The 56,466-nt window shown below is 71.6% G+C and carries 51 protein-coding genes and 2 pseudogenes (1 of these 53 running past the window's edge); 33 read left to right on the top strand and 20 right to left on the bottom strand.

Going from position 1 to position 56,466, the window contains the following annotated elements; genetic code table 11:
• Positions 1–1,301: the 5' portion of a carboxylesterase family protein gene (locus tag ACZ4UB_RS02155; RefSeq protein ID WP_468067666.1), read on the bottom strand. Its footprint begins 250 nt before the window's first position; 1,301 of the gene's 1,551 nt are visible here — the first part of the coding sequence; its start codon is at positions 1,299–1,301; its stop codon lies beyond the left edge, outside the window.
• Between the two features lie 95 nt (positions 1,302–1,396).
• On the opposite strand from ACZ4UB_RS02155, the gene ACZ4UB_RS02150 reads away from it, so the two are divergent.
• Positions 1,397–1,969 (top strand): TetR/AcrR family transcriptional regulator, encoded by a 573-nt coding sequence (locus tag ACZ4UB_RS02150; RefSeq protein WP_468067665.1) that lies wholly within the window; start codon positions 1,397–1,399, stop codon positions 1,967–1,969.
• Positions 1,970–2,178: 209 nt separating this feature from the next.
• Here the strand turns inward: ACZ4UB_RS02150 and ACZ4UB_RS02145 are convergent, their stop codons facing one another.
• Positions 2,179–2,808 carry a LysE family translocator gene (locus tag ACZ4UB_RS02145; RefSeq protein ID WP_468067664.1) on the bottom strand — a complete coding sequence of 210 codons (630 nt, stop codon included), beginning with the start codon at positions 2,806–2,808 and terminating at the stop codon, positions 2,179–2,181.
• Positions 2,805–4,361, bottom strand: a complete 1,557-nt coding sequence (locus ACZ4UB_RS02140) for a DUF885 family protein (RefSeq protein WP_468067663.1) — start codon at positions 4,359–4,361, stop codon at positions 2,805–2,807. The genes ACZ4UB_RS02145 and ACZ4UB_RS02140 overlap by 4 nt, the downstream gene beginning before the upstream one ends.
• Before the next feature lie 53 nt (positions 4,362–4,414).
• Between ACZ4UB_RS02140 and ACZ4UB_RS02135 the strand changes: the two genes are divergently transcribed.
• Positions 4,415–5,896 carry an aminotransferase-like domain-containing protein gene (locus ACZ4UB_RS02135; protein ID WP_468067662.1) on the top strand — a complete coding sequence of 494 codons (1,482 nt, stop codon included), beginning with the start codon at positions 4,415–4,417 and terminating at the stop codon, positions 5,894–5,896.
• Between the two features lie 81 nt (positions 5,897–5,977).
• Here ACZ4UB_RS02135 and ACZ4UB_RS02130 read toward each other — a convergent pair.
• The 4 genes and pseudogenes from ACZ4UB_RS02130 to ACZ4UB_RS02115 all read right to left on the bottom strand — a co-directional run.
• Positions 5,978–6,120, bottom strand: a pseudogene (locus ACZ4UB_RS02130) (tyrosine-type recombinase/integrase); the annotation flags it as partial.
• A 124-nt stretch (positions 6,121–6,244) separates the two neighbouring features.
• Positions 6,245–6,967 (bottom strand): hypothetical protein, encoded by a 723-nt coding sequence (locus ACZ4UB_RS02125; RefSeq protein WP_468067661.1) that lies wholly within the window; start codon positions 6,965–6,967, stop codon positions 6,245–6,247.
• A gap of 443 nt (positions 6,968–7,410) precedes the next feature.
• Positions 7,411–10,797 carry a P-loop NTPase gene (locus tag ACZ4UB_RS02120; protein ID WP_468067660.1) on the bottom strand — a complete coding sequence of 1,129 codons (3,387 nt, stop codon included), beginning with the start codon at positions 10,795–10,797 and terminating at the stop codon, positions 7,411–7,413.
• Positions 10,794–11,513, bottom strand: coding sequence for a hypothetical protein (locus ACZ4UB_RS02115; RefSeq protein WP_468067659.1), 720 nt, complete (start codon positions 11,511–11,513; stop codon positions 10,794–10,796). The genes ACZ4UB_RS02120 and ACZ4UB_RS02115 overlap by 4 nt, the downstream gene beginning before the upstream one ends.
• A gap of 487 nt (positions 11,514–12,000) precedes the next feature.
• On the opposite strand from ACZ4UB_RS02115, the gene ACZ4UB_RS02110 reads away from it, so the two are divergent.
• Entirely contained in the window at positions 12,001–13,032 is a 1,032-nt protein-coding gene (locus tag ACZ4UB_RS02110; RefSeq protein WP_468067658.1) for a quinone oxidoreductase family protein, read from the top strand.
• Positions 13,033–13,210: 178 nt separating this feature from the next.
• Here the strand turns inward: ACZ4UB_RS02110 and ACZ4UB_RS02105 are convergent, their stop codons facing one another.
• The gene (locus tag ACZ4UB_RS02105; protein ID WP_468067657.1) at positions 13,211–13,648 is read right to left on the bottom strand and encodes an NUDIX hydrolase; all 438 of its coding nucleotides are present in this window, start codon (positions 13,646–13,648) and stop codon (positions 13,211–13,213) included.
• 464 nt (positions 13,649–14,112) lie between these two features.
• Here ACZ4UB_RS02105 and ACZ4UB_RS02100 point away from each other — a divergent pair, with 464 nt between their 5' ends.
• Complete coding sequence (locus ACZ4UB_RS02100) at positions 14,113–15,828, top strand: ice-binding family protein (protein ID WP_468067656.1); 1,716 nt, start codon at positions 14,113–14,115, stop codon at positions 15,826–15,828.
• Here the strand turns inward: ACZ4UB_RS02100 and ACZ4UB_RS02095 are convergent.
• Entirely contained in the window at positions 15,825–16,883 is a 1,059-nt protein-coding gene (locus ACZ4UB_RS02095) for a helix-turn-helix domain-containing protein (RefSeq protein WP_468067654.1), read from the bottom strand. The two genes, ACZ4UB_RS02100 and ACZ4UB_RS02095, sit on opposite strands and share 4 nt — an antisense overlap.
• A 716-nt stretch (positions 16,884–17,599) precedes the next feature.
• Here ACZ4UB_RS02095 and ACZ4UB_RS02090 point away from each other — a divergent pair.
• The 3 genes from ACZ4UB_RS02090 to ACZ4UB_RS02080 all read left to right on the top strand — a co-directional run bounded on the left by ACZ4UB_RS02090 (position 17,600) and on the right by ACZ4UB_RS02080 (position 20,049).
• Entirely contained in the window at positions 17,600–17,803 is a 204-nt protein-coding gene (locus ACZ4UB_RS02090) for a cold-shock protein (protein WP_351206419.1), read from the top strand.
• A gap of 319 nt (positions 17,804–18,122) precedes the next feature.
• Positions 18,123–19,598 (top strand): DEAD/DEAH box helicase, encoded by a 1,476-nt coding sequence (locus ACZ4UB_RS02085; RefSeq protein WP_468067651.1) that lies wholly within the window; start codon positions 18,123–18,125, stop codon positions 19,596–19,598.
• 46 nt (positions 19,599–19,644) lie between these two features.
• Positions 19,645–20,049, top strand: a complete 405-nt coding sequence (locus ACZ4UB_RS02080) for a CBS domain-containing protein (protein WP_468067649.1) — start codon at positions 19,645–19,647, stop codon at positions 20,047–20,049.
• Positions 20,050–20,158: 109 nt separating this feature from the next.
• Here ACZ4UB_RS02080 and ACZ4UB_RS02075 read toward each other — a convergent pair.
• Positions 20,159–20,290 (bottom strand): annotated as a pseudogene (locus ACZ4UB_RS02075) (IS30 family transposase); the annotation flags it as partial.
• 837 nt (positions 20,291–21,127) lie between these two features.
• Here ACZ4UB_RS02075 and ACZ4UB_RS02070 point away from each other — a divergent pair.
• Positions 21,128–21,472, top strand: a complete 345-nt coding sequence (locus ACZ4UB_RS02070) for a MerR family transcriptional regulator (RefSeq protein WP_354383419.1) — start codon at positions 21,128–21,130, stop codon at positions 21,470–21,472.
• A 130-nt stretch (positions 21,473–21,602) separates the two neighbouring features.
• Here ACZ4UB_RS02070 and ACZ4UB_RS02065 read toward each other — a convergent pair whose 3' ends face one another.
• Together ACZ4UB_RS02065 and trhA are read right to left on the bottom strand one after the other, a co-directional pair.
• Complete coding sequence (locus tag ACZ4UB_RS02065; protein WP_468067733.1) at positions 21,603–22,814, bottom strand: PP2C family protein-serine/threonine phosphatase; 1,212 nt, start codon at positions 22,812–22,814, stop codon at positions 21,603–21,605.
• A gap of 390 nt (positions 22,815–23,204) precedes the next feature.
• Positions 23,205–24,035 (bottom strand): PAQR family membrane homeostasis protein TrhA, encoded by an 831-nt coding sequence (trhA, locus tag ACZ4UB_RS02060; protein WP_468067648.1) that lies wholly within the window; start codon positions 24,033–24,035, stop codon positions 23,205–23,207.
• 215 nt (positions 24,036–24,250) lie between these two features.
• Here trhA and ACZ4UB_RS02055 point away from each other — a divergent pair, with 215 nt between their 5' ends.
• The gene (locus ACZ4UB_RS02055) at positions 24,251–24,469 is read left to right on the top strand and encodes a hypothetical protein (RefSeq protein WP_468067647.1); all 219 of its coding nucleotides are present in this window, start codon (positions 24,251–24,253) and stop codon (positions 24,467–24,469) included.
• Between the two features lie 44 nt (positions 24,470–24,513).
• On the opposite strand, the gene ACZ4UB_RS02050 is transcribed toward ACZ4UB_RS02055, so the two are convergent.
• Together ACZ4UB_RS02050 and ACZ4UB_RS02045 are read right to left on the bottom strand one after the other, a co-directional pair.
• Complete coding sequence (locus tag ACZ4UB_RS02050) at positions 24,514–26,586, bottom strand: SpoIIE family protein phosphatase (protein ID WP_468067645.1); 2,073 nt, start codon at positions 26,584–26,586, stop codon at positions 24,514–24,516.
• Between the two features lie 130 nt (positions 26,587–26,716).
• Positions 26,717–27,202 (bottom strand): DUF5994 family protein, encoded by a 486-nt coding sequence (locus ACZ4UB_RS02045; protein ID WP_468067644.1) that lies wholly within the window; start codon positions 27,200–27,202, stop codon positions 26,717–26,719.
• A gap of 304 nt (positions 27,203–27,506) precedes the next feature.
• Between ACZ4UB_RS02045 and ACZ4UB_RS02040 the strand changes: the two genes are divergently transcribed.
• The 9 genes from ACZ4UB_RS02040 to ACZ4UB_RS02000 all read left to right on the top strand — a co-directional run bounded on the left by ACZ4UB_RS02040 (position 27,507) and on the right by ACZ4UB_RS02000 (position 32,813).
• Complete coding sequence (locus ACZ4UB_RS02040; RefSeq protein WP_468067643.1) at positions 27,507–28,082, top strand: DUF5994 family protein; 576 nt, start codon at positions 27,507–27,509, stop codon at positions 28,080–28,082.
• 5 nt (positions 28,083–28,087) lie between these two features.
• The gene (locus ACZ4UB_RS02035) at positions 28,088–28,276 is read left to right on the top strand and encodes a hypothetical protein (protein WP_468067642.1); all 189 of its coding nucleotides are present in this window, start codon (positions 28,088–28,090) and stop codon (positions 28,274–28,276) included.
• 93 nt (positions 28,277–28,369) lie between these two features.
• A complete protein-coding gene (locus ACZ4UB_RS02030) occupies positions 28,370–28,636 on the top strand; it encodes a hypothetical protein (protein WP_468067640.1) in 267 nt (88 codons plus the stop codon).
• Positions 28,637–28,682: 46 nt separating this feature from the next.
• Positions 28,683–28,955, top strand: a complete 273-nt coding sequence (locus ACZ4UB_RS02025) for a hypothetical protein (protein WP_468067639.1) — start codon at positions 28,683–28,685, stop codon at positions 28,953–28,955.
• 172 nt (positions 28,956–29,127) lie between these two features.
• Positions 29,128–29,709: a DUF5994 family protein gene (locus ACZ4UB_RS02020; protein ID WP_468067638.1), complete on the top strand. Its 582-nt coding sequence runs from the start codon at positions 29,128–29,130 to the stop codon at positions 29,707–29,709.
• Positions 29,710–29,812: 103 nt separating this feature from the next.
• Positions 29,813–30,094, top strand: coding sequence for a hypothetical protein (locus tag ACZ4UB_RS02015; protein WP_468067637.1), 282 nt, complete (start codon positions 29,813–29,815; stop codon positions 30,092–30,094).
• 322 nt (positions 30,095–30,416) lie between these two features.
• The gene (locus ACZ4UB_RS02010) at positions 30,417–30,620 is read left to right on the top strand and encodes a cold-shock protein (protein WP_267751671.1); all 204 of its coding nucleotides are present in this window, start codon (positions 30,417–30,419) and stop codon (positions 30,618–30,620) included.
• Between the two features lie 320 nt (positions 30,621–30,940).
• Positions 30,941–32,455, top strand: coding sequence for a DEAD/DEAH box helicase (locus ACZ4UB_RS02005; RefSeq protein WP_468067636.1), 1,515 nt, complete (start codon positions 30,941–30,943; stop codon positions 32,453–32,455).
• Positions 32,456–32,501: 46 nt separating this feature from the next.
• Complete coding sequence (locus tag ACZ4UB_RS02000) at positions 32,502–32,813, top strand: SCO5918 family protein (protein WP_468067635.1); 312 nt, start codon at positions 32,502–32,504, stop codon at positions 32,811–32,813.
• 117 nt (positions 32,814–32,930) lie between these two features.
• Here the strand turns inward: ACZ4UB_RS02000 and ACZ4UB_RS01995 are convergent, their stop codons facing one another.
• A complete protein-coding gene (locus tag ACZ4UB_RS01995) occupies positions 32,931–33,290 on the bottom strand; it encodes a hypothetical protein (protein ID WP_468067633.1) in 360 nt (119 codons plus the stop codon).
• Positions 33,291–33,890: 600 nt separating this feature from the next.
• On the opposite strand from ACZ4UB_RS01995, the gene ACZ4UB_RS01990 reads away from it, so the two are divergent.
• The gene (locus tag ACZ4UB_RS01990) at positions 33,891–34,235 is read left to right on the top strand and encodes a helix-turn-helix domain-containing protein (protein ID WP_354383433.1); all 345 of its coding nucleotides are present in this window, start codon (positions 33,891–33,893) and stop codon (positions 34,233–34,235) included.
• A gap of 42 nt (positions 34,236–34,277) precedes the next feature.
• On the opposite strand, the gene ACZ4UB_RS01985 is transcribed toward ACZ4UB_RS01990, so the two are convergent.
• The 4 genes from ACZ4UB_RS01985 to ACZ4UB_RS01970 form a co-directional block, all read right to left on the bottom strand.
• The gene (locus tag ACZ4UB_RS01985) at positions 34,278–34,892 is read right to left on the bottom strand and encodes a response regulator (protein WP_468067731.1); all 615 of its coding nucleotides are present in this window, start codon (positions 34,890–34,892) and stop codon (positions 34,278–34,280) included.
• A gap of 80 nt (positions 34,893–34,972) precedes the next feature.
• Positions 34,973–36,154, bottom strand: a complete 1,182-nt coding sequence (locus ACZ4UB_RS01980; RefSeq protein ID WP_468067631.1) for a sensor histidine kinase — start codon at positions 36,152–36,154, stop codon at positions 34,973–34,975.
• Between the two features lie 73 nt (positions 36,155–36,227).
• Positions 36,228–38,384, bottom strand: a complete 2,157-nt coding sequence (locus tag ACZ4UB_RS01975) for an MMPL family transporter (RefSeq protein WP_468067629.1) — start codon at positions 38,382–38,384, stop codon at positions 36,228–36,230.
• Between the two features lie 178 nt (positions 38,385–38,562).
• Positions 38,563–38,982 carry a winged helix-turn-helix transcriptional regulator gene (locus ACZ4UB_RS01970; protein WP_468067628.1) on the bottom strand — a complete coding sequence of 140 codons (420 nt, stop codon included), beginning with the start codon at positions 38,980–38,982 and terminating at the stop codon, positions 38,563–38,565.
• 83 nt (positions 38,983–39,065) lie between these two features.
• On the opposite strand from ACZ4UB_RS01970, the gene ACZ4UB_RS01965 reads away from it, so the two are divergent.
• The 10 genes from ACZ4UB_RS01965 to ACZ4UB_RS01920 all read left to right on the top strand — a co-directional run bounded on the left by ACZ4UB_RS01965 (position 39,066) and on the right by ACZ4UB_RS01920 (position 47,416).
• Entirely contained in the window at positions 39,066–40,010 is a 945-nt protein-coding gene (locus ACZ4UB_RS01965; RefSeq protein ID WP_468067625.1) for an NAD(P)-dependent oxidoreductase, read from the top strand.
• 60 nt (positions 40,011–40,070) lie between these two features.
• On the top strand, positions 40,071–40,550 hold the full coding sequence (locus ACZ4UB_RS01960; protein WP_468067622.1) for a DUF5990 family protein: 480 nt from the start codon (positions 40,071–40,073) through the stop codon (positions 40,548–40,550).
• 102 nt (positions 40,551–40,652) lie between these two features.
• On the top strand, positions 40,653–40,925 hold the full coding sequence (locus ACZ4UB_RS01955) for a hypothetical protein (protein WP_468067620.1): 273 nt from the start codon (positions 40,653–40,655) through the stop codon (positions 40,923–40,925).
• 41 nt (positions 40,926–40,966) lie between these two features.
• Entirely contained in the window at positions 40,967–41,488 is a 522-nt protein-coding gene (locus tag ACZ4UB_RS01950; protein WP_468067618.1) for a MarR family winged helix-turn-helix transcriptional regulator, read from the top strand.
• A 92-nt stretch (positions 41,489–41,580) separates the two neighbouring features.
• Positions 41,581–42,036 carry a hypothetical protein gene (locus ACZ4UB_RS01945; RefSeq protein WP_468067616.1) on the top strand — a complete coding sequence of 152 codons (456 nt, stop codon included), beginning with the start codon at positions 41,581–41,583 and terminating at the stop codon, positions 42,034–42,036.
• Positions 42,033–42,983 carry an NmrA family NAD(P)-binding protein gene (locus tag ACZ4UB_RS01940; RefSeq protein WP_468067613.1) on the top strand — a complete coding sequence of 317 codons (951 nt, stop codon included), beginning with the start codon at positions 42,033–42,035 and terminating at the stop codon, positions 42,981–42,983. Before ACZ4UB_RS01945 ends, ACZ4UB_RS01940 begins: the two co-directional genes overlap by 4 nt.
• A 67-nt stretch (positions 42,984–43,050) precedes the next feature.
• Positions 43,051–43,995, top strand: coding sequence for an RNA polymerase sigma factor SigJ (gene sigJ / locus ACZ4UB_RS01935; RefSeq protein ID WP_468067611.1), 945 nt, complete (start codon positions 43,051–43,053; stop codon positions 43,993–43,995).
• 123 nt (positions 43,996–44,118) lie between these two features.
• Positions 44,119–45,348, top strand: a complete 1,230-nt coding sequence (locus tag ACZ4UB_RS01930) for an NAD(P)/FAD-dependent oxidoreductase (RefSeq protein WP_468067609.1) — start codon at positions 44,119–44,121, stop codon at positions 45,346–45,348.
• Positions 45,349–45,519: 171 nt separating this feature from the next.
• Positions 45,520–46,497 carry an ATP-binding cassette domain-containing protein gene (locus ACZ4UB_RS01925; RefSeq protein WP_468067608.1) on the top strand — a complete coding sequence of 326 codons (978 nt, stop codon included), beginning with the start codon at positions 45,520–45,522 and terminating at the stop codon, positions 46,495–46,497.
• A gap of 73 nt (positions 46,498–46,570) precedes the next feature.
• Entirely contained in the window at positions 46,571–47,416 is an 846-nt protein-coding gene (locus tag ACZ4UB_RS01920) for an ABC transporter permease (protein WP_468067606.1), read from the top strand.
• 139 nt (positions 47,417–47,555) lie between these two features.
• Here ACZ4UB_RS01920 and ACZ4UB_RS01915 read toward each other — a convergent pair whose 3' ends face one another.
• Positions 47,556–50,684 (bottom strand): AfsR/SARP family transcriptional regulator, encoded by a 3,129-nt coding sequence (locus ACZ4UB_RS01915; protein WP_468067603.1) that lies wholly within the window; start codon positions 50,682–50,684, stop codon positions 47,556–47,558.
• A 259-nt stretch (positions 50,685–50,943) separates the two neighbouring features.
• On the opposite strand from ACZ4UB_RS01915, the gene ACZ4UB_RS01910 reads away from it, so the two are divergent.
• From ACZ4UB_RS01910 to ACZ4UB_RS01895, 4 genes are all read left to right on the top strand, one after another.
• Positions 50,944–51,513, top strand: a complete 570-nt coding sequence (locus ACZ4UB_RS01910; RefSeq protein WP_354383447.1) for an XRE family transcriptional regulator — start codon at positions 50,944–50,946, stop codon at positions 51,511–51,513.
• Positions 51,514–51,614: 101 nt separating this feature from the next.
• A complete protein-coding gene (locus ACZ4UB_RS01905; RefSeq protein ID WP_468067602.1) occupies positions 51,615–52,517 on the top strand; it encodes a class I SAM-dependent methyltransferase in 903 nt (300 codons plus the stop codon).
• Between the two features lie 96 nt (positions 52,518–52,613).
• The gene (locus ACZ4UB_RS01900; protein WP_468067601.1) at positions 52,614–55,553 is read left to right on the top strand and encodes an AfsR/SARP family transcriptional regulator; all 2,940 of its coding nucleotides are present in this window, start codon (positions 52,614–52,616) and stop codon (positions 55,551–55,553) included.
• Positions 55,554–55,685: 132 nt separating this feature from the next.
• Positions 55,686–56,411, top strand: a complete 726-nt coding sequence (locus ACZ4UB_RS01895; protein WP_468067600.1) for a DUF4232 domain-containing protein — start codon at positions 55,686–55,688, stop codon at positions 56,409–56,411.
• The last annotated feature ends 55 nt before the right edge of the window (positions 56,412–56,466 follow it).

Below are 56,466 nucleotides of genomic sequence, written 5' to 3'. Positions count from 1 at the left end.
TGCTGCTCGAAGCTGGGCGTCGGGAAGCCCTCGAACCACGGGGTGCCGCGTTCGGAGAACTCGTACGTCCGGGTCGGAGTCCATCGAGACAGGAGCTGGGCCGTCTCCAGAGTGGGCGTGGACCAAGCGGAGTCGGTGAGGGCTGCGGCCAGTGCCTCGCCCGCGGAGCCGTACTTGGTGAGCGGGTAGAGGGCGAGGACGGCGTCGGCCTCGGAGCCGAACTGCCGGCGGATGGCCGGTTCGTACTCCTGCGGCTTCATCGGCGCGCCGGAGGCGAGTTCCTGGCCGAGCACCCTGCCGCGTTCCTCGTCGTGGTTGGCGCCGATGAGGACGGGGACCCGGTTGAACCTGCCGGTGCGCAGGGCTTCGACCGGAGAGAGGGGCATGAGCTCGGTACCGGTGACCGGGCGGGGTTCGTTGTAGGGGCCGTAGGCGGCGAGGAGTTCGGAGACGGGCTTGTCGCGCAGGCAGCCGGCGGTGTTGGTCTCGCAGCCCAGGGCGGCGATGACGCGCCGGGCGTCGGCCTCGGCTTCGGGGCGGGTGCGGGATCCGCCGGTGGCGCAGGGGGCGCTCTGGACGACGGCGCGGTGGAAGAGACCCGCGGAGGCGGGTGAGGCGAGATGGCCGCAGACGCTGTAGCCGCCGCCGGACTGGCCCGCGATCGTGACGTTGTCCGGGTCTCCGCCGAAGGCGGCGGCGTTGGCCTTCACCCAGCGCAGGGCGGCCTGCTGGTCTTCGAGGCCAAGGCCGTCGGCGCCGGGCTGGGAGGGGTCGGTGAGGAAGCCCATCACGCCCAGGCGGTAGTTCATCGAGACGACCACCGCGCCCTGCTCGGCCAGACTCGTGCCTCCGTACTGGTGGCCGGCGCCGTACATGAGGCTGCCACCGTGGATCCATACGAGCACCGGCCGCTTCCCGGCCTGCTGCGCGGTCGGGGCGGTGACGTTCAGGTAGAGGCAGTCCTCGTTGTCGTTCGGAATGCCGATCGGGATGCCCTTGGGCTGGGCGCAGGCCCGGGCGGGGGTCGTCGCGTCCCGTACTCCGTTCCACCGCGCCGCGGGCTGCGGGGACTTCCAGCGCAGGCCTCCTACGGGGGGTGCGGCGTAGGGGATGCCCTGGAAGGTGCGGACCTTGCCCTCAGCCGTGCCGCGGACCTCGCCGTTCGTGGTGGCGACCACCGTCCGGTCGGCGGTCGTGCCGACGGGGGCGGCGTGGGCGAGGGCCGGGGCGGTCAGGGCGAGGCCGAGACCCATCGACACGGCGACGGCCGACCACTTCGCAACGCTCTTGGTGTTCGTCATGGAAGGAACAGTAGAGAGATTTACTCGATCGAGCAATACGTTTGTATAGATCGATCGAGTAAATCGATCGGGCAACAGGTGCTAGCGTCCGTCGCATGGGAAACCGCGAAGCCCTCCTCATCGGCGCGAAGGCGTGCCTGCGGGAGAAGGGGTACGACCGCAGCAGCATCCGGGACATCGCCTCCGCCGCCGGGGTGAGCACGGCTGCGATCGGCTACCACTACGGGTCCCGCGAGACCCTTCTGAACCAGGCACTGTTCGAGATCCTCGACGAATGGGGCGACGCCATGGGGCGCGCCATCGTCCCGGACGCCGACGGCTCCACCGAGCGGGACTTCGCGCGGATGTGGCAGAGCCTGATCGATGATTTCGCCGCCCACCCCGACCTGTGGCTCGCCTCGATGGAGCTGTTCATGCAGGCCCAGCGTCAGCCCGACCTGCGCACCGCCCTCGCCGGCGGCACCGCCCAGGGACGGCGGGGCATGGCCGCCATCTTGGAGGGTGTCCCCGAGGACCAGGTCCCCGAGGACACCGTGCGAAGCCTCGGCAGCGTCCAGCTGGCCCTGATGTCGGGCCTGATGATCCAGCACCTCAGCGACCCCGCGAGCGCTCCCACGGCGGAGGAGATCCTCGCGGGGCTCCGCGCACTGGCGAAGTTCGCGAACTGAAGGTCACCTACGGGTTCGGCCGCAGCGCACGTCGTGCACTTGCGGGTGCGACACGAGGCACCGTTCGGCTGCCGAGAACGACAACGCGCGGGCGATCGGGCCGCGTCGACCCGCCTTGGCGCCGAGTGCCCCCGGCTCGTACGAATTCGCAGCGCCGAAGCCTCGGTTGACGCAGCGGACGTAGTCCTCCCAGCGGTCGCATGCGGGCTTCAGACGAACACCAGGGCGGCCAGGCCGAGGTAGATGCCACCGGTCAGGAGAGAGAGACCGCGGTCGCGGCGCGGGGTTGCGCGGAGTCGGCCGGTGAGTGCGGCGCCGACGAGTGCGTAGCAGAGGTCGAGGGCAAGGGCGGTGGCCAGGAAGACCGCGCCGAGTAGGAGCATGCGGGTCCGGGTCTCCGCCGGGGGCAGGCCGGTGGGCAGGAATTGCGGCAGGAAAGCCAGGAAGAAGAGGACGACTTTGGGATTGAGCAGGTTGACGAGGACGGCGTCGAGATAGAGCCTGAGCAGTCGGCGTCCAGCGCGACGGTCGGGGGCGTCTTCGGCGTCGGCAGCAGCGGGCGGGCCGCGGCGCAGCGCGCGTACGCCCAGGTAGACGAGGTAGCCGGCGCCCGCGTAGCGCAGGACGGCGAAGGCGAGCGGGTGGCCCGCGACGAGCGTCGCCAGTCCACAGACGGCGGCGATCACGTGGAGGAGCGTGCCGGTCTCCACGCCGAGGGCCGAAACGATCCCCGCCCGCCGTCCGTCCCGCACGCTGCGCGTGATGATGAAGATCAGGTTGGGTCCGGGCACGGCCACCAGGACCAGGGAGGCGAGGACGAAGGCGGCGAGTGAGGTCATCCGCGTTCCAGTGCCGTGTGCAGCAGACCGAGGGGCGGGGCACCGAGGTCGAACAGGGCGCTGTGGAACCGGCGGAGTGAGAAGTCGCCGCCCCAGCGTGCCCTGGCCTGCTCACGCAGGTCGAGAACGGCGAACTTGCCCCAGGTGTAACGGCCGTAGCTGGGGTCGAACAGCCCGCGCCCGGCCTCGTGCAGGGCCACGGGTCCGGACAGCGAGACGTCCTCGGTGAATCGCGCCGCCGCGTCCGACAGGGTCATGGCTCCGGTGTGGAGTCCGATGGCGCAGGCGAAGCGGGTGACTCTGCGCAGCCCGTCCTGCGCGACCGCGACGGCGACGCGCGGGTCGCCGTCGCGGAAGCCCTGCTCCAGGGCCAGCTCCTCGCAGTAGTGGGCCCAGCCCTCGATGAAGGCATCGGAGTGGAGCGTGCGGCGGACGTCGGTCGCCGCCCGGCGCAGCGCCCTGCCGTGGCTGGCGTGCCCGGGTGCCACCTCGTGTATGGCCATGTTCGGCATCAGGGTCCGGTTGAAGCCGGTCGACAGCCACTGCTCGCTCTCCGCCGTCGTCCAGCCGGATTCCGGGAGGGTGACGCGGAAGCTGCCGGCCGCGTCGGCCTCGTGGGGCGCGGACGCGAAGAGGCCGGCCAGCGCCCGGCGCTGGGAGTCGGGCATCGGTTTGACGACCACCTCGACATCGTGGTGCGGCACCAGATCGTGCCGGGCGGTCCAGGCGACCGTCTCGTCGACGAGTGCCCCGAACTCCTCCAGCAGGCCGTCGGCGTCGGGGTGGTCGGCCTGGAGGGCCCGTACCGTGTCGGCGGGCGTGGCCGCGGGGTCGAGGCGGCGGAGCGACTCGTCGAGCAGGGCGCGAAGACGGTCCCGTTCCGCATCCACGCGGGCGGACATCGCGGTGAGGTCGATCGTGCAGGCTTCGGCCGCGCCGAGGAGCCGGGCGAGGGCGGGTCCACCGAGTGCCGCTGACGGCGCGCCTTCGGCGGCGGCCCGCTCCAGGTGCGCCGTGAACCGCGCGTGCGCCCGCGCTGCGGAGGCGTGGACGGGGCCGCCCTGGGGGTCGAGGAAAGCGGTCAGGCCGCGGGCGAGCGGCAGAGTGGCGTCGGCCAACGCCGCGGGGACCCGGTCCAGTGCCTCGATCGCCGCGTCCACGGCGTCCGGCCACTCTCGCAGATGGGCCGATCGGGCGGCGTCCCGCTCGGCCTTGGGCCCGTAAGGGCGGTCGTAGCCGGTCAGGTCCAGGTTCTCGATGTGCCACAGGGGGTTGCTCCGGTGCAGTTCGAGCTCGCCGAAGCGGACCCGGAGGGCTTCCTCCGCGGCCGCCGCGTGTGCCTCGTCGTGCGGGTCCGAATAGGGCTTCGTACCAGCGGGGCCGCCGAGTGCGGCGAGGCCGCGTCGTACTCCGTCCGGAGACAGGTCCTGGACGGTTCCGTCGTACTCGTGCCGCCCCGCGCCTTCTCTCGCCGCGGAGACGGAGAGGTCGCAGACGGCTGCCAGCCGCGGGTCAAGGGGCGAGAGGGATGAAATGGGCGAGTTGGGTGTCATGCCGTTAGCCTCTCGTCGCGGCGGCTCGTGCTCCCGTGCCAAAGGAGGGAAAAGTGGACCGGAATCGTCAGACGCCGGCGCTGGACGAGTTGATCGATCTGCTGGGCGACTGGAGTTCGGGCGAGGGCCCGCTGTACCGACGGCTCACCGACGCGGTCGGCCGGGCCGTACGCTCCGGGGACCTGCGCACCGGGGACCGCCTCCCGTCCGAGCGGCGGCTCGCAGACGCCCTCTCGGTCAGCCGGGCTACGGTTGTCGCCGCGTACGACGCACTGCGCGGGTCGGGCCTGGCCGAGACCCGGCGGGGCAGCGGCACGCAGGTATCGGGAGGGGCGGTGGCCCACCGGGTTCCGGTGGACGGGCGGGTACGCGGCGGTCAGGCCAACGCTGTGGTCCAACGGCTGATCACACCACCGCCGGACCTCATCTCGCTGGGGCAGGCGGCCGAAGCCGGCGGTCCTGACCTGGCCCAAGCGCTGCTCCAGCTGGTCCGCGAGGACCTGCCCGGGCTGATCGGTGAGGCGGGCTACCACCCGGCCGGGCTCCCCGCGCTGCGAGCGGCGATCGCTGCCCACCACACCGCTCACGGCCTGCCGACCGTGCCCGACCAGGTGGTGGTGACCACGGGTGCCACGCAGGCCATCGCCCTGAGCGCCCAGCTGTACCTCGGGCGCGGGTCCACCGCCCTCGTGGAATCCCCCGGGTGGCCGGGCTGCCTGGACGTCCTCAGGGCGGCCGGCTCCCGGCTCGTCGGCGTCCCGCTCGACTCCGACGGGATCCGGATCGACCGGCTCGCCACCGCGCTCGCCGAACACCGGCCCGCACTGCTCTACGTCATGCCGACCTACCACAACCCCACCGGCACCCTGATGTCCGCCGGACGTCGTCGCCGAGTGGCCGAACTCGCCGCCGAACACGGCGTCACCGTCCTGGAGGACAACGCCCACGCGGCGGGGCTCGCCCCTGGTCAGGCCCCGCCACCGATCGCCGCGGCCCCTGCCGGGGCAACCGTGCTGACGGTGGGTTCGCTGGCCAAGGCCGTATGGGGCGGCCTCCGGATCGGCTGGATCCGCGCGCCGCAGGACACGGTGGCGCGCCTGGCCCGACTCAAAGCACTCAACGACCTCGGCAGCCCGCTCCTCGACCAGGCCCTCGCCGCCCGGCTCCTCCCCGCGCTCCCGGCCCTCGCGCCCGAACGGGCCCGCATCCTCCGCGAGCGGCTGGCCACCGTCACCCGGCTGCTCACCGAGCAGCTTCCGAACTGGCGCTGGCAGGCACCGCAGGGCGGCTCCGTACTGTGGGTCCAGCTGCCCGCGGGCACGGACGCCCGGCTCTACGCACGGGTGGCGCTGCGCCACGGCGCGGAGGTCATCCCGGGCGCCACGATGGATTCGACCGGCGCCCATGACGACTACGTCCGCATCCCCTACTCCTTCGCCCCGGAGACTGCGGCAGCACTGGTCGACCGCCTCTCGGCAGCCTGGGCCACCCTGTCACGGAGCAGTGGCCACCCCCGTGCCACAACGTGCCGGTAGGGACGGTGAGCGGCGGTGAACAAGGGGTTCGGAGAGGGAGCCGAATCAGGACCGACGGCGGAGATTTCTGCAGGTCAGGCCAGCCTCCTTGCCCGCGCCCCTGATCCGGCACGAGTTCCGGCGGATCAGTTCGTCGTCGACCGCCGTCTCCAGGCTCGCTTTGAGCAGTCGGTACGACTGGCGACCGTGGTCGCCGCCTTGGTCGTCGCCAGCCGCTCGGTCCGCCGTTCCCCTCGTGGGCAGACGTGTTCACGCAGCTTCGGGCGGACGACGACGCGGCCGTGGCCTTCTGTCAGCGCGGGTGCGGGCCATCGCGGCAAAGCAAGGCAAGCCAAGGCGGAGCGGTGGTCAGTTTCTGGATTGCAGGATGCCCACGGTGCTGACGAGGGCATCCCCGCACTTGGCACCCAGCACACTGCCCAAAGCCGCGGTCGCGGCGACAAGTAGGTTTCCGAACCTTGCGGGCCCACGGGCCTTGTACACGTTGCCGAGCTTGGCGCCCACCACACCGCCACCCACAGCGCAGGGGTACTCAAGGGCATCCTTCAAACCGGTGGGCAGGTTACGGGTGGCCGACTCGGGCGCTTGCGTCAGCGCAGCCGCACCGGCATTGGCCGTGTTCGTCAGGACAGCGTCTGCCAACGTGCCACCGGCCGCGTCCACCGTCTGCGTGTTGGGGACCGTGCAGTGCAGTGGGACCAGGCCGACCGCCTCAGTGAGCAGTGAGGCGTGGGCCACCTGCACGCCCGGAAGTTTCTGGAGCAGAGTGGCAGCTGCCTGCTCGCCATTGCCTTGGCACACTCCCATCGCGAAATCGTGGACGTCCACCCATGTCAGGTTCGCCCACGCGGGATTGGCCAATTGAAACTTCAACACCACCATGTCGTGGGCCAGCTTCCACTGCCGGAATTCGCTGATCACCTCGTCGAATGCCCCGGGAGGAAGCGGCTCCGTCGGCGCGCTTACGTCCTCCACAGCGCGGTATGCCACCCCGCCGAGGGCACCGCTCGGCGACGGCTCCGGCTGGGCGACAGCGGGACCACTCAGCAAGGCCAGTGCCGCGGTCGTCATGAGAGTCGTGCTCTTAATTCCCCAGTGCATGGCGCCTCCCGACGAAAGAGCCCTCTCCCACTGTGCGCCACCCTGCCCTTCCCCGCACGGCAGTCCCAGCGAGGCCCCGACGGGGGGCTAACGATCCAGGATCACCGGCGGCGCCCCGGCTTAGTTTCCATCGTGCGCGTGGCCGACCGCGCATCTGGACCCCAGCCGGAAGCACTGACAGACAGGCCCGTGCGGGCCTGACGGGTTGGACGAGCCGCTCACGCCCATCCGACCCTTCCGTGCCCCAACTCGCCGGGCCGCCGCTCGTCTTCATTCACATGGTGCAGTTGACCGCGGAGTGCGATCTCCGTGTGCCTGGGGAGGGGGTGGTCAGGAGCGCTACAAGGCTGTGAATGGCCGAGCACACAGACTCGGCTGTTCAGGAACGAACCCGGCAGCGTCTCTGTCGAGCACTACAGCGGAATGCCCTTGTTGCGCTCCAACAGTCGGTTCAACTTCGGCTCGAACTCATCGGCGATGCGCATGAATTCATGGTTGTCCTTGCAGAACCGCCGACCGGCCTCGACGACTGCGAGGAATCGGCGGAGGATGTCGTCGACCTGACCCACGGACAGCGACACCTCGCACGCCTCCACCCACTGGGTCCCCCGTCGTGCGATCACCGAGAAGGAGTGCGGAGAGGCGCCGCCGTGGCGCCGCGTGACATCTTCCAGCACGCCTATGGCCTCAAACGCACGGTCACGCAGGCTGCCGTCGGCAGGGCTCTGCGTGGACCGGCGCAGTCGTATCGCGCTCCACGCGGTGAGGACGAAGTGATCGGACGCTCCTCCTTCACATCCCTGGGCGGTTTCCAGATGGTTCTCGGCTATGCCGAGATCACCCCGTTCGAGCTCGTACTCGCCACGCTGCAACCAGTAGTGGAAGTTGTCCTGCAGCAGTTCGTGCACAGTGCCGTAGATGTCCCGGACCTGTGCGGGCTTGAGCCGGAGCGACACCATGAGGGAGTGGTTGAGTAGCCGGATCAGGATCCTGCGGTAGGGGTCGTCGTTGTCACGGATGTCGGCCGCGTACTGCGCGTAGAACCTCAGCAGGTACTCGATGACGCCGGCCAGCTGGATCGGGGTCTTCTTGAGGACCGTCTCGACCACGGTGTCCGCGATGGTGCGCTGTCGGCAGCGTAAGGTCCCGTCCGGGGCAAGGGTGAGAAACCGCCTGTCCACGAGCCGGTTGATCGCCCGGTTCAGTGACGGTTTGGGGGCGCCCCGCCCGGAGACTATTTGGAGCAGGTCCTCCTGCTCGATGCCACGCTTCTTGAAGACGATGGCGGATTCGAAGACGCAGACGGTCGCGTAGACCGAGACTTGCTCGGGATCCAGTTCGTGGTACTCACTGGCGACCTTCTCTTCGAAGCGCTTACCCGTGACCACTTGGATCATGGCCACGAGCAGACTGCGGTCGCACAGCTCCCGCAGTTTGTCGATCTTCTCGGGCCGCAGTTTCTGACGCTTGAGTATCCCCGGCAGTCCGTGCGCGTGCAGCACGTCGACGATGTGCCCCAGGTCCTCGTCCTTCAAGGGCTCGTCCGCCGACACCCGCCGGGACTGGAAGGTGACGTCCAATTCGTCGGAGCGGGTCGTACGGATCGCCGCGACAATCAGCGCTCTGCCACCGTTACTGAGCTCCCTGAGGAGTGAGGCACCCAGGCTTCCGAAGATGTCGACATCGTCCACGAAAATCGCGTCCGCCGACATCTTGAGGGCCTGGGCCTTCAGATTCGGCAGCGGATCGGTTGCCTCGCGGTCGATCCAGGCCACGGTCCGCCCTGCCTGATGGAGCTCGTATGCGTACTGCATGAGGGCTGTGGTCTTGCCGGAGCCGGCCCTGCCCTCCACCAGGACGACCCTGTGCCTTCCGTCCTCCGTGGGCTGCGCACTCGCTCGGATGCGGTCGGTGATCGAGAGCTTCACGGCAAAGCCGTCCTTGACGTCACCCCACGTCGGATCCTGGCCCTTCAGGAACTCCACACTGCCCGCCGGCGCGTTGTCGACGAGGGACGAGACAAGTTTTATTCCGGAACCCTGTCGTGCACCGAGCCGAATATCCGCCAGTCGTCTCTTGCCCTGCTGGAGTATCTCCAGTCCCGGCCGTAGTTGCTGCGCCGCAAACTCGTTCGGGGGGACCTGAATGTGTGTGAGACCAGCCTGTCGTATCCGAGCGCAATCCGCGGCAGTCCCCGGTCCTGTGATGAGGAAACGGGGAAAGCTCTCCGCCTCGGTCTGCGGCTGAGTCAGGGCGAGAGCGTTCCACAGCGACCGGCTGCTGGGGGAGGCGGCCATGAAGACCGTGGGATGGGTCAATAGTTCCGCTTTCAGCCTGCGAAACCACAGAGCGCGTGGCGTGAGGTCGTCGTCCGCGGGAATGGTGAAGTCGAGGGCTTCGGGCGCGGTGGGGTTGCCGTGCATGGCCACCGCCTCGACCAAAGCGTTGCCAGCCGCGGGTTTCCGCACCAAGGCGTTGACGAACGTGTTGGTCTCCGCGGCCCCCGGGTCGGTTTCGAGGACCGACGAGAAGATGTCGGTCGCCGTGAAGTCGTAGATGCGCCACCAAGGGGCCTGCAGGATACGACGTGCGGCCGTCGTGGACTCCTGGTCCACGCACCGCAGTTCGGCGACGTGCTGGTCAACCGTTCGGGAGCCCAGTTCGGCGAGAGCGGTGCTCCAGATCTCGGAAATGGTGGGCGCCGGGTCTGGCACAACACCGTACACAGCCTGGGTCAGCTGCTGGGTGAGCATGTCGGTGTCGATGGGGCCGCTCTCGCCGTGGACGCCCGAGACGGCTACCAGGATCATTCGGCCAGTGCCGATCTGCTCGTAGAACTCTTTCACCGCGGTCTGCTCGTCGTATGCCTCCTGTGTGGTCTGGCGCGCAGCCGCGACGCGGTGTCGAGCGTGCCTACGGCTCGGCAGGTGGACCGGTTGCTCAGCGGGGGGTGCCGCGAGGTCACGGACCTTCGGCACTCCAGCAGCCGCGATCTCCGCGCGCAGAAGCCTGTGCTGGCGCGTCGTACCGTGAGAAGGGACCAGCCACCGCGCATCCGAACCGGACCGGGCGGACTCCCCGTCGGGAGCGATCAGCACGGTTTTCGGCAGCACAGGTGTGAGTGACGCCGGGACGGCGGCGGAGTGTCCCGCAACCACGAGCGTGAGGTCGTTCGCGCCGGCCCAATCGAGGTACTCTCCACCGACCGCGCTGTCCAGTTGTCCCATGGTGCAGGTGGCCAGTTCGGCGGTGCCGTCGGGTACCGCCATGCGGAAGACGGTATTCGCGACAACGATGCCGAGGGTGCCCGTGCTCGTCCCGAGCCTCACGGATCCCTCACCCGGCAGAACGCCTGATCGCCACTGCGGAAAGTTCGCGCGGGGTTCTGACCACGCGACGAAGCCGGCCAACGAGACGTCGCGAACGGCCTCTACGATGTCTTCCCCATCACCTCGCCACAGCCCTCGCTCGGTGTCACCCCAATAGCGGGTGAGCGCTTTGGTGAGCATGCCGTGGCCGGATCCGAGCCGGCGGATGTCGTGCCGTCCCGGCACGGTCACCACCGGAGGCAACAGGTCTGCGCCGGCCTCCAGGCACTCCAACATCACCGTGTCGAGGAAGTCGTCAGTCTCGGAAGGCGTCACGTGTCGTGGCTCTTCGGCGCAGGTGCCCAACACGAGGATGCCGTCTATTCGATCGCCTTTGGCGTACACGGATCGCACGGTCTCGAGCGCGGATTCGCGTTGGACAAGCGGTGTGAAGCACAAGAGATGGAAGACCGCGCCCATGTCGGTGGTCACTCCCCTTCCATTGCAATTGCTTGGATGGCGGACTTGGGTATCACCAGCTCGGTTTCCTTGCCCGTCCTGCCACCGCATTCCTTGGAGGCGACCGTGATGCTCACGAATGAAGTGCCAAGCGAGGGCTTATCGATCCGGCCGCTGATTCGCTCGCCCTTATTGGCACACAACGCCCTGACACTCTGCGCATACGCGGGCGAGACGATAACCGATCCGGGGACCTTCTCCTCTTTCGGACCTCCGATAGCCGCGAGGCCGATCGTCAGCACGCTGACGGCCAACGCCCCCATGACCACCCAGTTCGCGTACTTCTGCCGCTTGTCGACCTGGGCGGCTTCGTCGTCAGCCCTCTTCAGCACGGCGTTGAGCAGGTCCAGGCGATCGCGCGCATGGCTCGGGCCGGCCAGGGCCCCGACCGGCTGCGCTACCGCACGCAGATAGAGGACGGCAGCCAGCAACCACATGGCCACCGCTGCGACACCGGCCAACTGGGTACTCAACGGCCGGTCAGCGAGCTGCGTGAAGGTCAGCGCCGCCACGATGCCGCCCGCGAACAGCGTGACGGTGGACTGGGCCGCCTGCGCCCTGGCTCGCGCTCCGCTGCCTGATCGGACGCGCTCGGCGTAATACGCCTCGCTGACTGGCCCCAACACGGCGTCCAGCACCCGTTCGCGCTCTTCAGCTACGTTGCTTTCGGAAGATGACTGCGTTGTCATCAAACCCCCATCGCGCTCATCGGATGATGATCCTAGAGGGCGAATACGCTGCTGTTCAGCGATGTCGTGAGATTCAGGCGGCCACCCCCTGAAGACGGCGAGGGGCACATGCTGAATGCATATGCCCCTCACGAAGAGACCAGAGGAACGACGCCCGGTGTGGAGGCGGACGGGGACGTCGTCTGGGAGCTACCCAGCCACAATGGTGCGCCCGACCTTCGAACCGAACGCCAAGCCTCGTTCTGTCGGTTCGGCGCAGCGTGAGCGGGGTGAGAGGGCACCGATGCTTCGTCCAGGCGGTGGTCGATTTCGTGCGCCGCGCGGTGGAGCTGCCGGAGGCTACGCCGGTCCGGGTGGGTGGCCGTACGGCGGTGCGGAGGCGGCGGGTGGTGCATTCGTCGACCGAGGCGGGCTGGTCTGCTTGCCGGGAATCGGATCGCCGTCAACGGGGTTGGTGGGGGATGAGCCATCAACGGGGTTGGTGGGGGTGAGCCGTTATTGGAGGGCCATGAGAGCGATTCAGGTGGTTGAAGTGGGCGGTCCCGAGGTGCTGCAGGAGGCCGAGGTGGACCAGCCGCGGCCGGGTCCGGGCGAGGCGGTCGTGGAGGTCGCCGCATCCGGGGTCAACTTCCTCGACGTCTACTACCGCGAGGGCCGGTACAGCCTCCCGCTGCCCTTCACCCCGGGCTCGGAGGGCGCCGGCACGGTCGTCGAAGTGGGACCCGGCGTCGCTGACGTCGCGGTCGGGGACCGGGTCGGTTGGGTGGAGATTCCCGGCACGTATGCCGAGCGGGCCGTCGTGGACTCCTCCCGGCTGGTGCCGCTGCCCGACGACATCGGCTTCGAGACGGCCGCCGCCGTGCTCCTCCAAGGCATGACCGCGCACTATCTCGTCAAGGACGCCTACCCGGTTCAGGCGGGCGACACCGTGCTCGTGCATGCGGCCGCTGGTGGCATGGGGCTGCTCTTGACCCAGCTCATCACCCACCTCGGCGGCAGGGTGATCGGCACGACGTCGACCACGGCGAAGGCCGAGCTGGCGAAGCGTGCCGGGGCCGCCAAGGTGATCCTCTCCTCCGCGGTCGACGATCTCGCAGCCGAGGTGAGGCGGCTCAACGGCGGTCAGGGACTGCCGGTCGTCTTCGACGGCGTCGGCGCGCACACCTTCGATGCGAGCCTCGCCAGCCTGCGAACCCGCGGCCATCTCGTGCTCTTCGGCGCGGCAAGTGGCGCCGTGCCGCCGTTCGATCCGATTCGGCTCGCCCACGGCGGTTCGCTGACCCTGATCCGGCCCAGCCTCGGGGACTTCATCGCCGATCGGTCCGAACTGCTCCGACGGGCCGCCGAAGTGTTCGAGTGGGTGCGCTCCAAGGCGCTTGAGGTCACCGTGACGGGCCGCTACGCATTGTCCGAGGCCGCCCGGGCCCACAGCGATCTGGAGGCTCGGCGCACCACCGGCAAGCTGCTCGTCATACCCGATGCGGCCGCCATGGGACGCCGCGAGGAGACGCAGACCTGATCGCGGGTGACGAGGTCGGGGATCTTGGAGACTGAGATGTGGCGCATCCGGGTCACACCCCTTCAAGATCCCCCAGCCGAGACCTGGCTCGCCCGTCCACAACCTCCCGGGACAGAACGGCTAGGCCGCGCACCGCACGGGCATGCCGGCCCCGGCGATGTGTGGACGTGTCGAGGGATCAGCGCGTCGCCTCGTCTCCGAGGCTTCCGGAGCCGATGGCGGCCCGCAGGACATCAGCGATCTCCTCGGGCTTGAGGTCGATGCCGTCGACCCCCTCCACGGTCAGCGGGATCTCCTCCAGGGCGTATTCGCCGCGTCCTTCGGCACTGAACTCGGGGCCGGTGCGGTCCTCGAAGGACCACGTCGCGATGCGGGCCAGGTAGAAGAGCTGACGCTCATCGCCGGACTCCATCGTGTGCAGGAGGCGGATGATGTCGGCCTTCCCCGCGATCTCCTCGTGGATCTCCCGGTGGAGGGCGGCCTCCCGGGACGCGTCGCTCTCCTCGACCCCGCCGCCAGGCAGCACCCAGTACACGGGGGTTCCGGGCCTGGCGCGGCGGATGACCAGCATCGTGTCGTCCGCGGTGACGAGGACGGCTCGGACTCGTTCGATCATGTCGCTCTGTCTCCTTGCTCGTTGACGTCTCAGTGCAGCAGCCCGCCGCCATCGACGTGGACGGATTGCCCAGCCGTCCGCGTCGCGGGACGCACTGGCGGTTGATCTGGTCTTCCGGTCGGGCGCCGTGGTGGGCGGGGATCGCGGTGTCGGCTTCCACCTCGATGGCGCCGGGCAGGGCGGTGTTGACGCAGATGCCGTACGGGCCGAGCTCGCGGGCGTTGACGCTTTGACGGTGCAACGGATTCGCACTGGTATGCGGCCTTACTTTCCTGACGCTGCGTCACTCATGTAGACCCTTTTTAACGATTTGCGGTCTATTGCTGTGCAATATGCGGGAATACCCCTGTGTGACGGCGTATCACCGCCTCTGGCAGAGAGTCGCTCCGCGGTCCCCCGCTCAGGGCGAGTCCGCGCGCTCCTTCGGGGGGCATGAGCTTCGAAGCAACAGGAAAGGTTCCGCTATGGCATTGGACGTCATCGCGTCGGATCCACCCGGCAGAAGGCCACAACGCACTCTGCTCAAACGGGGGGCGGTCTCCCTGCTCCCCGCGGCGCTCGTGGCGGCGGCCTCCCTGGCCCCGAGCCCCGCGTACGCCGCGGAAGCCCCCGTGGGGCTGGGGACCGCCACCAACTACGCGGTTCTGGCCGGTTCGACGATCACCAATACGAACCCCACCATCATCAACGGCGACCTGGGGCTCCATCCGGGCACATCGGTGACCGGCTTCCCGCCCGGCGTCGTCAACGGAACGCAGCACGTGACCGACGCCGCCGCCATGCAGGCGAAGGCCGACCTCGTCACCGCCTACAACGACGCGGACAGCCGGGGACCCGGAAACGTGCTCGCCACGGCCGATATCGGCGGGCAAACGCTGGCGCCCGGCGTCTACTCGGCCTCGTCGGAACTGCACATCACCGGAACGGTGACGCTCGACGGTCAGAACAACCCCGACGCCGTCTTCATCTTCCGGATCCCCTCGACCCTGATCACGGCTCCGGCGAGCGTCGTGGCCTTCATCAGGGGAGCTAACGCCTGCAACGTGTTCTGGGAGGTGGGCAGCTCCGCCACCCTCGACACGACCACGCAGTTCAAGGGCAACATCCTGGCCATGGAGTCCATCACGCTGAACCACCGCGCCGTGATCGAAGGCCGCGCCCTGGCGCGCACCGGCGCGGTCACGATGGACGACAACACCATCACGAGGGCCGCCTGCGCGGTTGGCCCGCCCGGGCCTCCCGGGCCGACGGGTTCGCCCGGCCCGACCGGCAGCCCCGGCCCGACCGGCAGCCCTGGCCCGACCGGAGCCCCTGGCCCGACCGGTGCCCCCGGTCCTACGGGCTCACCCGGTCCCACCGGCAGCCCTGGCGCCCCCGGCCCGACCGGATCGCCCGGAGCCCCCGGAGCCCCTGGCCCGACCGGCTCACCCGGAGCACCCGGAGCACCCGGCCCGACCGGCTCACCCGGAGCACCCGGCCCCACCGGCTCACCCGGAGCCCCCGGAGCACCCGGCTCACCCGGAGCCCCCGGCCCGACCGGAGCCCCCGGCCCCACCGGCTCACCTGGAGCCCCTGGAGCCCCCGGACCCACCGGTTCCGCAGGCCCCGCAGGCCCCGCGGGTCCTGCCGGACCTGCCGGACCCGCCGGACCCGCCGGACCCGCCGGACCTGCCGGACCCGCAGGACCTGCCGGGCCCAAGGGGCCTCGCGGCGACAAGGGCGAAAAGGGGGACAAGGGCGGGCACGGCCACGGTCACCACGACCACGACCACCACAAGGGCGAGGACGGCCAAGGTCCCGACGACCACGACCACGACCACGACAAGGACGAGCACGGTCAAGGCCCCGACGACCACGACCACGACGAGGACGAGGACGGTCAAGGCCCCGACGACCACGACCAGGGCAAGCCTCCCTGGGCCGGCTTCCTGCCCGGCGGCCCCGGCAGTCCTCTGGGCCGCGTGGGTCGCGGCCCCGCTGCCAAGACCGTCAACTTCGCCCACGTGAGCGCCGCCACGGACCAGCAGCCGCAGGTGGCGTCGCCACACCTCAGCGCGAGCGGCACGAGCAGCGGCACCACCATCACCGCTGCCGGTGCGGCCGCACTGGCCTTCGTCGGAGGCTCGGCCCTCTTCGCCATGAAGCGAACCCGGCGACGTACGACGACTCGACAGGACTAGCCCATCGCAGGCGTGACCACCTCACGCCGGTGAACGATCCGTCCCGAGCGCTCGGGACGGATCGCCAGACCATGGGCGTTCCCGTCACCGACGGCTTCGTACGCATCGGCCACTGAGCCCCTGCCCACATCGTCCAGGGGCTCAGTGGCGCTCGTGAGCGGTCGGCCTGGAGCACGCACCTCGTCGGGCGGCAATTCCGTGCCGGCATACGCCTGGGCGGCTTCGTCGAGGAAATGCAGGGTGTTCTCCGGGCTCAACGCCTGGGCCTGCAAGTGCGCGTACATATCGCTGTAGCAGCGTACCTCGGTTCGTTTTTCCAGATAGAGATCGCTGGTGAACCTTTCGAGATACACCACGTTCGCATCGGTGGCGTCGGCAAACTCAAGCAGCGAGAACTGTCCCGAGACACCCGGGTGCGCACCCACATCGTGAGGGAGTACCTGCAGGGTGATGTGCGGCCGGCCGCCGAGACGGGTCAGATGGTCCAGCTGCTCGCGCATGACCTCCCGGCTGCCCACGACGCGCCGCAGCGCCGCTTCGTCCAGTACGACCCATAAGCGCAGCGGGTTGCGCGGGTCGCCCAGCCGGCTCTGGCGCCGCAGCCTCACCTGAAGGCGCGTGGCGGCCTGTTCGGCAGTGGCATGAGGGATCGTTCCTACGATGATCGCCCGGGCGTAGGCAGGGGCCTGCAACAGGCCCGGGATCACCAGGGGCTCGTAGAGCCGGATCGCGGCCGCCTCGGCCTCCAGGCCGATGTAGGCGCTGTACGGGATGTCGCCGTAGGAGTTCCACCAGCCCTGCTGACCCGAATCCTTGGCCAGCTGCATCAGACGGTCGACGAGCCGCTGATCCTGGACTCCGTACAGCCCGCAGAGATCGCGCACGTCGCGGGGCTTGATGGGGCGGCGGCCGTTCTCCAGCAGGCTGATCTTGGGCTGGGAGATCAGCAGGCGCTCCGCCACCTGCTGCGTCGTCAGACCGCTGATCTCCCGGAGCCGACGTAGCTCCGACCCCAGCCGGCGCCTGCTGACGGTGGGATTGACATTGACGCCCACGGGACCCGTACCTCCGCTTCACAACCCATGCACTGGCGATCAGGCTGCCACGGCCGAGGCGGCCGGATACGCCTTGGCTCCGTGTCGTGCACGGCGATTCGCGCCGGACACGGAGCGACCTGAACGTCGCGTTGCTCCGCACCCGGCTGACCATATTTTTCGGTTCGAATAACAAAGAATGAACGACAATCCGCTGCATGTTTCTGCGTAATATGCCCAGCGCAAGGGGACCGCCGCCCGCCTGGTCCGCTGTCCCAGTCGCCGCGCTGCTGCCCGACACCGGAACCCGCACCACGCGGAGACGGGGGAGCGTCGGCGTGGCCGCCCCGTGGGGGCTGGCAACGGCTCTGGCGACGAAGCCGGACCAGCCCTGGAACGGCTCGGCCGCAGCGTCGCCGAGCGAAGCTGCTCCCGAAACGCTGCACTCGGCAGGAATCAATACCTGTCCTCGCGGTCAGAGAGTTTAATGGACCCCGCAGGGAGAGTTTTTCCCCGCCGCCCACGATGGAGATATTTCACGCACACAAACAGCTACGGCATGCTACTGTCGATCTCGGTTGCAGTTTTGGTACCCAAAAACTTCAAGCGCTCCAGTCGGCCTCCGCGCCACATTCGAGCACTTCATATTTCCGGTCATTTTCCGGCGGGGCATCATCGCGGCGACACGGTGTCCGTACAGTGCGGACGCTGGTGTACTGCCCCAAAGGAGATATGACATGGCATCTGGCACCGTGAAGTGGTTCAACGCGGCTAAGGGTTTCGGCTTCATCGAGCAGGACGGTGGCGGCGACGACGTCTTCGCCCACTTCTCGAACATCGCTGCCCAGGGCTTCCGCGAGCTGCTGGAGGGCCAGAAGGTCACCTTCGACATCGCGCCGGGCCAGAAGGGCCCGACGGCCGAGAACATCGTTCCCGCCTGACGCTGACGCGCATTTCGCAGCTGGGGCCCGCATCCCTCTGGGTGCGGGCCCCAGCTGCAGACATTTCCCGTTTCCCGTAGTGGTGTCGCCTGCGGGACGCAGCATTCAGGGTTACAGCTCCTCCGGAGCTTCAACCCCGCTCGACTCTTCTGAATTTCGCGTCCACATGACGCCACCCGATATCAGCGCCTGAGCCCGTACAGATTCCCTGTCCGCCAGATCCGCTTTTGCATTCCATTCGGCCCGTTCTCGCGATTCCCTGCGCCTTGTTTCCGCTGCGGGAATTCCTTGATACGTGCCGCATCAAGGAAGGTTCCGCATGAACCGCACTCGTACGAACGACCGTTCCTCCCGCAGCCGCTTCGGCTCCTCGACCCCGAGCCGCTCCGGAGCCCCGAGCCGCTCCGGAGCCCCGAGCCGCTCCGGCGGCTACGGCCGCCGACCCGCCGCGATCCAGGGCGAGTTCGCCCTGCCGAAGACCATCACCCCCGCGCTGCCCGCCGTCGAGGTCTTCGCCGACCTCGCCATGCCGGCCGAGCTGCTTGCCGCTCTCCGCGCGCAGGGTGTGACCGTGCCCTTCCCGATCCAGGGCGCCACGCTGCCCAACACCCTCGCGGGCCGTGACGTCCTCGGCCGTGGCCGCACCGGCTCGGGCAAGACCCTGGCCTTCGGCCTCGCCCTGCTGGCCCGTACCGCCGGACTGCGCGCCGAGCCGCGCCAGCCGCTGGCTCTGATCCTCGTTCCTACCCGTGAGCTGGCCCAGCAGGTCACCGACGCCCTCACCCCCTACGCCCGCGCCGTGAAGCTGCGCCTGACCACCGTCGTCGGCGGCATGTCGATCGGCAAGCAGGCCGGAGCGCTGCGCGGAGGTGTGGAGGTCGTCGTCGCCACGCCCGGCCGGTTGAAGGACCTCATCGACCGTGGTGACTGCCGGTTGAACCAGGTCGCGATCAGCGTCCTCGACGAAGCCGACCAGATGGCCGACATGGGCTTCATGCCCCAAGTCACCGCCCTGCTCGACCAGGTACGCCCCGAGGGCCAACGGATGCTGTTCTCCGCCACCCTCGACCGCAACGTCGACCTCCTGGTCCGCCGCTACCTCACCGACCCCGTCGTGCACTCGGTCGACCCCTCGGCCGGCGCCGTCACCACGATGGAACACCACGTCCTGCACGTCCACGGCGCCGACAAGCAGCGCACGACGACGGAGATCGCGGCCCGCGACGGCCGGGTGATCATGTTCCTCGACACCAAGCACGCCGTGGACCGTCTCACCCAGGACCTCCTCGACAACGGAGTCCGCGCCGCGGCCCTGCACGGCGGAAAGTCCCAGCCGCAGCGCACCCGGACCCTGGCCCAGTTCAAGACCGGCCACGTCACCGTCCTGGTCGCCACCAACGTCGCCGCCCGCGGCATCCACGTCGACAACCTCGACCTCGTCGTCAACGTCGACCCGCCGACCGACCCCAAGGACTACCTCCACCGCGGCGGCCGCACCGCCCGCGCCGGCGAATCCGGCAGCGTCGTCACCCTCGTCACCCCCAACCAACGCCGCGAGATGACCCGCCTCATGCAGGCCGCCGGCATCACCCCGCAGACCACCCAGGTCCGCTCGGGCGACGAAGCCCTGAACCGCATCACCGGCGCCCAAGCCCCCTCCGGCATCCCCGTCACCATCACCGCACCCGTAGTCGAACGCGCCAAGCGCAGCACGGCCTCCCGCGGCCGGCGCGGTCCCGCTTCGACGGCCCGGCGCGCGAGCATGCGGCAGTCCGCCTTCGATGCGGCGGCCTGAGAAACACGTGATCAGAAAACTGACCCATCTCTGCAGGAGGCACGTTTTGACGCTGGTCCAGATGCAGCCCCGCTCGGCGAACGCCCGCCCTGTACACCGGACGGTGGGCGACGCGATGGAGGCGGCCGGCCCCCAGGTCTGTGACGACATGACGGTCGAGGTGGCCCTGGCCGTCATCGCCAGCGCCCGCGCGGGTCATCTGCTCGTCTGCGACGAAGACGGCCTGTGCACCGGGCTGGTCACCCAGGCCCAGCTCGCCGCCATCCGGGACAGCGCCGCGTACTCGGACCAGGTTCGTCTCCGCGACGTCCTCGGCGACCGCGGGCCGTTCACCTCGCCCGTGACCGCGATGGCAGAAGCCGAGCACGCGATGCGCTACCGCCGACTCGATGCCCTGCCGGTCGTCGACGAGCAGGGCAGCGCTCTGGGCGTCCTCGCCCTTGCCCGCTGAACCGCCTCACCACGGCACGACCGTCCCCCTTCTCCCGGTGACCGTCTGACGGATCTGACGGATCTGACGGACAGGACCGGGGGGTCGTCACGACACGTGGTCTGTTTGATCAGGCCGCGAGCACTTTACGCAGGCGCTCGGCTGGGGTTTCCCAGTCGGGCGTTTTGCGTGGGCGGCCGTTGCGCTGGGCGGCGACGGCGTCGAGGTGTTCGCGGGTGTGGACCGAGAGGTCGGTGCCCTTGCTGATGCGCCCCACCCCACTGCACACCAACCTGGCTCAGGTCCCTGACCTGCTGTGCAGTCCGCTCTACGCATCCTGGGGCGGCCGTGAAGGTCTAGCTCTCCTCGGCGAGCACGAAAATCTATGGCAGCTGGAGTAGACATTGGGCTGTGTCCTGGTTATGGTTTCTCTCGTAGCCCAAAGAGACAGCAAGGCCCGGCAGAGACGAACTGCCGGGCAGCGGTATCCGCAGTCGCAGTACGCATGACGGTGCGGTGGTGGAGTTTCGAAGCCAGCGTTGTGGCAGGACGGCGACGGGACTGACGACCGGACCGGGTGGCCCGCAGTGATCAGGGGCCGCCATCAGCAGTACCCGGCAGTGAGCAGTACCCAGCAGTGAGCAGTGAGCAGCACCTCGGTGAAGGCGTCGGCTGCGGGCGCGCGCACCGGGAAGTTCGGCAGTGGGGTTCTAAGCCAGAGCAGACGCAGGACGGGCGACGGGGCTGGCTGCCGGAGAGTGGCGCTGGGTCAGGCCACCAGCAGTACCAGTATCAGCAGTTCCAGCAGTACCGCAGTACCAGCAGTAATCAGTTGATCACCGAGGGAAGAACGGAGGAGCCGAGCACCATCAGGATCGCCCGGGCGGAAGTCTGAGCCCGGGTACCGCGGGACATCGATAGTGAGGTGGTCTCCGGTCAAGCAACCGCGATCACCGCATTCCCGGCAGCGTGTGGGCCGGGTCGGCGGAAACACAGGGTCGGCGCAGTATCAGGGCCGACAGATGGTGTAGTAGTTCCTTCGGGGCCCTGGTGCCGTACGGCACCAGGGCCCCTCCACGCGTTCCACGAGAGAGGTGCAATGACAGCAGACGACTCGTTCGGCCGTCTCGACGACGACGATTACCCGGCCTACACGATGGGCCGGGCCGCTGCCATGCTCGGCACCACCCAGGGCTTCCTCCGCGCCATCGGCGAAGCCCGCCTCATCACCCCGCTGCGCTCCGAGGGCGGCCACCGCCGCTACTCCCGCTACCAGCTGCGCATCGCCGCCCGCGCCCGCGAACTCGTCGACCAGGGCACCCCCATCGAGGCCGCCTGCCGCATCATCATCCTCGAGGACCAACTCGAAGAAGCCCAACGCATCAACGCCGAATACCGCCGCGCCGCCGAATCATCCGGCCCGCCGGCCGCCGCCTCGGCCTGAGGCGAGGGTGCCCGCAGGCATCGGCATGCCGCCGCGCTCGGCGGGCGACGTTCGCGCGACCACCCCGCTTCGGTCGTCTTCGTCGGGCCGTGGCTGCGAGCCGGCTTGCGAGCCGGCTGTGGACGGAGTGCTATTCAGGCGCTGATGCTTCTGTGAGATCCGCCCCGGCGTCAGCGCTGCGCGTGGCCTGATGGGTGCCGTGCCAGTCCAAGCACATGACCGTGGCGTCGTCCTGGAGGCGCCCGTCGTGGGCGTGCAGCACCGCTGCGACCAGGGCCCGGGAGGCCTCGCGGGGGTGGAGATCGGCTGTGCGCACGATCAGGGAGGGCAGGTCGACGTGCACAGCACGACGCTCGAACATTCCGTCGGTGAGCATCACGAGCCGGTCCCCCGGTTGCAGGTCCAGCCGCTGCACCCGGTAAGCGGTACCGGGCCGGACACCGAAGGGCAGGTCCACCTCGGGCGTCATCTCGTCAACCGTTCCGTGTCGCAGGCGCAGCGGCCAGGGGTGCCCCGCGTTGATGAACTGGGTGGTCCCGTCGAGCAGGCTGACGTGGAGCAACTGCCCGGTGACGAAGCCCTGCCTGCCGTTGTCGATGACTGCCTGGTTGGCCTCGTGAGCCTGTTCTTCGAGCTCGGCGCCGGCGCGTCTGGCTCTGCGGAGGGCGCCCACGGCCAGGGTGGCGAGGAGGGCGGCTTCCACGTCGTGGCCCATGGCGTCGGTGACGGAGAGCTGCATGGTGTCGCGGTCGACGACGTAGTCGAAGGTGTCACCGCCGACGTGCGTCGCCGGTTCCAGTGCTCCGGCGACCGTGAACTGGGCCGCCTCACACGCCAGTGAGGCGGGGAGGAGCCGGTGCTGGATTTCTGCGGCCAGGTTCAGGGGCCGAGTACGGCGGCCCCATTGGTAGACGTCGGTGAAGGACCGGTTGGCGATGACGATGTAGGCCAGGGCGTGCGCGGTCGCGCCGATCTGCCGCATCGCGTCCTCGTCGGGATGATCCGGCAGGAAGAGCTCGAGCATGCCGATGGCGTCGCCGCGGTTGGTGACCGGCGCCACGACCCTGACGGGGCCGCTGCCGCGCTGTCGCTGCATGGCAGGCCGTTGTGTGCGGAGCACGTCCCCGTAGAGGGTGCCGGGCAGAGCGATGCGCTCAGGGGGCGCGTCGGACTCGACGCTGTCAGACGCGCCGAGCCGCACCACCGACGACCCGGTGAAGTCGACGATCAGGAACGAGACCGCCGCGGCGTTCAGACGGTCCCTGAGCATCCGCGCCACGACGTCCAGTGATTCGACCGGGGAGGCGGCTTCCGCCGCCGCGAGCGCGCCGGCCAGGTCCATCCCCGTCTGCCGCTCGCAGGCGGCGCGCCCCCGACGGTCGTCCGTGTCCCCGGCCTCAGTTGGCGGCATGGCCGCTCCTCTCCTCCTCCGACATCGTGGAATCCGGCCTCGCCACGAGAACTGCGCCCTGACCCTGTTCCCGGAGCGCCCGAGGGCTCGCGGTCGTCCACTACCGCCTCGTCGAAGGCTGCTCCGTGCATCCGCGGGATCCGCTGGGCCGACCGGTTCTCAACCCTGCCCGAGCACCCGCACGCCGAGGGGCGGCTGCTGCCCGTGCAAGCCGTACTGCCTGCCTGGTTCACCCGGACAGCGCACCGGCCCCGTACCGGGGACGTTGGCGGAATCGGGGTGTACGCGCTGGTGGGACGCCACCGGGCAGCATGGCCGTGGTCAGTGGACGGCGATGGAGATGGCGATGTAGTGCGCGGTGAAGGCCGCCACGGTCAGGGCGTGGAAGACCTCGTGGAAGCCGAACCAGCGGGGCGAGGGGTCGGGGCGCTGGAGGCCGTAGACGACCGCGCCCGCGCTGTAGAGGAGCCCGCCGGTCACGATCAGGGCGAGTACGGCCGCCCCGCCGCTGTCCAGGAAGTCGGGCAGGTATCGCACCGGTGCCCAGCCCAGGGCCAGGTAGCAGGGGGTGTACAGCCAGCGGGGAGCTCCGACCCACAGGACACGGAAGGCGATGCCGGCCAGAGCGCCCGCCCACACGATCCACAGCAGGACGGACCGCTGGCCAGGGGGGAGAAGGAGCACGGCGAGCGGGGTGCAGGTGCCGGCGATGATCAGGAAGATGTTGGCGTGGTCGAGGCGGCGCAGAACGGCCTCGCCGAGTGGTCCCCAGGTGCCGAGGTGGTAGACGGCGCTCGTCCCGAACAGCAGCCAGGCGGTGACGGAGTACACGGTGCAGGCCAAGACGGCCTGCGGTGTCCCTGCCAGGCAGATGAGGACGATGCCCGCGCCCAGCGATGCGGGAACCATGCCGGCGTGAAGCCAGCCCCGTAGCTTCGGCTTGATCGGTTCGACCAGGTCGGCCGCCCGCTCGACCAGGTCGGCAACCGGGTGGGAAGCCTCGGGGGCCTTCTCCCGGTGCGATCCGGAGGGAGGGCCACTCGTCTCGTTCCCTCCGACCGTCGGTGCAGAAGACATACCGCCGGTCTCGATGTCGTCGCGGGACACTGCTTCCCTTCCCACCTGGGCCTGCTGGGCGTCACTGGCAACCATGTGCTCATGCTAGGAGCCGCCGCAGCGGCACGGTCCGGGGCCCACCTCGGACCACCGAACGGAAAGCCTTCCTCGACGCCTCCCGACGCCGCCACGCCGGGGACGGGCATCACCCGCACGCCTCACTCCGTAGTCGAAATGATGCTGACCATCACTGTGCGTGTCAGCGTGATCCGGGAGGAATCCCTACCCGCGCGTCAAGAGGAGTCGCCGTCATGGACGGTAAGCAGGACAAGCGCCAGGAGCCGGACAAGGGCCGCGGAGCGCAGGAGCACCATCGCCCCGGAGACCCCGCGCAGCCCCAGCCGGGCAGGCAGTCCCGCGAGCAGGAGCAGAAGCGGAAGCAGGGACAGAAGTCCGGGCAGAAGGAGACCTCGCGCCGCCGCGAGGACGACCTGCTGCGCGAGGAGGACCTGCACGACGAGAACCTCTGAGCGGAGCGGCGCTCGCCCACGCGCGCAGGGCCCGGCCGTGGGGGTCAGTGCTGGACCCGGGCGATGAGCAGGGCGACATCGTCGTGATCGCCGGGGTGGCGCAGCTCGTGGAGGAGCATGTCGCAGGTCTCCTCCAGCGAGGGTGGCGGCTTTGCGAGGAGGGCGAGGAGAGCGTTGAGGCGTTCGTCGATGGCCTGGTCACGGGTTTCGACCAGGCCATCGGTATAGAGGACCAGTTGGTCGCCCGCTTGCAGATCGAACGCGGTGGTGTCGAAGAGGACGCCGCCGACGCCGAGAGGTACTCCGGTGGGCAGTTCCAGTAGTTCGGGCGGCCGTCCGCGACGCATCAACACAGGGGGCATGTGCCCCGCGTTGGCGATGAGGCATCGGGTGTGGTGGGGGTCGTACACGCAGTAGACGCAGGTGGTGATGGTCTGCCCCATGGGCTCGGCCAGGCGGTCGAGGTGGCGCAGTACCTGGGCGGGGTCCAGGTCGAGTTCGGCCAGTGTGCGGGTGGCGGTGCGGAGTTGGCCCATCGTCGCGGCGGCGCTGATGCCGCTGCCCATGACGTCGCCGACGACGAGGGCGCTCTTGTCGCCCGTCAGGGGGATGACGTCGAACCAGTCGCCGCCGACCTCGTCCGCGGCTTGGGCGGGTTGATAGCGGTAGGCGATCTCCAGGCCGGGCTGGTCCGGTGGCTGCTGGGGGAGCAGGCTGCGCTGGAGGGTGAGGGCGGTGTCGCGTGCCTGCTGGTACCAGCGCGCGTTGTCGATGCACACGGCGGCGCGCGCGGCCAACTCGCCGGCCAGGACCTCGTCCTCGGCGGTGAACGGTTCCGTATTGCGCAGGCGCTTGAGGTCGAGGGCGCCGAGGACTTCGCCGCGGGCGATGAGCGGCACGGCCAGGTAGGAGTGGAGCCCCGCGGCGGCCAGCATGCCGACGGCTTCGGGGCTGCGAGCGATGCGGATCAGGTCGTCGGCGTCCACGTGGGGCACGCGGACCGGGCGGCCTGTGTTCACGCACCGGGTGACCAGCCGGTCGGCGTCGTAGCGTGCCACCTCACCCGGCGGATCGGCCGCGCGCACCGCGTCGGTGGGGTACGCGGCAGCCACGGCGAGGGCCCTGAACACCGCTGACCCTTGGTGTACGGCAACGGCCGCACGGCTGTGCAGGATGCTGTCGAGCACGTCCACCGCGGCCACGTCGGCCAGTTCCGGCACGGAGACCTCGGCGAGTTCGCGGGCGGTCTGGTCGAGGTCGAGCGTGGTCCCGATGCGCAGGGAGGCGTCGGCTACGAGCGCGAGGCGCTGCCGGGCCCCGGCAGCCTCGGCCTGGGCGCGATGCCGCTCGCTGACGTCGACGACGGACGTCGCGACGCCGAGCACCTTTCCGTTGGACGCCTCCAGCCGGTAGAAGGACACCGACCACACGTGCTCGCGGTCCGGGTCGGCCGGGGTGCGCCCCGTGGACTCACGGTCAAGGATCGGGATTCCGTCGGCCAGGACCTCACGCATCGCGGACTCGATGGCCTCGGCGTCCAAAAAGGGCAATGCCTCGCGGACGTGCCGGCCGACGTGCTCGGCGGCCGGAAGGCCGTTGATGCGTTCCAGCGCCGGATTGACGGTCACGTACCGCAGATCGGTGTCTATCACCGCCAGCCCGATCGGGGACTGCGAGATCAGTCGGGTGGACAGTGCCAGATCGCGCTCCACCCGCCGCAGCGTCGCCTGGTCGGTGGCCAGGCCGAGGGCATAGACGCCTTTCCGGCCGTCCTCCAGCCGCATGTTCCGGAACTCCACCAGCCGCGTGCCGCCGTCTTTGTGACGCACGGGAAACACGCCCGCCCAGCTCCTCCCGCCCGCCATGACCCGCGCGAACAGCTCGACCACCAGCTCCAGGTGCTGCTCGTGGACCAGAAGCCGCCCCGCGAACCGGCCGAGGGCCTCATCGGACGTGTATCCGAACAGTTCCTCGGCCTGCGGGCTCCACAACGCGATCCGCCCGTCCGCGTCCAGCACCACCGCCGCGACCTTCAGGACGTCCAGGAGCCCCCCGGGCTCGGGGGAATCACTGTCCGACGGCTGGCCGGGGTGCGGGAAGGTTTCGGTTGCGCGCATCCCGGGACTCCTTCCACCCGCTGCCCGCGTCAGGCGTCCCGGGCCGACTGCTGCCCGCGCCTTGCCGCCCGCGACTCCCATCCTCCCTCCCCCACGGCCGACCCCGCACCTCTGCGGGAGCGACGAGGGGCTACGCGTCCGCAGGGTCGGCGGTGGGGGCGATGAGGATCTGGGAGGCCTGGGTGATGTTGTCGGCGCGGACCGCGCGGGCCATCGCTTCGCGGGCGGCGTCGGCGGTGGTGCCCGGGGGTACCACCAGCAGCGCGAAGTGGTCGTTGTGGCCGCGGGTGATGAGCACGGTGTCGTCGCCGACCGGGTCGGCGTCGAGGTGCACGACCTGGTCGTCGATGACCAAGCGGGTGGGGATGTCCTGCCAGGCGGTGGCGTCCAGGCCGACGCGCGTGATGGGCCCGAGGTGTCCGGTCAGTGCCGTGATCAGGGCGGGCAGCTCGGTCGTGAGGTCCCGGGAGCGGGGCCACCAGGCGCCGTCGAGGACCCCTTGGCGGGACTGTGTGGTCTCCAGCCGGAGCAGAGCGGTGCCGGGCTTGACGGCTTGGTGGATCGCGTCCGGGAGGAGCTTCGGGGGGACGGGTACGGGGCTGTCGGATGCGGCCATGATGATCCGCCTGTCTCGCGGTGCGGCGACACCCCGTCCGGCCGACCGGCAGCGGCGTCGGAAGGCTCTTGAGCGGGGAAATGCCTCCCTCGTTTCACGGTACTCCGTCCGCCCCGGCGGTGAAGCACCCTCCAACCGAACCGTCGCTGCCGGAAAATACCTGGTCGGAACCTGCTTCCGAGCCCTCGAACCGGAGTACGGTGGAGGAACCGGGAGCATTTCGCACACCCGCTCCACGCGGACGTCGTTTCCGGCGATCACTGCACCGGGCCGTTCGCGAACGGCCCGGGGACGGGTCCGCGACATGACTGCGACCGTTGGCCGCGCCGAGCCCCCCGTAGGTGCTCCCGTGGTTCTGGCACGTCTGTCCCTTACGCCGAAGACCGCTCTCGCCGGCCAACTGGACGGTGCCTGGTGGCCCCGCTCCCGTGACCTCGAAACCGAGCTCCCCGCGCTGGCCGCCGCCCTGGAGGAGCCCTGGGGGCGCGTCACCCGGGTCACCGTGAACCCCACCCGCTGGCCCGTCATCCCGCACGCGATTCCCGTGAGCGGGCACCCGCTGCACGTGGGCTGGTTCACCGAACAGGACCCCGACAAGCTCATCCTGCGGTCCTACAACGCCGGCCGCTGGGACCTGCTGGTGATCCCGCCCGAGACCGGGCCCGCCGCCGCGGCCCGGCTGATGGCCGCCGCCGCGATCCCGGGCAGCGTACTCACCGCGAGCGTCCTGATGGCCAACGAAGCCGCCATCGGGCGCGGCATCCGGGACGCCCGGCGCCAGGAAGCCGGCCGGGAGAGCGAAGGCGGGGCCTGCGTGTCCCCCTTCGGGAATCCGATGGACCGGAGTCCCCTCCCGCTGCCCGGGAACGGCTGGAGGTGAGCTTCATGGAGACCATCGTCCTCATCGCGGCCGTCCTCATCGCGATCGGCATCGGAATGCGCCTGATCCACCTGCTCAACGCCGGGCACGACGCGCGGATCGCGGCCCACCACTTCAGCGAGCCCCTGCCGAGACCTCCCGGTCTGCCGGTCGGCACCAGTCGTCGAGCCCACCACACGGATGCCGACCGGTGAGGAACACGTCTTCTTCCTGACCGGGGCCGTCGGGTGGGCACCCCGTGCCCACCCGACGAATCATCGGCCCACTACGAAGGGAAACACGCCTACGTGAAGCACATCGAGACCCAGATGCTGCCCTCGCTCGCAAGCGCCGACGTCCGGATCATCGCGCACACCCCCGAAGCCGCCCGAGCGGTCGCCGTGGCGCTTCGCCACTGCTTCGCCGGCGCGGAGCCAAGCAGCTACCCCGGCCTCGACGGCGACACCCGCCTCCACCTCACCGTGGACACGGCAACACCCGCCGGCCCCGCCCAGTCCTGGCTGGCCACGAGCAGGACACCCGTCGGCACTGGCGCCCGCTCCGACGAGACCTGAGAGCCGTGGGCCCCGAAGCCCACCCCGCACACGAGAGGACGCGGTCATGGCCACACTGCGCGAACGCAGGACCTACCGCGACCAGGTGCTCCGGGTCCTGTACGAAGCCGTCGAAGGCAACCGCCTCCTCGGCATCACCGGAGCACAGCTACGGCACGACCTCCACGTGCCGGAACAGGACCTGGCCGCCGCCTGCACCTACCTGGCGGGCGAAGGCCTGATCACCGTCGACTGGGAACCGGGCAACACCCCCGCGATGGTGACCCTCACCCACGCGGGAATCCGGCGCATGGAGGCCGAGGAGGAAGAGCACGGCTGAATCCCGGCCCCGCGCCCCGAAGTGCCTGGTCAGGAATCGGTTCGGGCTCCTCGTTCAGGAGTACAGTCAAAGGACCGGGAGCACTTCGCACACCGGCCTCCACGCAGGTGCCGTTCCCGGCGATAGCCGAACACCGGGCCGCCGACGGGCGGCCCGGAGGCAGGTCCGCGCCATGACCACGCTCCTCGATCTCACCACCCCGCGCGACCTCGCCCCCGAGATTCCGGTGCGTCTGTCGCTCACCCCGAAGACCACACTCGCAGGCCGGCTGGACGGCGCCTGGTGGCCCCACTCCCGCGACCTCACCGCCGAGCTGCCGGCGCTCGCCGCCGCCCTCGACCAACCCTGGGGCCGCATCACCCGCGTCAGCGTGAACCCCACTCGCTGGCCCGTCATCCCGCACACGGTGCGGATGGACGGCCGGACCCTGCACGTCGGATGGTTCACCGAACAGAACGCGGACACCCTGATCCTGCTCTCCTTCACCGTCGGCCGCTGGGACCTCCTGGTGATCCCGCCCGAGACCGAGCCCGCCGCCGCGGCCCGCCTGATGAGCGCGGCCGCGATCCCGGGAAGCGTCCTCACCGCCGACGTACTGATGGCCAACGAAGCCGCGATCGGCCGCGGCATGCGGGACGCCCGAAGCCAGAAGGACTCCTGGGAGAGCGAAGGCGGAGCCTGCATGCCGCCCTACGGCAGCCCGATCGGGCTGTCGCCCGTGCCCGTGCGCACGACCGGGACCACCTGGAGGTGAGAGGCACGGAGACCATCGTCCTCATCTCTGACCGGGGGCAGCGGGCCGGGCGTCACGGCGCCCCGCCCGCCGTCCCGCCTCCAGCCGAAAGGACCACGCCCTCTTGAAAACGATCGAGACGGACCCCGAGACCCTGCCGTCGACCGGGCAGGCAGAAGTCCGCATCATCGCCGCCTCCCCCGAGGCGGCCCGCTCGGTCGCCGAGGTGCTGCGCCGCTGCTTCGCCGGCACCGAACAGCGCAGCTACCCGGCCCAGGACGGCGGCACCCGACTGCACCTCACCGTCGACACCGCAACCGCCGCCGGCCCCGCCCGCTCCTGGCTGACCAGCAGCAGAGCGCCCGCCGGCCGGCACACCGAAACCCACGCCGACGAGATCTACTAACGCGGCCGCGCACGTACAAACACTGCGCTCGGGGCGAATCAATATCTGTCACCGTGGTCTAAGGATTTAACGCATCCAGTGGGGAGAGTTTCTACCGCAACACAGCCGACGGAAGTATTCAACCGGCGCGCACCGCCGAGGCGTGCTACTGTCGATCTCGGTTGCAGTTTTGGTACCCAAGAACTTCAAGCACCTCCAGTCGAAATTCGTTCCGACTGGGAGCGCTTTGTATTTACCGGTCTTTTCCGGGCGGGGCATCATCGCGGCGACACGGCTTTCGCACAGTGCGGACGCTGCTGTATTGCCCCAAAGGAGATATGACATGGCTGCTGGTACCGTGAAGTGGTTCAACGCGGAAAAGGGCTTCGGCTTCATCGAGCAGGAGGGTGGCGGTCCTGACGTGTTCGCCCACTACTCGAACATCGCCGCCCAGGGCTTCCGCGAGCTGAACGAGGGCCAGAAGGTCACCTTCGACATCGCGCAGGGCCAGAAGGGCCCGACGGCCGAGAACATCGTTCCCGCCTAAGCGCTGACACGCGTTCTGCAGCTGGGGCCCGCATCCCTCGGGGTGCGGGCCCCAGCTGCATGCATTTTCCGCGGTGCGTCCACCCGCGGCATTGAGCATCAAGCCACTCGGCCGGACGGCCCGCTCCGGGCCGCATCCGAGTCGCTTTCTTTGGTTGCCGCGTCCACGTGACGCCACCTCATTCCAGCGCCTGAGCCCGTACAGATTTCCTGTCCGCCAGATCCGCTTTTGCATTCTATTCGGCCCGTTCTCGCAATTCCCTGCGCCGCTTCTACGCTGCGGGAATTCCTTGATGCGTGCCGTATCAAGGAAGGTTCCGCATGAACCCCACGCGTACGAACAACCGCTCCTCCCGTACCCGCGGCCGCACCGGCGGCCCCGCTTTCGGGACCGGCGCCGGTTCGGGCCGGGGCAGCCGCTTCGGCTCCTCGACCCCGAGCCGCTCCGGAGCCCCGAGCCGCTCGGGCGGCTACGGCCGCCGGCCCGCCGCGATCCAGGGCGAGTTCGCACCGCCGAAGACGATCACCCCGGCGCTGCCCGCCGTCGAGGCCTTCGCCGACCTCGCCATGCCGGCCCAGCTGCTCGCCACGCTCACCCGTGAGGGCGTGGCCACGCCCTTCCCGATCCAGGCCGCCACGCTGCCCAACACCCTCGCGGGCCGTGACGTGCTCGGCCGTGGCCGCACCGGCTCGGGCAAGACCCTGGCCTTCGGCCTCGCGCTGCTGGCCCGTACGGCCGGCCAGAGCGCCGAGTCGGGTCAGCCGCTCGCGCTGATCCTCGTACCGACGCGTGAGCTCGCCCAGCAGGTCACCGCAGCCCTCACCCCCTACGCCCGGGCGGTCAAGCTGCGCCTGGCCACCGTGGTCGGCGGCATGCCCATCTACCGCCAGGCCGCCGCACTGCGCGCCGGGGCCGAAGTGGTCGTCGCCACGCCCGGCCGCCTCAAGGACCTCATCGACCGTGGTGACTGCCGGTTGAACCAGGTCGCGATCAGCGTCCTCGACGAAGCCGACCAGATGGCCGACATGGGCTTCATGCCCCAGGTCACCGCCCTGCTCGACCAAGTACGCCCCGAGGGACAACGGATGCTGTTCTCCGCCACCCTCGACCGCAACGTCGACCTCCTGGTCCGCCGCTACCTCACCGACCCCGTCGTGCACTCCGTCGACCCCTCGGCCGGCGCCGTCACCACGATGGAACACCACGTCCTGCACGTCCACGGCGCCGACAAGCAACGCACGACGACGGAGATCGCGGCCCGCGACGGCCGGGTCATCATGTTCCTCGACACCAAGCACGCCGTCGACCGCCTCACCCAGGACCTCCTCGACAACGGAGTCCGCGCCGCGGCCCTGCACGGCGGAAAGTCCCAGCCGCAGCGCACCCGCACCCTGGCCCAGTTCAAGACCGGCCACGTCACCGTCCTGGTCGCCACCAACGTCGCCGCCCGCGGCATCCACGTCGACAACCTCGACCTCGTCGTCAACGTCGACCCGCCGACCGACCCCAAGGACTACCTCCACCGCGGCGGCCGCACCGCCCGCGCCGGCGAATCCGGCAGCGTCGTCACCCTCGTCACCCCCAACCAACGCCGCGAGATGACCCGCCTCATGCAGGCCGCCGGCATCACCCCGCAGACCACCCAGGTCCGCTCGGGCGACGAAGCCCTGAACCGCATCACCGGCGCCCAAGCCCCCTCCGGCATCCCCGTCACCATCACCGCACCGGTGTCCGAGCGGCCCAAGCGCAGCACGGCCTCCCGCGGCCGGCGCGGTCCCGCCTCGGCCGCCCGGCGCGCGGGCGCGCGGCAGTCCGCCTTCAACGCGGCGGCCTGAGCACCACACGACCCGGAAACCGACCCATCTCTTCCTGTGAGGCAACATGCGCTGCGTCATCGCCCGTTTCCCGTTCGACCTCACCAAGAGCGGTGTCCTGGAGTCGATGAAGGGGGTCAAGCCCGAGCAGGTCGTCGACCAGTGCGTGATCATCGGCCGCCGTACCTACCCGGTCAAGCAGGTCGGCCAGGTCATCACCCGACAGGACCGGCGGGACTTCAGCGCCGGTGAAGTCGTCCGGGCCATGACCCAGCTCGGGTTCACCTGCCGCGAACTCCCCCGGGCCGCCGCGCCCTCGGGCGTCCTCAGCCCGATCCAGCGGGCTTCCGCGGCGCTGGGCACCCCAGTGACCGTCTGACGGACAGGACCGGCGCGAGCCGGCATCCGGACAGTGAGAAGGGCCCGACCGTGCCGGTCGGGCCCTTCCGCATGCCCGGGAACTTCTTCCGCGACGCCGGGCCAGTGGGTCGGTGGGTCAGTGGTCGGAGTAGCTGAAGTCGCCCACGGTCCAGGAGCTGACGTCAGCGATCGAGACGCGGTACATCCCACCCGTCTCCGGGATCCCGACCGCGCCCTGCAGGATGCGGGCCACATGGAAGTGGAGATGGGTGGGAGGGCCCTCCCGGGGGGTCGCGGCGGTGAAGATGGCGGAGAACGCGGTCAGGCGGGCCGAGTCCGTGAGGACCTCCGACACCCGCTGCCTCCACACGGCCTCGGGGGCCAGCCGGCCGGTGATGACAGCACCGCTGGTGACCACGGTCAGGGGCATCTGGTTGCTCTGCCCGGACTCCACCAGGGCGGCGATGTCAACGAGCAACTGGTCAGGCTTCGACATGGGAGCCGATTCTATCGCCGGGCTGACCGCAGCGGTCTAGCTGTGCTCGGCGCACGCGAAAATCTAGCTCCGCCAGAGTAGACATTGGGCTGTGTCCTGGTTATGGTTTCTCTCGTAGCCCAAAGAGACAGCAAGGCCCGGCAGAGACGAACTGCCGGGCAGCGGTATCCGCAGTCGCAGTACGCATGACGGTGCGGTGGTGGAGTTCCGAAGCCAGCGTTGTGGCAGGACGGCGACGGGACTGACGACCGGACCGGGTGGCCCGCAGTGATCAGGGGCCGCCATCAGCAGTACCCGGCAGTGAGCAGTTCGTAGTACCCGTTCCACAAGTAGTTGATCACCGAGGGAAGAACGGAGGAGCAGAGCGCCATCAGGATCGCCCGGGCGGAAGTCTGAGCCCGGGTACCGCAGGACATCGATAGTGAGGTGGTCTCCGGTCAAGCAACCGCGATCCCCGCACTCCCGACAGCAGCTCGGTCGGGTCGGCGGATTCAGAAGGCCGGTGCGGTATCGGGGCCGGCAGATGGTGTAGTAGTTCCTTCGGGGCCTTGGTGCCATGTGGCACCAAGGCCCCTCCACGCGTTCCACGAGAGAGGTTCAATGACAGCAGGCGACTCGTTCGGCCGTCTCGACGACGACGATTACCCCGCGTACACGATGGGCCGGGCGGCCGAGATGATCGGCACCACCCAGGGGTTCCTCCGCGCCCTCGGCGAAGCCCGTCTCATCACCCCGCTGCGCTCCGAGGGCGGCCACCGCCGCTACTCCCGCTACCAGCTGCGCATCGCCGCCCGCGCCCGCGAACTCGTCGACCAGGGCACCCCCATCGAGGCCGCCTGCCGCATCATCATCCTCGAGGACCAACTCGAAGAGGCCCAACGCATCAACGCCGAATACCGCCGCGCCGCCGAATCATCCGGCCCGCCGGCCGCCGCCTCGGCCTGAGGCGAGCGGCGCCCGCCGGTGTCGGGGACGGGGAGGACGGGCTCACGGCGCGTGGTCTCCCGGCACCACGAGTCCTGATTCGTACGCCACGATCACGAGCTGCGCCCGGTCGCGTATCGCCAACTTCCCCATGATCCGGCTCACATGAGTCTTCGCGGTGAGGGGGCTCAGGGCCAGCGCGTCGGCGATCTCCGTGTTGTTGAGGCCCTTGGCCACCAGGGTGAGGACTTCCCGTTCCCGGTCGGAGAGCGGGTCGAGGGCGGCGGGGGCCGGGGCGGGCCCCGGCGTGCGCAGGACCCGGGCGATCAGTCGGGCCGTCGGGCCCGGTGACAGGAGCGCCTCACCGCCGGCGACCGTGCGGATCGCGGCCAGGAGTTCGGCCGGCCTGGTGTCCTTCACGAGGAAGCCGGAGGCCCCGGAGCGCAGCGCTTCGACCACGTTCTCGTCGGTGTCGTACGTCGTGAGGACCAGGACCTTCACCCCGGCCAGGTCCTCGGTGGAGGCGATCAGCCGCGTCGCCTCGATGCCGTCGGTGCCCGGCATCCTGATGTCCATCACCACGACGTCGGCCCGCTCGGTGCGGGCCAGTTCCACCGCTTCCCGCCCGTTGCCGGCCTGTCCGACGACCGCCATGTCGGGAGCCGATTCGACGAGCATCGCGAAGGCCGCCCGTACGAGCGTCTGGTCGTCGGCGAGCAGCACCCGGATGGGGCGGCCCTGACCGTCTGGCGGTGTGGTCACGCGGACGCCTCCGGGGAACGGGGTGGGAGCGGCAGGCTCGCCGCGACTTCGAAGCCACCGCCGGAGCGGGGGCCGGTCCGGACGGTGCCGCCCACGCTACGGGCCCGCTCGCCCATGCCCACGATGCCGAAGCCCGGGGTGGTGGAGCCCGCTCCCGGGCCCCGGCCGTCGTCGCTGACGGTGAGCCGCAGGGCGCCGTCCACCGCCGTCACACGGACCCGGACGGTGGCGGCCGGACCCGCGTGGCGGACCGCGTTGGTCAGCGACTCCTGGACGATGCGGTAGGCGGCGGCCCCCACGGTGGGCGGGACATGGACTCCGTCGGTGTCCATGACCAACTCCGCCTTGGCCGTACGGACCAGATCGGGCAGCCCCGCCAGGTCCGGCAGCGGCCCGCGCTCGTCGGCGCGCAGGACGGTCAGGGTGGTGCGCAGCTCCGTACGGGCCTCGCGGCAGGTGTCGGCGATGGAGTCCAGCGCCTCGGCGATCGCCGCCCGGTCGAGCCGGTCCGGATCCACGGCCAGGACGTGGGCCGCGACCGACGTGCGGACACCGATCAGCGTGATGCTGTGGGCCAGCAGGTCGTGCAGGTCGCGCGCGATCCGCAGGCGCTCCTCCGCGATCTTGCGGTCGTTGGCCTGCGCGGCCCGGGTGCTCTCCTCGGCGAGGTACTTGCGGTAGTTGCGGACGGCGACGCCGAGCACGAGGGCCGCCACCAGCCAGCCGGAGGTGCGCAGGACGTCCAGGACCCGGTGGACGCCGTTGGACGACATGGCGCTCACCGCCAAGCCCACGACGCACACGCCGACCGCCACCGTCCGGCGGACCGTACCGGTGGCGGCCACGGTGTACAGGGCGAGGATCGCGACCGGTACGGGGGCGGCGTGGGCGTTGTCGAGCAGTTGGTAGGTGGCGACGCAGGCGACGGCCGCGACCACCACCCCGAGCGGATGGCGCCGCCGCCACACCAGGAGCAGGGCGGAGCAGGCGAGCAGCGCCCACCCGAGCGCGTCCGGTCGCATCGCGGTGTCGGCGTACGCGAGGGCCCCGCAGAGCAGGGCGACACCGGCCGCGATCACCGCGTCGTTCCGCGTGGGGTGCGCGGCCGACAGGGGGTCCTGGTGCAGGACGCGCAAGACGCGCTCGGCCGCGCTCGGGGGGTCGGTCACTTCTGCCACCGGGACATCTTCCGCCACCCGGAGGTCCCCGCTCGCGTCCTGGTTGGCGTCATCGCTCGCGTCAGCGCTGGCGTCATCGCTCGCGGACCAGCTCCAGAGCGGGTCCCGCACCGGCGACCGGGGCGGGGGCGCCGGAGAGCCGGCCCGGCCACCACACCCCGCGGCCGAGCAGCACGCTGGCGCTGGTCACCAGGTACGTGCGGACGAGGAAGGTGTCCAGGACCACCCCGACCGCGACCACCGTGCCCATCTCCACGAACATCACCAGCGGCAGCGAGGCGAGCACCGCGAAGGTCGCCGCCAGGACGATGCCGGCCGAGGCGATGACCGCGCCGGTGGTGCGGAGCGCGGTCAGCGCGGCCTGCCCCGGATCGGCGCCGCCCCGGGTCTCCTCGCGGGTGCGGTGCATCAGGAAGATGCCGTAGTCGACGCCTAGGGAGACCAGGAAGACGAAGGTCAGCAGGGGCAGCCCCGGATCGACGCCGGTGAATCCGAACACCGGGCCGAAGAGCAGCCCGCCGATCCCCAGCGCCGCCCCCCACACCAGCACGACGGCGGCGACCAGGAGCAGCGGGGCGACGAGGCTGCGCAGCAGCAGGACGAGGACGAGCAGCACCGAAGCGAGCACGAGGGGGATCACGATCAGGCGGTCGCGGGCGTTGGCCGCGGCCAGGTCGAGTTGTCGGGCGCTCGCGCCGCCCACGTGCGCGCCGTCGAGTGCGGCCCGCAGGCGATCGATGGCGGCGCTCTCCCCGGCGGTCTCCGGCGCGGCCTCGGTGGTCACGGCGATCTCGGTCCAGCCGCCGCCGGCGCGGCCCTTCACCGCGCTCGCGACGCCTTCGACGGACCTCGCCCCGGCGAGGATCCGGTCGGCCGCCGCGGTGGGCGCCATCACCTCGACGGGCCGGCTGCTGCGATCCGGGAAAGCCTTGGCCAGGGTTCCCATGGCGGCGATCGACTCGGGCTTGTCGGTGAAGGCGTCCTCCTTCTTGAGCGCCCCGGGCAGGTGGAACACACCGAGCGCCAGCGCTCCGAGCAGCACGACCCCCGTCACGAGCACGGCGACGGGCCGCTTGCCCGCCGAACTCCCCATCGCGGCGAAGACGCCCCGGCCGCGCCGCGCGGCTTCGCCGCCGTACGCGGGGATCAGCGGCCAGAACACCCGCCGCCCGAGCAACACCAGGAGGGCCGGCAACAGCGTCATCATCGCGACCAGCGCGCACAGGACGCCCACCGCGCCCACCGGGCCGAGGCCGCGGATGTTGTCGAGGTCCGCGGCGAGCAGACAGGCCAGCCCCGCCACGACCGTCCCGCAGGAGGCCAGCACCGCGGGCCCGCAACCGCGCAGCGCGGTGCGCATCGCCTCGTAGGGGAGGGGGGTACGGCGCAGTTCGTCGCGGTAGCGGGCGACGAGCAGCAGGGCGTAGTCGGTGCCCGCGCCGAAGACCAGGACCGTCATGATCCCGGCGCTCTGGCTGGTCACGGTCAGCCCGAAGCCCGAGGCGAGCCCGTACACGGCGGCCCGCGCGCAGAGCGCGCCCGCCCCGACCACCACCAGCGGCACCAGCCAGAGGACCGGGCTCCGGTAGGTGAGGACGAGGAGCAGGGCCACCACCAGCCCGGTCGCCAGCATCAACGTCCCGTCGATGGAGCCGAACACCTCCTTGGCGTCGACTTCCACGGCGCCGTCGCCGCCGACCGACACGGTCAGCCCGGCGGTCCCCCGCGCGTGGTCCCGTACGGCCTGGACGAAGGCCTTCCGCGCCGCGTCGTCCGTGCCGGGCGCGGTCGTGGACACCGCGTACAGGAGCGTGGTGCCGTCCGCGGACGGGACACCGGGTCCGCGGAGGATCGCGCCGAAGTCCCGGGGGTCCTTCGACCCGGCGAGGGCCACGGGGTCCTCGGCGGACCCTTCGTGCGTCGTGCCCGCCGGGACCGTGACCTGCTCGACCTGCCGTTCGGCGGCGGCCCGGTCGGCGGCGGTCAGCCCGCCGTCTCGGTGGTAGACGAGCAGCAGGCCGGTCACCTCGCCGCCGGGCAGCTTCTCCTGGAGCCTGGCCACCTGTGTCGACTCGGCTCCCGACGGCAGGTAGTCCGCCGTCCGGTCACGCTGTACGTCCGCGAGCTTGCCCGCGAACGGCCCGGCCACGGCGATCGCGATCACCCACAGCACCAGAACGCCCCACGGAACCGCCCTGCGGTAGCCGCCTGTTCTCGCTGTCTGCCCCATCTCGGGCCCTCCGCCTGGACTCGGCCCGGTGGCCCCGATGGCCCGCCCGGTCGACTCCAGCGTCCCGCCCCCGAGGGGCCGTTCCCTCACGCCGGCGCAGGAGATCGCCCGTACTCCCCCGGGCGTCCCGAACCCTGCCGTACTCCCGCGGGACGAACGCCGACCGGTCCCGGAGGGCCTATCCGTGCGGGGCGACCTCGATCACGTCGCTCACGTCGCTCACGTCGGTCACGTCGGTCACGTCGGCCACCTCGACCACCCCGGAGCCTTCGCGGCGCACGCGGTCGGTTCCCCAGGCGCCGAGTGGCAGGAGCGCCCGGTTGAGGGTGTGTCCGTGCTCGGTCAGGGAGTACTCCACCCGTGGCGGCACCTCGGCATAGACCTTCCGGTGCACCAGGCCGTCCTCTTCCATCTCGCGCAGGTGTTGCGTCAGCATCTTCTCGCTCACGCCGGGCAGACCGCGGCGGAGTTGGGCGAAGCGGCGTACGGAATGGGCGTCGAGTTCCCAGAGGATCAGCCCCTTCCACTTGCCGCTCACCACATCGAGCGCGGCGTCGATGCCGCAGATGTACGGCCCGCGCCGGGGTGCCTTGGCCACCGCTGATCCCCTTACTGAAAGGTAAGTACCGAAGTAAATAGTGGGTACTTCCGAGACTAGTCGCGCTCTTCGAGCATGGAGGAGTGAACGAACGACAGCAGCAACAGCAGCAGCAGGAACAACAACAGCAACGGCACGACGACGCCCGGCAGAAGAGCGCCGTCACCGTGATCGGGCTCGGCCCCATGGGCCAGGCCATGACCCGCGCCCTACTCGCCGCCGGCCACCCGGTCACCGTCTGGAACCGCACCGCCGGCCGGGCCGACGGCGTCGTCGCCGACGGTGCGGTGCTCGCGGCGACACCGGCCGAGGCGGTCGGGGCGAGCGACCTCGTGCTCCTCAGCCTCACGGACTACCCGGCGATGTACGACGTCCTCGACGGCGCCACCGCATCGCTCGCCGGCCGGACACTGGTCAACCTCAGCTCCGACACCCCCGACCGCACGCGCGAGGCGGCGTCCTGGGCCGCGGGCCACGGGGCCGCCTTCCTCACCGGTGGGGTCATGGTCCCGGCGCCGATGGTGGGTGCGGAGACGGGCTTCGTCTACTACAGCGGCCCCACCGAGGTGCTGGAGGGCCATCGGGCGACGTTGGCACTGCTCGGCACGCCGAAGCATCTGGGCGAGGACCCCGGCCTCGCCCAGATGATGTACCAGGCCCAACTCGCCGTGTTCCTCACCACCTTGTCCGCCTTGATGCACGCCACCGCGATGCTGGGCACCGCGGGAATGAAGGCCGCGGAGACGTTGCCGGAGTTGCTCTCCTTCACCGACTCGATCGGCGCCATCCTCAGGGCCGGCGAAGAGGCTCCCGGCGCCGCCCTGGATGCCGGAGACCACCCCGGCGACCTCAGCACGGTCACCATGATGGGCGCGACCTGCGACCACATAGTCGAAACCAGCACGTCGCTCGGACTCGACCTCGCCCTCCCCCTGGCCGTCCAGGCCCACTACCGGCGCGCGATCGAGAACGGCCACGGCGGCGACAACTGGACCCGCATCATCGACAGCATCCGCAAGGCCGGGTGACATCGAGTCCGGTGGGTGCGGGAGTCATCGTCCGCCGGGCTTCGGCGCGATGATGAGGCCATGGACGACGGGGCCGTGCTGATCCGGATCGACGCCACTGAGCTGCCGGGGCGGGAGTTCGCCGCCGGGCCCGGTTTTCCCGGCTACGGGGACGTGCACGTCGCCGTCCAGCGGCGCGGCCGCGCGGACGAGCTGCTCGATCCGCAGCCCGGCGACGCCCCGTCGGCCACATGGGTGTTGGAGTGCACCGCGACCCCGACCGGAGTCGGCGCCGTCGACATCACGGGGCCGTACGTGCAGGGGCGGCCCGCCGAGCGGTTCGTCTACTTGTCCTGGGGCACGGTGGACGCGGCCGGGGGCTTCACGATGTTCCGCCGGGCCAAGCTGATGCTCGGCGACATCCCGCCGGACACCGCCCGGGCCGCGCTGCGTTCCGGGGTGCTGCGCGCCCGCCTCGGGCTCACCGACGGCAAGGGGCTGCCGCTCTGTGCCCGGGTGTCACCCCCGCTCGTGGAGTGGTCCGCCGGCCCGGTGGGCTAGGCCGTCTCTTTCGGATCTTGCCGGGTGGGGACCGTATGGCCAGACGGGGGGTTCTCCGTCACGGTCGCGCGGGGCCGTCGTTGCACCTATATGACTGATTCCATGGTGCAGATCCCGGCCGACTGGCTCTCCCGGGTGTTCCTCTCCCTGCGTCGCGGGACGTCCGAGGACGCCCACTCGCTCGCCGGAGAGCTGCGGCCCTTCACCGAGCGGCCCGGACAGCGGGTACCGGTGCCGAGAGCTACGGTGCTGCGCACCGAGCGCGCCCTGCGCAAGGAGATCGAGAACTCCACCGAACACGCCCGCCGCACCGAGCTGTCGGAGCAGGCGGAACAGGCCGAACATCTGGTCAAGACGCGACCGGTGGGCCCGTAGCCTCCTTGACAGAGGCAGTAGTTAGGACCCATATTACTTTCATGGACGCACAGAGGGACCCGGCCGAGGAGACCCCGACACTGGATCAGGCCCGGCGCCAGATCCAGCACTACGGCCTCGATTCCGACCCCCAGGCCGTGCTGGTCGCCGTACGCCTCATGGCGGCCGGCGCCCGGCTCGGCCAGGCCAGCGAGGCGCACTTCTCCCGGTTCGGGCTGTCCACCGGTCGCTACCGGCTCCTCGCGGACCTGAAGGACAGCGAGGGCGAGAAGTCGCCCTCGCTCCTGGCCGCCACCCTCGGCGTCTCCCGCGCGACGGTCAGCGGACTCGTCGACTCCCTGGAGAAGGACGGGCTCGTCCTGCGGCGCCCGTCCGCCGAGGACGGCCGCGGCGCGGTGGTCGTACTGACCGCGCGCGGTGCGCAGAAGCTGCGCGACCTGGCCCCGGACCACTTCCGGCGACTCCAGGCGATGGTGGCCGACCTGAGCGTCGAGGAGCGGACCGTCTTCCTCGACCTGCTCTCCCGGATCACCCGGGGCATCGGCGCCCTGGCCGACCAGTAGCCCGGCCCGGCCCCCCGCGTACGCACCCGAGTACGTCCCGGCGGACGCGCACGTCCGCACATTCGCATATCCATATAGTTAGGCACCTAATTATGAGGGATCGAAGAAGCCGTACGACCGCCCTCTGGCCCGATGTCCTGATCGCCTACGCCGCCCCCGCCCTGAGCGCCGGGGCCGGGGGGCTGCTCACGGGCCGGTCCGACCTGACCGTCGCCGCCCTCACCTCCATCGCGGGCACCTCGGCGCTCGTCGCCGCCCTCACCGGGAGCCGGCTCCGGCGCCGTGGCATCCGCGCGCCCCGGGCCGTCGCCCTGCCGAAGGCCGTACGGGCGGTGGGGGCCGGGCTGGTGGGGGCGGCCCTCGCGGCCGCGGCCGCCCACCTCGCCGTGCGGGGCCTGGACGCGTGGCCCGCGCCGTTCCCGCCGGGCTCGGCGTGGCCCGGACGCCTGCGGCTGGACCTGCCGCTGTCCGCCGCGCTCGCCGCCACCATCACCACCTGGCGCTGGTACGGAGCCCAGCCCACATCGACCAGGAAGGACATCGCGTGATCGTCGTCATGGGAGCCACCGGAGCCACCGGGAGCGCACTCCTGCACCGCCTCACCGCACTCGGAGAACCCACCCGGGCACTGAGCCGCGACCCCGGACGGCTCCGCGCCGCCCTCGCCCGCGCCGGACGCGACTCCGCCGCCCCGTCCCGGACGGAGGTCGTGGCCGCCGACGCCGCCGACCCCGACTCGCTGCGGGCCGCGTTCCACGGCGCGAGCCAGCTCTTCCTCACCATGGCCAACGGCCCCGCCCAGGTGGCCCTGGAGACCAACGCCATCGCCGCGGCCGCGGCGAGCGGCATCGGGCACGTCGTCAAGCTCTCCGCCCCCGGCGCCGCCGGCCCCGACTCGCCCGTGGCCATAGCCCGCGGGCACCACGCCATCGAGGTGGCCCTGCGGGAATCGGGGATGCGCCACACCGTGCTGCGCCCGTACGCCTTCATGCAGAAGCTGCTCCTGCTCGCCCCCGGGGTCGCCGCGGGCGGCGTCGTCGCCGGCGCCACGGCGGACGCGGCCTGCAACTACATCGACTGCCGCGACATCGCCGACGTGGCGGCGGCCGCGCTGACCCGACCCGAGATCGCCGGGCACGCCTACACCCTCACCGGCGACCGGACCTACCGCCACACCCAGCTCACCGACCTGCTCACCGACCTGCTGGAGCGCCCCGTGCGCTACGTCGACCTGCCCGGCCCCGACCTGCACCGCCACCTCACCACCACCGCCCGCATGCCCGACTGGCTCGCCTCCCACGTCGTCGAGATCCAGCGCATGGCCACCACCCACCCCGAAGCCCCCGACGGCGCGGTCGCGCGCGTCCTCGGCCGGCCGCCCCGGACCCTGGAGGCCTTCCTCCGCGAGCACCTCGACCTCTTCCGGTTCCGACCGGGCACGTCCCACGGCCCTCCGCACCCTCCGCACCCTCCGCGCCCCGTGCACCCGTCATGAGCGCGTACCTGCCATAGAGCGGTGCCCGAACTGCCGCCGCTCCGCGCGGAGGCCTACGATCGCGGGCATGGCACTGATCGCGACTGACGTGAACCGGTTCGAGGCCGCCAGGCCCCGATTGGAGGCCATCGCCTACCGGATGCTCGGCTCGGCCGGCGAGGCGGAGGACGCCGTCCAGGAGACGTTCCTGCGCTGGCAGGCGGCCGACGTCGGGCGGATCGAGGTGCCGGAGGCCTGGCTGACGAAGGTCCTCACCAACCTCTGTCTCAACCAGCTGACTTCGGCCCGTGCCCGGCGCGAGACCTACGTGGGGCAGTGGCTGCCCGAGCCGCTGCTCAGCGGGGACCCGATGCTCGGCCCGGCCGACACCGCCGAACAGCGGGAGTCCGTCTCGTACGCCGTACTGGTCCTGTTGGAGCGCCTGTCGCCGGGCGAGCGGGCGGTGTACGTCCTGCGGGAGGCCTTCGACTACCCGCACCGGGAGGTCGCCGAGATCCTGGACATCACCGAGTCCGCCAGCCAGCAGATCTACCACCGGGCCAAGAAGCACATCGCCGACGGCAAGGTGCGTACCGAGATCGACGAGGCCGCCGCCCTGCGCATCGTCGAGGAGTTCCTGGCCGCGGCGACCAGCGGTCGCACCGAGCCGCTCGTCCAACTGCTCACCCAGAACGCCGTCGCGGTCGGCGACGGCGGCGGCAAGGTTCCGGCCCGCGCGAAGGCCTTCGAGGGCGCGCTCGCGGTCGCCACCTTCATGCGCGGCCTGTTCAAGCCCGGCCAGGCCAAGCGGGCCATCGTCGGCGGCGTCCCCGAGGTCTACGCCACCACCGCCAACGGCGAGCCCGCCGTGGTCGCCCTCGTCGAAGGGCGGCTCGTCGGGATCATCTGCCTGGAGGTCACCCCCGAGGGCATCGTCGCGATCCGCAGCCAGGTCAACCCCGACAAGCTCGTCCGCGCGGGCGCCCAGTGGGTCGCCGCGGGCCACGACGAGGCCCCGCTCCTCACGCTCTGACCCCTCCCGCGCCGCATGTGACCCAGGTCACCTGCGGCGCCTGTCAGGAATCGCGGGGCCGTCCGGTTCAAGGTGCGGAGCCACGCCGGACCACGGCGGACCCGCCCAGACAGGAGCACGGACATGGAGCACCGCATCGTCGTCCTCGGAGCCGGCTACACCGGTGCCGTCGTAGCCGGTCGCCTCGCCAAGCGACTGCACCGCGCGGACGTCAGCATCACCCTCGTCAACCCGGAGCCCGACTTCGTCGAGCGCGTCCGGCTGCACCAGCTCGCGGCCGGCCAGGAGCTGCGGCCCCGGCCCTTCGAGGAGATGTTCGCGGGCACCGGAGTCGAACTGAAGCTCGCGCGGGTCACCGCCGTGGACGCGGACGCCAAGACGGTGACGCTCGCCGCCGCGCCGACCGCCGCCCCGGCCGCCGGCCGGGAGGCCCAGCCGGAGACCGAACTGGCGTACGACACTCTCGTCTACGCCCTCGGCAGCGGCTGGCACGACGGGGGCGTCCGCGGCGCGGCCGAGCACGCCCACGAGGTCTCCAGCCGTCCGGGCGCCCGCCGGCTGCGCGACCGCCTGGCCGCCCTGGAGGCGGGCGGGTCCGTGACCGTGGTCGGCGGCGGACTGACCGGGCTGGAGGCGGCCACCGAGTTCGCCGAGGCCCGCCCGGACCTCGACGTCCACCTCGCCGCCCGCGGCGTCCTCGGCGACTGGCTCTCGGAGAAGGGGCGCGCGCACCTGCGCGGGGTGGTGGACGGGCTCGGCATCACGGTCCACGAGCACGCCTCGGTCGAGGCCGTGGAAGCGGGCCGCGTCACGACCGAGGACGGCCGGACCCTCCCCGCCGACGTCACCGTCTGGACCACCGGATTCGCGGTCCACCCGATCGCCCGGGCCAGCACCCTGGAGCACACCGCCAACGGGCAGATCGTCGTCGACTCCACGATGCGCTCGGTCTCCCACCCGGACGTCTACGCCGTGGGCGACGCGGCGATGGCGATGGGCCCCGGCGACAAGCCGCTGCGCATGTCCTGCGCCTCGGGCATCCCGATGGCCTGGCAGGCCGCCGACGCCCTCGCCGCCCGCCTCACCGGCGCGGAGGTCCCCGGCATCGGGATCCGCTACGCGCAGCAGTGCATCTCCCTCGGCCGGACGAACGGGCTGATCCAGTTCGTCACCGCCGACGACCGCGCGGTGGAGCGGGCCCTGACGGGCCGCACGGCCGCCCGTTACAAGGAGATGATCTGCAAGGGCGCGGCCTGGAGCGTCGCCAACCCGACCCTGGGCCTGCCGGCCCGGCGCCGCCGCGTCGCGCAGCGGGCGACCCCGGACCGCGCACGCACCACGGCCGCGGCCTGACCCCACCCGGGCCGCCCCCGCCCGCCCCCGCCCGGACCTCGCCCGGCAGCGCCCGCCCCCGCCTGACAGCGGGTGGCGGGCGCTGTCAGCGGGCTGTCCGGGCGCTGTCAGCACGGGGCGGCATCGTCGGGTCATCGAGAACGGCGATGACCCGACGAGGAGTTGTTGAGCATGGGATACGCGATCCGGGCCGAAGGACTGGTCAAGAAGTACGGGGACTTCACCGCCCTGGACGGCGTCGACCTGGAGGTCCCCGCGGGCAAGGTCGTCGGCGTCCTGGGCCCCAACGGCGCGGGCAAGACCACCACCGTGCGCATCCTCGCCACGCTGGCCCGCCCCGACGCCGGACACGCCAGCATCGGCGGCCACGACATCATCGAGGACCCGGTCCGGGTACGGCAGTTGATCGGGCTCACCGGGCAGTACGCCTCCGTCGACGAGACCCTCTCCGGCGAGGAGAACCTGGTGCTCATCGGGCGGTTGCTCGGCCTGTCCCGGCGGGACGCGAAGGCGCGGGGCGCGGAGCTGCTGGAGAAGTTCTCCCTCACCGAGGCGGCCCGCAAGCCGATCGCCACCTTCTCCGGCGGCATGCGGCGGCGCCTCGACCTGGCCGCCTCGCTGGTCGGTCGACCCCAGGTGCTCTTCCTGGACGAGCCCACCACCGGCCTGGACCCGCACGCCCGACAGGAAGTCTGGGACGTGGTGCGCCAGTTGGTCGCCGACGGATCCACGGTGCTGCTCACCACGCAGTACCTGGAGGAGGCCGACCAGCTCGCCGACTCCATCACCGTCTTCGACAAGGGCCGCAAGGTCGCCGAAGGCCGCCCCGGTGAACTCAAGCGCCGGGTCGGCGGGCAGATCCTCCAGGTCCGGCCGAGCCTGCCCGCCGATCTGGCGCAGGTCGCGGGGATGCTCACCGAGCTGACCGGACACGCCCCCGCGCAGGACTCGGGCGTGCTCACCGTGCCCGCCGACGACCCGCTGGTGGTCGCCGCGGTCGCCCGCCGCCTGGACGGCGCCGGGATCACCGCCGACGAGCTCGGCCTGCGCCTGCCCAGCCTCGACGAGGTCTTCCTCGCGCTGACCGGACACGCGCCCACCGTCACCGCCGACCGGCCCACCGCCGACCGGCCCGCCGCGGCCGCCTGAGCCCCGGCCGCCCGGGCCCGGCCCGAGCCCCGGCTTCCCCGCCCCGCGCAGACTCTCCCGAGAGGTCACCGTCATGAGCACCCAGTCCCTCAGCGCCCAGCCCCTCCCCACCCGCCCGCGCGGCGCCGACGCCGCTTCCCCGAGCCGGATCGGACCCGCGCAGACCGTCCGGCACAGCCTCGCGCTCGCCGGTCGGGGCGTCACCAAGTTCATGAAGTCGCCGATCCAGCTGGTCGACGTGGTCCTCACCCCGATCATCAGCCTGCTGATGTTCGTCTACCTCTTCGGGGACGCCATGTCCGGCGGCGACACCGACCGCTATCTGCGGCTCGTCGTCCCCGGCGTCATGGTCATGGCCGTCTTCCAGGCGAGCATCGGCATCGGCGCCTCGCTCTGTACGGACGCCAGCACCGGGATCTTCGACCGGTTCCGCAGCATGCCGATCGCCCGCTCCAGCCCCCTGATCGGCGCCGTCCTGGCGGATGTCGTCCGGTACGTCCTGTGCCTGGCCACCGTGGCCGTCCTCGCCCTGGTCATGGGCTACCGCGTGCAGACCGGCCCGGTCGCCGCGCTCACCGCGCTCGCCCTGCTCATCGGCTTCGCGCTCAGCTTCTCCTGGATCTCGGTCTACCTCGGCATGCTGATCAAGAACCCCGCGTCCGTGCATGGCCTGATGACCGTGCTGATCCTGCCGCTCACCTTCGCCAGCAACGTCTTCGTGCCCCGGGACGGCATGGCCGGATGGCTGCAGGCCTGGTCCGACGTCAACCCGGTCTCGCTGGTGGCGGACGCGGTGCGCGGCCTGCTGAACGGCGGGCCGGTCGCCGACTCGCTGTTCGCCTCCTTCGCCTGGATGGCCGGCGTGGTCGTGGTCTTCCTCCCGCTGGCGGTGCGCGCCTACCGCAAGAACGCCGGCTGAGCGCCGACGCGCGCCCGGCGACGAGCCCGGCCGGGCGGGGTCCGCACCCACGGGGGTGGAGCGGGCCCCGCCCGGTCGTTCACGCGCCGGCGCAGGGCAGGGCCGGCCCGGAACGGCGCCGGCCCGGAGCGGCGCCGACTCAGGTCCGTGCCACCGCCCGCAGGGTCTCCGCCTCCAGCCACCGCAGGGCGTCCTCGCGGGAGTACGCGGCCCCGTCGTCGAAGGCCCGCTGGAACTCCTCCCGGCCCACGGCGGCCACGATCCGGTCGACCAGCTCGCGCCACTCGGGCTCGCCCCAGTCGAAGGCGCCGCGCATCACCTGGCTCATGCCGAGCGCCCGGGCCCCCTCCGCGGGGGCGCCCTCCGCCGTCCGCAGCCCGCCCAGCAACTCGGCCACCCAGGCGAGCGCGGCGCCCGCTCCCTGGCCGAAGAGGGCACCGGCCGCCTCGGGCAGCAGCGCCCTGGCCGCCACGGCGTCCCCCTCGGCGAGGCGGTTCTCGATGCGGGTGCTGACGATCAGGTCGCGGGCCAGCTCCCGCAGGGCGGGGCGGCGCGCGCCCAGCGCTTCGAGCCGGTCGAGGGTGGCGTCGGAGCGCGCCAGGTCACCGGCCCGGCGGTGGACGTTGGCCAGGCCCACCAGGATGTTGGCCTCCAGGCGCAGCTGTCCGCGCTCGCGGGCCTGGCGATGGGCGGCGTACAGGTCCCGGAAGGCGCCCGCCAGGTCGCCGCTGCGGCGGCGCTCGCGGGCGAGCCGGGCCTTGCTGAGGTAGAGGTAGTCCTCGGTGCCGAGTTCGGAGCTGAGCGCCACGGTCCGCTCGAAGGTGGCGATGGCCTGCGGGTACTCGCCGCGCAAGGAGTGGTCGCGGCCGATCGGGAGCAGGCTCATCACGAGCCCCCAGCGGTCGCCGACCCGCTCGAAGCCGCGCAGCGCCTCGATCCGGGAATCGGCGCCCGTGACCAGGTCGCCCCGCTCGGTGAGGGCGAAGTCCCGGGCCAGGTGTGCGCTGGCCCGCACCCAGGGGTCGGGCGAGTCGAGCGGGTCCGCGGGCGCCGGGTTCGCCCGGCCCCGGCCGGACGCGCCCGCCGGGTAGGAGGCGCGGGACATCCGCAGGAGCAGCAGGGCCGGGTGGAACTCGCGCGCGGTCGCCGAGTCGCCCTCGGCCGCCGTGCCCCCGCCCGCCTCCTCGGAGTACGGCTGCGCGTGCGCGTCGAGCTGCGTGCTCATCCCCCGTATCCCCCAGTACCAGAACATCGCACCGGCGAAGCGCGCCGCCAGGTCCGCGTCCCCGGCCAGGGTGACCGTGCGCAGCGCGAGGACGAGGTTGTCGTGCTCGGCGTCGAAGACCTGGACGGCGCGCAGCTGTTCGCCGGTGCGCAGCCGGGGCTCGTGCTCCTCGGCCAGCGCCAGGAAGTACGCGGCGAAGCGCCGGGTGACGGCGTCATCGGGCTCCGCCTGCGCGAGCCGGCGCGCCGCGTACGCGCGTACCGTCTCCAGCATCCGGTAGCGCGGCTCGCCCGCCCCTTCGGTGACGGTGTGCACCAGCGACTTCTCGACCAGGGCGTCCAGGACGTACGGGATGTCGGCGGCCGGCAGCGAGGGGTCCGCGCACACCGCTTCGAGGGCGGGGACGCTCGCGCCGCCCGGGAACACCGACAGCCGGCGGGCGAGGACCCGTTCGGCCTCGTCGAGCAGGTCCCAGCTCCACTCGACGAGCGCGAGCAGGGTGCGCTGGCGGGGCAGGGCGGTGCGGCTGCCCGAGGCGAGGAGGCGGAAGCGGTCGTCGAGGCGGCGCGCGATCTGGTCGACGCTCATCGAGCGGAGCTTGACCGCGGCCAGTTCGAGGGCGAGCGGCATCCCGTCGAGGCGTCGGCAGACCTCGACCACGGGGTCGAGGGTGGCGTCGTCGAGCGTGAAGTCCGGCCGGACTCCGGTGGCCCGGTCGACGAAGAGCCGGACGGCGGGCGAGCGTACGGCCTCGGCCGGGTCGGGCGATCCCGTCGGGATGTCGAGCGGGCCGAGGTGGCACAGGGATTCGCCGGTGATGGCGAGGGCCTCGCGACTGGTGGCGAGGATCCGCAACTCGGGCAGCTGGTCGAGGAGTTCGGCGGTGAGCTGCGCCGCCGCCTCGACGAGGTGCTCACAGTTGTCGAGCAGGAGCAGGGCGTCGCCGCTGCCGAGGAGCCCGGCCATCCGCTCGACCGGGGTGGCCCGCTGCCCCTGGCCCGCGTCGTAGAGACGGCCGTCGGTGGAGCTGAGGGCGCCCAGTACCGCGTCGGCCAGCTGGTCCGGCGCGCTCACGCCGGCGAGGGGCACGAACCAGACCCGGCCGCGCGCGTGGGCCCGGTCCCGGGTGGCCGCTTCGAAGGAGAGGCGGGTCTTGCCCGCGCCGCCGGGGCCGACGATGGTGACGAGCCGCCCGCGGGCCAACTGGTCGGCGAGCCGGTCCAGTTCGGCGTCGCGGCCGACGAAGCTGGTGAGCCGGGCGGGGAGCCGGCTCGGTGCGGTCTCGGCCCGCTCAACGGGGCTCTCCAACTCGCCGCGCAACAAGGACAGATGGACCTCCCGCAGCTCGGCCGAGGGGTCGACGCCGAGTTCGTCGCCGAGCCGCGCGCGCAGCGCCTCGTACACCGCGAGGGCGTCGGATTGGCGCCCCGCGGCCACCAGGGCCCGCATCCGCAGCCCGGCGACCCGCTCGCTCAACGGGCGTTCGGCCGCGGCCGCTTCCAGGTCGGCCAGCACCTCCCCGTGCCGGCCGAGCCGCAGCTCGGCGTCGCAGCGGTCCTCGACCGCCGCGCTCCGCAGGTCGTCCAGCCGGGTCGCGACGGGCCCGGCGTAGGGGGCGCCCCGCACGTCCGCGAGGGCCGGTCCGCGCCACAGCCCGAGCGCCGTCGCGAACAGCGGCGCCGCCTCCTCGGCCCGCCCGGCGGCCAGGGCGCGCCGGCCCCGGGCGGTCAGTTCCTCGAAGCGGTGGACGTCCAGGTCCTCGGCCCGCAGCTCCAGCCGGTAACCGCCGGATGCGGACTCCACCGCCGCGGATCCGCGCAACGGCCTGCGCAGTCGGGACACCAGCGCCTGGAGCGCGTTGGCCGCGTCGGCCGGCGGCTCCTCGCCCCACAGGCCGCCGACGAGCGCGTCGACGGGCACCGTCCGGCCCTCTTCGAGGGCGAGCCGGGCGAGGAGCATCCGCACCCGTACCCCGCCGACCTCGACCGACGCACCGTCCTCGGCGAACGCCCCTACCGGCCCCAACAGTTCCACGCGCACCACGGCGGTCTCCCCCTCTGCACCGACCGGCGCTCCCGCCCCGTCGATCATCGCTCCCACGCCGGGTCAGCATCACCCACCCCGAGCGCCCGGTAAAGGACCGTCGGCGCCGGCCGTCACCTACCGGCCGTCATCTACCGGCCGTCACCTACCGGCCGTCATCTACCGGCCGTCATCTACCGGCCGCCATCTACCGGCCGTCGTCATGGCGGGCGGCTCCTGACCGCGCGCCCGCTCGCGGTCCCGGCATACGCTGCTGCTCGTGACGCAAGCCGACGGCGAGCTGGACGGTCTCGTGCGCCAACGGATCCGGGCCCTGCGCGTGGCGCAGGGCTGGTCCCTGGCCGAGCTGGCCGCGCGCGCCCACATCAGCCAGTCCACGCTGAGCCGGATCGAGACCGGTGGGCGCCGCCTCGCGCTGGACCAGCTCGTCACCCTCGCCCGGGCCCTGGACACCTCCCTGGACCAGCTCGTCGAGACCGCCGCCGACGATGTGGTCAGCCACCCGGTGGTCGACGCGGCCCACGGGAGCATGCGCTGGACCATGAAGGCGGACCCCGGCGTCAGCGTGGTGCGCCGGCGGATGACGGAGCCGCCGCCCGACGTCCCCGCGCGCATGCGGGCCCACCCGGGCCGCGAATGGCTGGTCGTCCTGTCCGGCACCGCGGTCCTGCTGCTGGGGAGCCGGCGGGTGCGGGTGGAGACGCACCAGGCGGTGGAGTTCCCCACGATGCTGCCGCACGCCATCGGCGCCGAGGGCGGGCCCTGCGAGATCCTGGGCTTCTTCGACCGGGACGCCCGCCGCGGCCATCAGGGCGGCGACGGCGCCTGAGGAGTCGGCCGCTTGCGCGTTCGGCAGCCCGCCCGGTCTTCTTCTTGCGCATACCGGGAGGCGCGCTGCCGTAACGGCACGACCGTCCTAGCGTGGCCGTCATGAACCACGCCTCCCACACCCACACCCATGGCCACGGCCACGCCCCCGCTCGCGAGCCCAGCGGCTCCCATGACCAGGCCGAGATCCTCGACCTCGATGCCGACGTGCTCGCCGAGCACACCGACTCCCTCACCGCGTGGCTGCCCGTCACCGCCGCACCGCGCCGGATCGTGGACCTGGGGTGCGGCACCGGGGCCGGCACCTTCGCCCTGCTCGCGCGCTTCCCCGACGCCCGGGTGACCGCCGTCGACGCCTCGGCCGCCCACCTGGACCGCCTGCGCGAGCGCGCCCGGGAGCTGGGCCTGGCCGACCGGGTCCGCACGGTCCGGGCCGACCTCGACGGGGAGTGGCCCGACCTCGCCGGCCCCGACCTCGCTCGCCCCGAGCTCGTCTGGGCCTCGGCCTCGTTGCACCACATGGCCGATCCCGGGCGCACCCTGCGCGCGGTCCGCGGGCTGCTCGCGCCCGGCGGCCTCTTCGCCGTCGTCGAGCTGGCGGGCTTCCCCCGCTTCCTGCCCGCCGACGCCCCGCGGGAGCGGCCCGGCCTGGAGGACCGCTGCCACGCCGCCCTCGCGAGCCGGCACGCCGAGCACCTGCCGCACCGCGGCGCCGACTGGGGCCCCGAACTGGCCGCCGCCGGCTTCACCGTCGAGGGCGAGCGGACGATCACGGTCCACGTCGACGGCGCCGGCAACGCGGCCGTCGGCCGTTACGCGCTGAGCAGCCTGGGCCGCCTGCGCGACGGCGCCGCCGCCTCCCTCGACGCCCGGGACCTCACCGCGCTGGAGCGGCTGCTCGACACCGGGGGCCCCGGGAGCATCCTGCGCCGCGACGACCTCGCGGTCCGCACCGAACGCACCGTGTGGGCCGCGCGCGCCGGGGCGTCCGTACGACGGGCCTGACGTCAGGGCCCCATGTCAGCGGGGCGGATCGGGCGGGGCGGGGCTCGGCCGTGACGATATGCTGACGTTTCTTTGCTTCCGGGGGGGTGCAAGCAGGTGGAGTTCCGTCTGCTCGGATCGGTGACCGTCGCGCGGGGGGCCGGGGACCTACCGCTCGGACCCGCCAAGCGGGCCAGCCTGCTGGCCGCACTGCTGCTGCGCCGCAACCTTCCCGTACCGCTCCGGCAGCTCACCGACTCGCTGTGGGACGGCGAGCCCCCGGCGCGCGCCCGCAGCGTGATCCAGGGGCATGTGTCCCGGCTGCGCACCCTGCTCGACGCCGCCGAAGCGTCCACGTACGGGGTCGAGTTGGCCACCCAGGGCGCGGCCTACGTGCTGCGGATGCCGGAGGCGCTGCTGGACGCGCACCGCTTCGAGCAGCTGGTCACCCGGGCCCAGGAACAGCAGTCGGTCGCGGACGCCGTGGTCATGTACCAGGAGGCCCTGTCCCTGTGGCAGGGGCCCGCGCTGACCGGTGTGCACCCCACACCGCCGCTCCAGGCGGCCGCGGACGCGCTGGAGGAGCTGCGGCTGACCACCGTGGAACACCTGGCCGCCGGGTACGGGCGGCTCGGCGCGCACGCGCAGGCCGCGGCGGTGCTCCGTCCCGAGGCGATCGCCCATCCGCTGCGGGAATCGCTGTCCGCCGCGCTGGTGACGGCCCTCCAGCGGGCCGGCCGGCGCTCCGAGGCCCTCGACTGCTTCCACCAGACCCGGCGCCTGCTCGCCGAGGAGCTCGGGGTCGATCCGGGGGACGAGCTGAGCGACGCCTACGCGGTCGCCCTGCGCGGCCAGCGCGGTCAGGACGGCCCGCGCGGGCCCCAGCCCCAGGGACAGGGCTGCCGACACGACCACGAGGACGCCCGCACCGCGCACACCGTCCGCACGCCGCCCACCGCGCCCACCGCCCGCGCCGAGGACCACCGCGGCCAGGACCACCGCGGCGCCGCGCCCGGGGCGGCGGGCGCACCGGCCCGCACCCCGGCCCCGCCGGCCCGGTACGCCGACGCCCTCGACCTGATGCCCCGCGCACCCCGCGGCTTCCACGGCCGCGAGGCGGAGTTGGCGCAGCTGTCGCGGGCCGCCGCCACGGAGGCGCCGATCTGCCTGGTCACCGGACCCGCCGGGGTCGGCAAGAGCGCCCTCGCCGTCCATTGGGCGCACCTGCACCACGAGCGGTTCCCGGACGGCCGCCTCCACGCCGACCTGCGCGGTTTCAGCGACACGGGCGAAGCCTCGGCCATGGACGTGCTGCGGGAGTTCCTGTTGGCACTGGGCGTCGCGCCGCCGCGCGTGCCGGAGTCGGTGACCCGCGCCGCCGCGCTGTTCCGTTCCCTGACCGCCGACCGGCGCCTGCTGGTCGTCCTGGACAACGTGCGCGCCTCGGAGCAGGTGCGTCCGTTGCTGCCGGGCGGGAGCGAGTGCGTCACCGTCGTCACCAGCCGCTACCGGCTGCGCGGCCTGATCGCCTCGGACGCGGCCCGGCCCGTTCCGCTCGGCGTCCTGGGACCGCAGGACGGTACGGACCTGCTCGCCGCGGTGCTCGGCGCGGACCGGGTGCTCGCCGAGCCGGCGGCCGCCCGACGGTTGGCCGAGCTGTGCGACGGACTGCCCCTCGCCCTGCGGGTCGCCGCCGCCCGGCTGGCGGACCAGCCGTACCTGACCCTGACCGCCATGGCCGAGGAACTCTCCGACACCACGCGCCGGTTGGCCCTGCTCGACGCCGAGGACACCGGTGTGCGCGCCGCCCTGCACCTGTCGGTGAGCCGCCTCCCGGCGGGCGCCGCGCACCAACTCGCCCACCTCGGCCGCCACCCCGGCACGCACATCGACCGCGAGGTGGCCGCGGCCCTGGCGGGCACCGGCGTCGAGGAGGCGGAGGCGGCCCTCGACCAGCTCGCCGCCGCGCACCTGTTGACGTACGGCGCACCGGGTCGGTGGGTGCTGCACGACCTCGTCCGGCTCTACGCCCGCGACATGGAGACGGACCCGCGGGCGCTGGCGCGGCTGCTGGACCACTACATCGCGACCGGCCTCGCGGCGGCCGGGGCCGCCGAGCGCGACGGGCAGCCGTGCTTCCCGTTGCACGCCGACTTCCACGCGCCCGCGCACGTACGGGACTTCCGGGACCGCGACGAGGCGATGGCCTGGTACGCGGCGCAGCGCGAGGACATGGCCCTGGCGGCGACGGCCGCGCACGCGGCCGCGCTGCACGGCCGGGCGTGGCGGGTCGCGCTGTCCCTGTGGCCGCTGATGGTGTGGCGGGTCCTGGACGGCTGGGCCCCGCTGCTCTACACGGCCCTCGACTCGGCCTGGGCCGACGCCGACCTGCACGGCCAGGCCCGGGTGCTCGCCCTGTTGGGGTGGGTGCTGACCGAGGAGGGCCTGACCGAGGAGGCCCTGCCGCACCTCGAAGCCGCCCCCCTGCTGGCCGCCCGGTCCGGCGACCGCAGCGGCCAGGCCACGGCCCTGGTCAACCTCTCCCTGGCGCAGGCCTCGCTCGGCGATCTCGACCGGGCGGCGCGGGGGTGCGTACGGGCGGCGGAGCTGGCCCGCGCGGCCGGCGACCCGACCACGGAACGCCTGGCGCTCTACCACCTGTCCCGGCACCAACTGGATTCCGGGGACTGGCACCAGGCGCTGGAGAGCACGACGGCCGCGCGGGCCGCCCACGCCCCGGACGCGCGGTCCCCCTCGCGCGTGCTGCTGCTGGCCGCGACCGGGGAGGCGCTGGTGGGCCTCGGCGAGCGGACCGAGGGCATCCGATGCCTGGACGAGGCCGCGCGGGAGGCCGAATCGACCGGCTTCGACGAGGGCGCGGAGCGGGCGCTCGGCGCGCTGCTCCACCTGTCGGCCGAAGAACTGGACGCACCGGACGACGCACCGGACGACACATCGGACGCCCCGGACGCCCCGGACGAGGAGTACCCCGTGCACGGGGCGGCCTACCGCGCCCGGTACGACAAGGTGCGGGCGCGCCAGAGCGTACGGGCGTGATCCCGCGGGCGTTCCCCCGACGTCAGCGGAACGTCAGCGCGGCGTGACCACGACGCCAGCGGGCCCCGGCACAGTGGTGTCCACGCGGGAACGACTTCGCGTGACGACCGTTCAGAACCGGGGAGTTCCCTCATGCGCACCACCCGCCGCCTCCGCAGCGCGACCTGGGCCGCCACCATCGCGGCCGGTCTCGCGCTGGCCCTGACCTCGTGCGGCGGCACGAGCGGGGCGGCGGCGGGCGCGGACGGGGCGAACAGGGGCCCCGGTGCGAACGGGGCGGCCTCGCCCGGCACCGCCGGCGGGGCCTCGGCGACGGGCGCGCAGGGGGCCTCCGGCGCCCCGTCGGACGGCAAGGGAGCCGGGGCGGGCACCCCCGCCCCGGCGAAGGCGGGCACGGGCACGGGCACGGCCACCGGAGACGACGCCTACGCCTACGCCCACCCCTGCTCGGCACGGAAGCTGACCGTCAAGGTCGGTTCCGCGCAGGGCCTCCCGGCCACCGTGCGCGTCATCACGGTGACCAACAACGCCTCCACCTCCTGCGGCCTGGCCTACCACCCGACCGTCGGCTTCAGCGCGAAGGGCGCCGCGCTCGGCATCACGGCCACCGCCCCCGGCGGGCTGGGCGGCGCCCCGGCGTACCCGGTGCGCCCCGGCGCCACCGCCTACGCGGCCGTCGACCTCAACCCCGGCGGCGGGAGCGGCCCGGTCGCCGACGAGCTCAACGTCCTGGCCGACGCGGAACACATGCCGAACGCGGACGGCACCGGCCTGCCGCTGACCGCTCCGGGAAAGGTCGCCGCCCCGAAGGTCGGCCTCTACCGCACCAGCGCCCGCGAGTCGCTCGGCACCCTCTGACCCCCCGCCCCACCCCCTGATCCCTCCGGGCCCCCGACACCCCCGACGGTCCCCG

It is taken from the genome of Streptomyces sp. NPDC028419 (assembly GCF_055565515.1).
This window is presented reverse-complemented; position numbering and strand designations above follow the sequence as displayed.

Coding starts and splice junctions, on each gene's coding strand:
- ACZ4UB_RS02150 (WP_468067665.1), top strand. CDS start 1,397: ATGGGAAACCGCGAAGCCCTCCTCATCGGCGCGAAGGCGTGCCTGCGG.
- ACZ4UB_RS02145 (WP_468067664.1), bottom strand. CDS start 2,808: ATGACCTCACTCGCCGCCTTCGTCCTCGCCTCCCTGGTCCTGGTGGCC.
- ACZ4UB_RS02140 (WP_468067663.1), bottom strand. CDS start 4,361: ATGACACCCAACTCGCCCATTTCATCCCTCTCGCCCCTTGACCCGCGG.
- ACZ4UB_RS02125 (WP_468067661.1), bottom strand. CDS start 6,967: ATGACGACCGCGGCACTGGCCTTGCTGAGTGGTCCCGCTGTCGCCCAG.
- ACZ4UB_RS02115 (WP_468067659.1), bottom strand. CDS start 11,513: ATGACAACGCAGTCATCTTCCGAAAGCAACGTAGCTGAAGAGCGCGAA.
- ACZ4UB_RS02105 (WP_468067657.1), bottom strand. CDS start 13,648: ATGATCGAACGAGTCCGAGCCGTCCTCGTCACCGCGGACGACACGATG.
- ACZ4UB_RS02100 (WP_468067656.1), top strand. CDS start 14,113: ATGGCATTGGACGTCATCGCGTCGGATCCACCCGGCAGAAGGCCACAA.
- ACZ4UB_RS02090 (WP_351206419.1), top strand. CDS start 17,600: ATGGCATCTGGCACCGTGAAGTGGTTCAACGCGGCTAAGGGTTTCGGC.
- ACZ4UB_RS02085 (WP_468067651.1), top strand. CDS start 18,123: ATGAACCGCACTCGTACGAACGACCGTTCCTCCCGCAGCCGCTTCGGC.
- ACZ4UB_RS02070 (WP_354383419.1), top strand. CDS start 21,128: ATGACAGCAGACGACTCGTTCGGCCGTCTCGACGACGACGATTACCCG.
- ACZ4UB_RS02065 (WP_468067733.1), bottom strand. CDS start 22,814: ATGGACCTGGCCGGCGCGCTCGCGGCGGCGGAAGCCGCCTCCCCGGTC.
- trhA (WP_468067648.1), bottom strand. CDS start 24,035: ATGGTTGCCAGTGACGCCCAGCAGGCCCAGGTGGGAAGGGAAGCAGTG.
- ACZ4UB_RS02055 (WP_468067647.1), top strand. CDS start 24,251: ATGGACGGTAAGCAGGACAAGCGCCAGGAGCCGGACAAGGGCCGCGGA.
- ACZ4UB_RS02050 (WP_468067645.1), bottom strand. CDS start 26,586: ATGCGCGCAACCGAAACCTTCCCGCACCCCGGCCAGCCGTCGGACAGT.
- ACZ4UB_RS02045 (WP_468067644.1), bottom strand. CDS start 27,202: ATGGCCGCATCCGACAGCCCCGTACCCGTCCCCCCGAAGCTCCTCCCG.
- ACZ4UB_RS02040 (WP_468067643.1), top strand. CDS start 27,507: ATGACTGCGACCGTTGGCCGCGCCGAGCCCCCCGTAGGTGCTCCCGTG.
- ACZ4UB_RS02035 (WP_468067642.1), top strand. CDS start 28,088: ATGGAGACCATCGTCCTCATCGCGGCCGTCCTCATCGCGATCGGCATC.
- ACZ4UB_RS02025 (WP_468067639.1), top strand. CDS start 28,683: ATGGCCACACTGCGCGAACGCAGGACCTACCGCGACCAGGTGCTCCGG.
- ACZ4UB_RS02020 (WP_468067638.1), top strand. CDS start 29,128: ATGACCACGCTCCTCGATCTCACCACCCCGCGCGACCTCGCCCCCGAG.
- ACZ4UB_RS02010 (WP_267751671.1), top strand. CDS start 30,417: ATGGCTGCTGGTACCGTGAAGTGGTTCAACGCGGAAAAGGGCTTCGGC.
- ACZ4UB_RS02005 (WP_468067636.1), top strand. CDS start 30,941: ATGAACCCCACGCGTACGAACAACCGCTCCTCCCGTACCCGCGGCCGC.
- ACZ4UB_RS02000 (WP_468067635.1), top strand. CDS start 32,502: ATGCGCTGCGTCATCGCCCGTTTCCCGTTCGACCTCACCAAGAGCGGT.
- ACZ4UB_RS01995 (WP_468067633.1), bottom strand. CDS start 33,290: ATGTCGAAGCCTGACCAGTTGCTCGTTGACATCGCCGCCCTGGTGGAG.
- ACZ4UB_RS01990 (WP_354383433.1), top strand. CDS start 33,891: ATGACAGCAGGCGACTCGTTCGGCCGTCTCGACGACGACGATTACCCC.
- ACZ4UB_RS01985 (WP_468067731.1), bottom strand. CDS start 34,892: ATGCTCGTCGAATCGGCTCCCGACATGGCGGTCGTCGGACAGGCCGGC.
- ACZ4UB_RS01975 (WP_468067629.1), bottom strand. CDS start 38,384: ATGGGGCAGACAGCGAGAACAGGCGGCTACCGCAGGGCGGTTCCGTGG.
- ACZ4UB_RS01960 (WP_468067622.1), top strand. CDS start 40,071: ATGGACGACGGGGCCGTGCTGATCCGGATCGACGCCACTGAGCTGCCG.
- ACZ4UB_RS01955 (WP_468067620.1), top strand. CDS start 40,653: ATGGTGCAGATCCCGGCCGACTGGCTCTCCCGGGTGTTCCTCTCCCTG.
- ACZ4UB_RS01950 (WP_468067618.1), top strand. CDS start 40,967: ATGGACGCACAGAGGGACCCGGCCGAGGAGACCCCGACACTGGATCAG.
- ACZ4UB_RS01945 (WP_468067616.1), top strand. CDS start 41,581: ATGAGGGATCGAAGAAGCCGTACGACCGCCCTCTGGCCCGATGTCCTG.
- sigJ (WP_468067611.1), top strand. CDS start 43,051: ATGGCACTGATCGCGACTGACGTGAACCGGTTCGAGGCCGCCAGGCCC.
- ACZ4UB_RS01930 (WP_468067609.1), top strand. CDS start 44,119: ATGGAGCACCGCATCGTCGTCCTCGGAGCCGGCTACACCGGTGCCGTC.
- ACZ4UB_RS01925 (WP_468067608.1), top strand. CDS start 45,520: ATGGGATACGCGATCCGGGCCGAAGGACTGGTCAAGAAGTACGGGGAC.
- ACZ4UB_RS01920 (WP_468067606.1), top strand. CDS start 46,571: ATGAGCACCCAGTCCCTCAGCGCCCAGCCCCTCCCCACCCGCCCGCGC.
- ACZ4UB_RS01905 (WP_468067602.1), top strand. CDS start 51,615: ATGAACCACGCCTCCCACACCCACACCCATGGCCACGGCCACGCCCCC.
- ACZ4UB_RS01895 (WP_468067600.1), top strand. CDS start 55,686: ATGCGCACCACCCGCCGCCTCCGCAGCGCGACCTGGGCCGCCACCATC.